Genomic DNA, 51,071 nt, shown 5'->3' with positions numbered 1-51,071 from the left:
GTATGCCGGCCCGCTGATACGGCTGCAGGTCGGGCTGGAGGATGTCGAGGACCTGAAGACCGACATTCTCCGCGGCCTTGCCGCGGCGGCTGCCGCCGAGTGACGGCCTGATCAGCGGAAGATTCCGACCAGACAAAGCCTCTGCCCAAGCGTAGCATGGCCGGTGCAAGCCGTTCGGGAACCTTTTGTCGGCAGGCGCATCCAATCGCGCATGTGACGTTGCCGGGAGATCGGGGCGAGATGAGACAGCCTGCTATTGAAGCCGCCGAAATCGGTGCGGTCGAGGCCGGCGACATGGCATTGGTCAGCCGGGCGCTTGCGCGCGATCCTGGTGCGTTCCGCGCCATCATCAAGACGCACAACCAGCGGCTCTACCGCATCGCGCGCGGCGTGGTGCGCAATGACGCCGAGGCCGAGGACATCGTACAGGAGGCCTATATGCGCGCCTTCTCCAGTCTCAGCAGCTTTCGCGGCGAGGCTTCGCTTTCCACGTGGCTGTCGCGCATCGTCATCAACGAAGCGCTCGGACGGCTGCGCAAGCGCAGGCGCACCGTGGCGATGCCCGGAAATCCGGAGGCGCAGATCATCCGGTTTCCCTCGACACAAAACGACTTGAATCCAGGCGACGATCCGGAGCGGACGATGGCGCAGCGGCAGATCCTCGGGCTTGTCGAACGGGCGACCGACAGCCTTCCCGATGTCTATCGTACCGTTTTCGTGGCCCGTGTCATCGAGGGCCTCAGCATAGAGGAAACCGCCGACCTGCTGGGCGTGAAACCCGAGACGGTGAAGACCAGGCTGCACCGGGCGCGAGCGCTGGTGCGGAAGGCGCTGGACGACGAGATCGGCCCGGTTTTGCTCGACGCCTTCCCCTTCGCCGGTCGTCGCTGCGAGCGGCTGACGCAGGCGGTGATGAAAAGGCTGGGATTCGAGCCCTAATTTCGATCTCCCGCTCTTTTCCCGGGAACGTTTCGTTCTTGCCCGCATCCAATGGCAGTCAACACCAGATGAAGCCCGAGGCCAGCGCCGCCGGGCGAAGGAGATGCTATGCTTATGCGACCGACCGCCACCCTCGCCGCCCTTTTCTTCGTGAGCACGTCCCCGCTGGCGCTAGCCGCCGAAAAGCCCACCGACCCGCAGATCGCCCACATCGCCTATACCGCTGGCACGATCGACATCGAAGCGGCCAAGCTGGCGATCAAGAAGTCCAAGAACAAGGAAGTCGTGGACTTCGCCAAGGACATGGAGCGCGACCATGAGGCGGTGAACAAGCAGGCGCTCGACCTGGTGAAGAAGCTGAAGGTCACACCCGAGGACAACGACACCAGCAAGGCGCTGGCCAAGGCCGCGAAGGAAGAACGCGCCAAGCTGGCGAAGCTGAAAGGGGCTGCCTTCGACAAGGCCTATATCGACAACGAGGTGGCCTATCACAAGCAAGTCGACGGCGCGCTCGAAACCCTACTCATCCCTTCGGCGAGCAATGCCGAGTTGAAGAGCCTGCTGGAGACCGGTCTCAAGATCTTCCAGGGACATGAGCAGCATGCCGAACATGTCGCCGGCATGCTGAAATGAGGCCGCTGCTTCTTGCGCCGATGCTGGCGACCGTGCTCATCGCGTCGCCAGCGCTCGCGGCGACGATAGAGGTGACGATCGACAAGCTGGTCTTTTCGCCGGCAAGCGTCCAGGCCAAGATCGGCGACACGATCGAGTGGACAAACCAAGATATTCTCGCCCACACCGCCACGGTCAAAGGCGGCTGGGATGTGATGATCCCGGCAAAGTCGAAGGGCAAGGTCACGCTCAAAGCGGCGGGGACAGTGGACTACTTCTGCCGCTTCCACCCCAACATGAAGGGACGTGTCGAGGTGACCCCCTGATCAGCCGGTCCCTTTGATCAGTCTCCCCCGAGGGCGAGGCGCGCGCAGCGCCTCGCAATCGTCATGCCCGATTGCGGCACGCCGCAGAGGCACACTCCTTGCCGAAGCCAGGACATTCGGGTGAATTGCGAACCGATTCCGCAAACTTCGTAAGGCCTTGACGCGATTGACAAAGTGGAGGCCGTTGGCGGCACGCCACTGGCTCCGCGCCGAGCAATAATATTCCCTTCAGCGCCGACGAAACGGATTGGTTTGGCTTTCCAGTTTACGCCGTTGGCGGCATTGCCGATCGCACAAGATTTCCCGTTTGACAGGGCCTGCCATGGCGTTTCGCCTTTTCGTTCCGATCCTTGCCGGCGCGACCCTTCGCGAACGGCTGCTTGCCTGCATCGGCGCGACCATCGGCATCGCGCTCACCGGCATGATTAGCGGACTTGCAATGGGCAGCGGCCCGCTTGTGGCTATGCTGGTGGCGCCCATGGGCGCTTCCGCCGTGCTCCTCTTTGCCGTTCCGTCGAGCCCGCTGGCGCAGCCCTGGTCGATCGTCGGCGGCAACACGATTTCGGCGTTGGTCGGCGTGACGGTCGCGCATTTCGTGCATGACGCGGTGATAGCCTCCGGCCTTGCGGTGGCGCTGGCGATCGCCGCCATGTCGTTCACACGCTCATTGCATCCGCCGGGCGGCGCCGCGGCCCTTACCGGCGTGCTCGGCGGGCCGGCCGTTGCAGCCGCCGGCTTCCTGTTTCCCTTTGTGCCGGTGGCGCTGAACTCGACCATCCTGGTGGCGCTCGGCTTCCTCTTCCATAAGTTGTCGCGACGCAACTATCCGCATGCGCATGTGCCCGCCGCCAGCGGGCACGGAACCGCCGACCGGCCGCCGGCAGAGCGCGTCGGCTTCAGGCCCGAGGATGTCGACGCCGCGCTGTCGGCGCTCGACGAAACCTTCGACATCGACCGTGACGACCTTGAGCGCCTGCTGCGCCAGGTCGAACTGCAGGCGGTGGTGCGCTCGCAGCGCACGCTGCTTTGCCGGGATATCATGTCCCGCGATGTGATCTCGGTGACCGAAACGGCCTCCGCCGACGAGGCGCGCAAACAACTCATCGACCACAACATCCGCACCCTGCCGGTGCTCGACACGAACGGCCGTCTCACCGGCGCGGTCGGCTTGCGCGAGCTGACACGAGCGACCGACACCGTGAAAGGGGTGATGTCGAAAGCCGGCACAGCCTCGCCCGACACGCCGGCGATGAGCCTGCTGCCGGTGCTGACCGACGGCCGCAGCCATGCCGTGGTGATCGTCGATAGCGAGCGGCATATCCTCGGACTGATCACCCAGACCGACCTGCTGGCGGCGGCCGCGCGCGTGCAGGCATCGGCGCCGCTCAAAGCGGTGGCATAGAGCTGGACCGATCACCCAGGATGTCCCCGCTCGCCATTCGATCGAGCCGCCGCACCGCTCGTTTGTCTCGGCCGGCCGGGTGACATGCGTCCATGTGCCGTCATAGATCGGCTTGCGCCGCCGCAACTCCGGTGCGGGCACGGATGGCGGGCAAAGACGGTGCTTAGACCTGCACGTTACCGATCAATGCTGTCCGCGGCCGGGACTGCGCCTTTCAGGACCAGGCCAGCCAAGCGGTGCCGGCGAGAAGCGTCACCAGCGTCAGCGGCAGGCCCACCTTGAAGAAGGCTGAAAAGGAAAGTTCCTTGCCGGCCGCTTTTGCCTGCTCGGCGACGATCAGATTGGCGACCGAGCCGAGCAGCGTGAAGTTACCGGCAAGCGTCGAGCTCATCGCGACGATCAGCCAGGCGCGCTCCGGATTTTCCAAGCCGGGGATGAAGGGCCGGAGCGCCAGCACCGCCGGCACATTGCTCATGATGTTGGAAAGCACCGCGGTGAAGCCGGAGAGCCGCCAGACATCGTCGAGGCCGATATTCTTCGCCCAGGCGATCATATCGGGCGTGAGCAGCGTGCGCTCGGCGCCAGCCACCACCACGAACAGGCCGGCGAACATGAAGAGCAACGGCCCGTCGATCTCGCGGTAGATGCGCTGCGGCTTGATTGCCCGGGTGACCAGCAGGAAGGCGCCGGCAATCAGCGCCGCCTTGGCAACGGGAACGCCGGCAAAGAAGGCGAGCGCCAGCAACACACAGACGATGGTGGCCTTCAGCACCTGCCCGGGCAACATGCGGCCGCGATAGACTTCCGGGCTGAGCTCTGCAGGGCGAGAGAATTCGGCGCGGTAGACGATCCGCACGATAACGATGACGCAGAGCAGGCCGAACAGCGCCACCGGCGCGAGCGCCAGCGTGAAAGCCGGATAGGAAATGCCCGACAGCGCGCCGATCACCATATTCTGCGGATTGCCGGTGATGGTGGCGACGCTGCCGCAGTTCGAGGCCGTGCAGGTGGCGATGAGGTAAGGCACCGGGTTGCGATTGATGACCCGTGTGAGATGGACGACGATCGGCGCCATCACCAGGCAGATCGCGTCATTGACCAGGAAGGCAGAGAGCACGCCCGTCAACAGCGTCACCATCACCAAAAGCATGAAAGGCGCATGGGCATGCTCGATGGCAAAGCCGCCAAGCGCGCGAAACGCGCCTGAAACTTTCAGATGCGCGACCACGATCATCATGCCGAGCAGCAGCGTGATGGTGTCGAAATTGATGGCTTTGTAGGCGTCGTCGATGCCGATCGCGCCGATGGCGATCATGGCCGCGCCACCCAGCAGCGCGATGCCGGCGCGGTCGAGCCGCAGGCCCGGGATGCGGCCGACGGCGACGCCGGCATAGGTGGCTACCAGGATGAAAAGCGCGCCCGCGCCTGTCCATGTCATTGCTAAGAAAGATCCCGTTGCCTGCCCTGCCGGCAGAAATCTGCCGTTGCGTGGAGTGGCCCCACATTTAGCAAGGGCAGCGCAAAGGGAAAGCGCGCAAGCACATGAAGTGCGATAACGCTTTCGTGGGTTTCACATTCATAAACCCTAATGTAAAGAATGGTGAATTAACATATCTGACCGATAATCCAGGGCGTTGGGGACTAAACGGATGAACACGGTCGTTGAAGCGGAACATCGCATTCCGTCAAAGGAGGAATTGGTGCGTCCGCAGGAATGCTCCCGCTGTCACGGGGCGAAGAAGGTTTTCGTTTGCGCACGCTGGCTGAGCTCGAACGGCCATTGCTGCCCGGAAGGCACGCACAGGCTGAATTGTCCTGGACACAGCATTGTCTGCCTCGAATGCAGCGGTCGTCAGGGCTAGTGAGATCCTGGAGTGCCGGTCGACCGCCAAATTGCGGAAACTTTCATTAAATTCTGACGTAGCCAGACTGGCGATACCCTGAGATCCGCTCGCGCGGTGGGGTGTCAGATCCGACCGAGCAGCACCAGGATGATCACGATAACCAGGACAAGCCCGAGGCCGCCGCCACCGTAATAACCGGTTCCGTAGAAAGGTCCGCCGCCAAGGCCGCTGAAGCCGCCAAGCAAGGCGAGAATGAGAATGATGATGAGAATCGTGCCGAGGCCCATGATCTCTTCCTCTTTCTGACTGTGCGGTCCCCGCGCTTCGTTATTGAGGAAGTGAACTCGCGAACCGCGCGCATGTTCCGCCCGGCGCTGCAACCGCCCGCTGCTTGCGGCCGACGCGTCCGGCGGGCCTAAGCCGCGTGGAACGATTTCGCAGCTTGCAACGTTGGGGCCTGCCCATCCGGGCATATGGGAAGGAAGCAGGCATATGGGCGCATCCGTTCTTATCGGCATATTGATCACCTTCCTGGTGGTGATCCTGGTGCTCTATCTCGTGCAACGCCTGCCACGCCCGCGCGCGCCAGATCGCGCAAATCATCGTCATCATCATCGGCATCATTTCGCTGCTCAAATATCTTGCGGTGTTCTAGCCGCGATCCATATTCGACACCCGGAACTTCAAAAGCCGGTGTCCCATGAGAACCCCGTCAATCGCATCTACCGCAGCTAAAATCTTGTGGGCCGGCGCAACGTTGTGCAACGTGGGCGCCGCCTATGCCCGGCCAGACACGCGCGCGATGACTTGCGCGCAGACGCAGGCGCTGATCAAAAGCGATCATGCCGCGGTCTTGACCACGGGTCCGAACACCTATGACCGGTTCGTTCGGCAGTTCGGCAACGAGTGCGACTGGCCGGAAGTGCCAGTCTCGACGACGGTTCCGACCAAGGACGGCGAGTGCCGCGCCTATCGGTGCGAGGAGCCGATCAACGTTCCCGACTGACCCTTGCTCCTTGCTCCGGCGCGGAACCATTACAAGCTCTTGCGGGTTTTAGCAGCCGGCAGCGGGCCCGGGCGCGAGAGAAACTTGGCTCTGCGCATAACCGCAGGAGGAACGGCAATGCCCGAAATCGCGCGCAGCGGCAGTTGCCTGTGTGGCGGCGTGAAGTTCCGCGTCACTGGCGAGCCGCTCCGGGTCGGCCTCTGTCACTGCAAGGACTGCCGCAAGACAAGCGGATCGGCCTTTCATGCCTACGCCGTATGGCCGCTACGAGCGTTCGAAACGACCGGCATCACCAGCAGCTATGGCACTCGAAGCTTTTGCCCCACCTGCGGAAGCCGCGTTCCGTTCGTCAGCGATGACGAGGCCGAGGTCACGATCGGCAGTCTGGACATTGCGCCAACCGAAGGGTTGGTGCCCAGCTACGAACTTTGGATCGGACGCCGCGAGCCCTGGTTGCAACCCCTGCCTGCGGCGCGTCAGTTCGAGCATGACCGGGTCGCCGATGATTCGGCTGCAAGTGATGAACCCGGCGTGGATCCACAGCAAAGGTCAGCCTAGGTTAGGCTCTTGGCGGACTTTGGTCGGAACGACAACGACTTCGGTCTAGCGGCCGCCACCAGGCAATCCGGAAAAGCGCTCGGCTGTGGATTGATATGCTCGGACTTTCCTCGAAGCTTTGCTTTTTCAACCAGCGGTCGGTTTGACGGCCAATCAGCTGCCGCCAGCGTTCGCAGTGCGGCAGAACATTAGGCCATGGGCTGGATGGGTCCAGGCACTCCACGCAAAAAGTTTCATTCGTTTTACAAAATAGAAGAAATTTTCAACCATCCTTCTTGCGGCAATACAACTTCTGGGCTTTTTTCGCCAGCCCGGCCGTCGCGTTTATCACGTGAGTACCAAGCAGCGGTTGCAATACCAAGTGAAAATTCTTTCGGCTCAAGAAATTCCCTTCTCGCTCTCTTTTTTTCTGGCCCTATCAAATAGGACATCCTGAATTTTCACCCGCAGCAAGCCTTATGACTTCCCACCTTGTACAAAAGGCCATCTTTGTTTCTTCCCTTTTTTGCTACATAATACTGGCGAATCTTGAAACCGGACGGGGCGGTTTTCGTGAAGTCGGCGCCTGAACACGGCCGCAGCATGCATATGCGGTATTCATCGATCGGGTTCTGGACCTGGGACATCAGACGTGGCCGTGTCTATGGCGACGCCAATCTTTCAGACTATTCCGGTTTTACGCTCGACGAATTCTCGCACGGCGCGCCGCTGGAGCGATGCATGCAAAGCATCGGCAGGTCATGGACATAGCGCGATCGATCGGACACGACCTGGTGTCCTATCTTCTGGATAATATCGAGGAAGAGGTCGAGCAACGGCTTGGCCCAAGGCTGGGGAGGCAAAGATGGTCCTGAAGCCACTTTCGCCGATTGTTTCAAGGCTAGCTTCGCTTGACGCGCCTGCCGACTTCAGCCGTGACCATGCGCGCGAAATGCGACTGGGGCGATCGGCGTTCGATGAGCTTAGCCCGCTCCAGGGCCGCATCGCCGTAAAATTCGATCAGCACGCCGGCGGCCTTGGCGGCATCGGCCCTCAACCGACCAAAATCGGGCTGCCCGCTCTCGGTCGAGGGCCCGCTCCTGGCAATCACGTCAGGCATGACTTGCAACTTTCAGGAGTGCTGCCCTCGTCTTCGTGCATGGTCGCTATCCGATTGGGCGCGTAAAATATCGACATTTCCGCCCAATGTCCAACAGGTCCGTTGATCGGGCATCGGTGCAACCGCGTACAGCTTCGCCGCGAGCGGGGCCACAATCTTCATACAAGCATAATGAGCCAAACTTACCGCGCATGCATTTGGGGGGCACCCATGGACCAGCCGAGCAAAATGGAAAACCTGCAGTTTGCGCAGGGGATTTTGCGAGAACTTCGCCAGAAGGCTGAGGCTGATGGCGAAAAACTTCTGACCTACCTGATCGACATGGCTTACCTCGAAGCCAGCGACCGCATCCGCGCCCACTGGATCGGCAGCCACGAACAGGAAGGCCGCCGCGCCAAGGGCTGAGCCTGCCCGTTGCGGGCGGCAGGCCGGAACGCAAAAAGCCCGCCATGCCTTGCGGCACGGCGGGGTGATCAAAGCGCGTACGGGCTATAGCAAACAGCCCTGATTATGACGCGACCGCCTGTTGGCGGACCGGAAGCTTCCAGCCCGGCCGCGCGAAATGACAGGTGTAGCCGTTGGAATAGCGCTCGAGATAGTCCTGATGCTCGGGCTCCGCTTCCCAGAAGGGCCCGACCGGGGCGAGCTCGGTGACGACCTTGCCTGGCCACAGGCCGGACGCGTCGACGTCGGCTATCGTGTCCTCGGCGATCCGCTTCTGTTCATCGCTGGTGTAGAAAATGGCCGAGCGATAGCTCGCGCCGATATCGTTGCCCTGGCGGTTCTTCGTCGTCGGATCGTGGATCTGGAAAAAGAATTCGAGAAGCGTGCGGAAATTGGTCCTCGCCGGGTCGAAGATGATCTCGATCGCCTCGGCGTGGGTGCCGTGGTTGCGGTAGGTGGCGTTGGGGACATCGCCGCCGCTGTAGCCCACTCGCGTCGAGATCACGCCGGGCAAGCGTCGAATCAGATCCTGCATGCCCCAGAAGCAGCCGCCGGCAAGGACCGCGCGCTCGGTGGAAGAAGCCATGTCATACCTCCTTTGGATTGCTCCATAGATAGGCGCTGCGCCTGGATTCTTCCAGCGGCTCGAACGGGCGAACGCCGACACCGGGATCGAAGTGTTGTCGTATCCGGCGTCGACGATCTGCCGGTCAACGCCTGCGCGGCTTCGCCTCCGCCGCGCTTAGGCTAGGAATCCGGTGCTTGTTTGAATCTTCGCACCACCACCTCGAAAACGATGTCCGATAACTGCTCGAGACTGGTTTTATTATCGGCATCGATACGTTGCGAAAAATCCTTGGGCAGCAGCGTCAGCACGACCTTCAGATACTGGTCGGGCTTTTCCGCCCTGACCGCGGCGATGACACTGGCGCCATGGGCGCGGAAGTCGGCGCGAAGGGCGGTCGCGAAGTCGTCGACGAGCGTCTTTCGCGAGCGCTTCGGGCGGCTGGGCAAAGTGGCATCGACGCGGGGAGCCTGGGGCTTTCGCCCTGCCCGCTTCGCGCCAGCGGGCTTGCGCCGCACGGCCTTGTTTTCATCAGCCATGGGCTACCGCGCCGGATGGCGCGACCTTTGCCGCCTTCGCCTTGCGGACCTTGCGCGCAGGTTTCCTGCGCGGCTTGGCACGTGTCAGCTTGGCGGGCTCGCCGTCGGCCGCCGGCGCGCCCATAGCCTTCAATGTCGCGATGGCGGCGCGGGCTGCCGAGGGGCCAAGGCCCTGGGGCGGAAAGCCGAAACCGGCGACGGCATCGACCGTGCCGCCACGCACCATGCCGATGCGCACGCCGGGCGCGACCTGCTCGATACGGCCTGAGCCGTAAGGCAGGCTTGCGCTCTCGAATTCGCCGATTGCGCTGACAATCTCGGCGCCGTCATCGGCGATAATCATGATGGCATAGCGTGGCATGGAGGGCCTCAAGGTGAAACCACCCCGGCTGTCGGAAGCACCGCGTTGCTTTCGCGCGCGCTCCACTTTCCTGCCAGAGTTTCGAAAGGCTAGAAAACGAAAACCCGCCGGGCCGGCGGGTCGTCGGCGCAAATCAGCACCATGGACAAAATAGTAGCATAGCTGCCCTCACCGGGCAATAGCTAATAGGCAAATTTTCCTATCATTTGAAAACACCTCCCTCAAGACGCGCCCTCCTCCCACCAACGACGGCGCCGCGTCCCACGGCCCTAGATTGAGCCGCCAGCCGAAAGCGTGGCGAAATTTCGTCGGAACCAACCTTGGTCCGATGGGTTCCACCCTTGGTCGCAACGCGACAGACGAACCGTCTCGCACAGAGGAGAAGATCATGCTTACGAAGATCCTTGCAGCTTCGGCCCTGACGATCGGTCTCGCCACCGCGGCGATGGCCCAGACCGCCGGCACTACCAGCGGCAATGACAGCACGGGCGGCAGCGGCCAGACCATCACCGTCGACCCGAAGACGCCGGCCACGCCGTCGCCTGACCAGATGGCGCCGCCGGATACGGGCACGACCGGCAGCATCAGCGGCGGCGACAAGAACTGTCCGAACAGTCCGCAGGGCTCGATGGGCGACGCCAGCAGCTCCACCGCGGGCACGATGCAGCCGAACGTGAACGACAAGACCTGCGGCAAGTAGGACTCTCGACAACTACGTTCCGTTGCTCCAGTGGCCGTGGAAGCAAGCTCCACGGCCATTGCCTCGTGAACGGCTCCTTCGCTTGAGGCGTGGGAATCCCGGCGGGGAACCATGCAGCTTCCCGACCGTTGCAAAGGCACAAAGGAGAAACCCATGGCAGACAACGAAAGCACCAGCGGCGGCGCGGCAAACGGCACCGGCACCCCGAGCACCAGCCCGGCCAGCGCGGCCCGTCCCCGTAACGCCGCATCGCGCAGCAGCGGTGCCTCACGCAGCGGCGCGTCGCGCAGCGGGGGCGGATCGCGCAGCAGCGCGGCTTCCTCCAGGGCGTCCGAAGGCACGATGAAGCGGCAAATCGCCGAATTGAAGCGGGAGGTCAGCCGATTGAACCGCGCGCTGGCCGACAAAGCCGAGGAGCAAGCGGAGGCCGCGAATGGCTGGTATGAGAGCGCGGCCGAACGCGCGTCAAATGTCTATAGCGGCGCCTCCAACCGCGCCTCCAACCTTTACAGCGGCGCATCGGATCGCGCCTCCCGCGCGGCTCGGCAATTGCGCAGCCAGGCGCAGAGCATTTCGGAAACAGTGCAGCAGAACCCCGGCACCTTCTCGACGGCGATGCTGATCGGCGGCCTGGTCGGACTGCTGGCCGGCATGGCGATCAGCCGAACCGACGACCCCGAGCCGTACTGGCTGCGCCGCTGGCACGGGTAGACATTTCCGGTCCGGCTGCAGTGGCCGAACCGATCAACGGTGCTAACGCAGGCTGAGTTGCGGAGGCCGCGCGGAAGGAAAGGCCAGGCATCGCGCCCGGCCTTCTTTTTTTCGTGGCAGGCCTTTCCACTTCAAAGTTGTGCTGTTCCATGCCTCCGGCTGTGGCCGGTTGTCCCGGGCTGGTCATTAGCCGGAGCTTATGGGATCATTCCTAAGGGAATCGCGGAGAGCAGCATGGACAAACCTGCCATGGCATCCGTCTTTCGGATGCGGCATGTGCCTGCAAGCATTTCGGGCGTTCGCAGCCTGGGCCGGGGCCAGGCCGATCCGATCTTCCATTCGAGACCACTCGGCGAAGCAATCCGTTTCATCGCCCAGGCCGAGGGCCAGTACGATCACAGCGCCGTCGCCGTTTTCTATGGCGACCGCCAGACGCCGCCGCTCGGCAATCGCGAGATCAGGCAGCTCTGGAAGGAGTATGGCCAGCGGTGGATGGAGGTTTAGCCGGCGCCGGCGTCCCCGCTCGGATCGGAAACGCCGCTCATGCGTTCTTGAGGCGAGGTCAATGGGAGAACGCCATGAACGTCGCCAATCTCCAACTCGAGGGCCTGCTGATGGCCGTCGCCGCGGTCAACCATGTGCTCGTCAAGAAAGGCGTGCTCACGGTCGAGGAAATCGACATCGCGCTGCGCAAGGCCGAAGCAGGCGAGACCGGCGAGGAGCGTTCGGAGGCGATCTCGGCTTCGAACCGCGACGCCATCAATTTCCCGATCCGGCTGCTTGAGCTCGCCAACCAGTGCCAGCCGGAAGCGGACATGCCGTCCTTCTCCAAGCTGGCGCGCATGGTCGGGCAGATGAAGGAGCCGTATAACGATCAGATGTGAGGCGGGCGCGTCGAGATGTCGGCGCCGCCCCTCATCCGACCTTGGGGCACCTCCTCCCCGTGAATGGGGAGAAGGAAGGTTCAGGCCCGGTCCGGCCAGCCCTGGCGCAGCGCGAGCACGTTGCCCGGGCCGTGGACGGCGGCGTAGAGCAGGCCGGCGGCGAACGGGAAATGCGACATGAAGGCGCCGAACTCGGCCTGGTTTCCGGCCCAATGCGAGGGACCGTGGAAGGCAAAGCCCAGGAAGGTGACGTAGACGGCGCCGATCAGCGCCAACGGCATCAGATAAGCGCCGGTGAGGAAGGATATCACCAGCAGCGTCTCGAGGATCGCCGCGCACCAGGCCAGAAACAGCGGGAATGGAAAGCCCGCGGCGGCGATGTAGCCGGCGGTAGCGCCCATGTCCATGAGCTTGAAGGCGAGGCCCATGGCAAACATGGCGGCGAAGATCAGGCGGGCGATAAGAATGGCGACGGTCTGCCAGGTCGATTGAGTATTTTCCACGGGTGTCCCTCCGGATGGTTGAAGTGGTCGATGCCCCAAGGACGGGCGTAGGGAGAAGATTCCGACAGGGGTGGGAAAATTATGCGGGGCACCCTTTCCTCGCCCCGCAACTCGAGGCGAGGAAGAAAGCTCAGCCAACCTTCGCCTGCGGCGGATGGCTGATCGACTCCCGCACGGTGCCGTATTCGGCGCCCCAGCGGTCGGTCATGTCGCTGCGGATATCCCAGAGCTCGGGGAAGAAGCGATGGCGGGCGCCGCCTTCGAGGATTTCCACCGGCCGTCCCTTCAGCGACTTGGCGCTCAGCCCGATCGAGCGGTGGATGAGATAGAGGTGATTGGCGCGGAATTTCTGGAACAGCTCGTCGAATTCAATCAGCGCCTCGGCCACGACATAGGAATCACCGTGGTCGTAGTGCTCGTCATAGATATCCTCCACGGTCAGCCCGCGGCCGTCGAGATAGGCGTGCTTGAAGGCCCGCCAAAGATCCGGTGGCAGGCGCAGCAAGAGCTTGAAGCTCGGCGATTCCTGGCCGCTGCCATTGCCGAGCTGCAGGCGGATCTGCTGGTACTCTTTGGGCGACATCGTCTCCAGGAGGTCGAGCTGCGCCGTCATCATGCGCATCAGCCGGTGCACGCGGCCCATCAGCGTGATGATGCGGTGGGTGTCCTGCCTCTCCAGATGGTCGAGCACATCGACCAGCGTATAGGCGATGAGCTTCATCCAAAGTTCCTCGACCTGGTGCACGATCTGGAACTGCAATTCGTCGGCATTGACCATCTCGGCGAGCGGCTTCTGACAGTCGAGCAACTGGTCGCATTTCAAATAGACGCCGTAGTCGCGCATCTCGGGCGCCTCTATGCGGGCGTGATAGTCCGTCTTGTCCATGTCTTATCCTCCTCGCGGCAGGTTTTCGACCTGGCGACAAGGATAGCGCTTTCGGCTTGAACATTGTTCCTTTCTGTTATTCAAATGACGTGAAACGAAGGACGATCGCCGACATCTTCTGTCATATTGGAGAACGAATGGCGCTGGACGGTGTTGACCGCAGAATAGTCGCCGCGCTTGAGCGTGACGCACGCATCTCCTTCGGAGAACTCGCCGAGGAGGTCGGCTTGAGCAAGACGCCTTGCTGGAAACGGGTGAAGGCTTTGGAAGAGGCCGGCGTTATCCGCGGATATTCGACCCGCATCGACCCGGCCAGGATCGGCTTCGGCATCGAGGCCTTCATTCAGGTGTCGATCGATTTCGAAGTGTCGGACGCCTTCGAAGCGGCGGTGAAGAAGCACCCGCTGATCCGCCGCTGCTACGCCACCACGGGCGAAGCCGACTATCTGCTCCAGATCGTCACCATCGACATGATGGCGCTCGACCGGATGCTGCGCGAGGAACTCAGCCGCCTGCCCGGCGTGCGCCGCACGGTGACTTCGATGGCGATGCGCGAGATCAAGGGCGATATCTCGTTCGCCGAGGCGGCGGCACGTGCGCTGAAGGGATAAGGCGAGCGCCAAATTGAGACGTCGGCTCGACGGTACCCTGTCTGCGATCGAGCCGTCGATGCCGGTCGCGCAGGCCCGCGCCGCATCGTTTCTTAATGGCGACGAGGCGATCTACTGGTTGGAGGACGCGGGACGAGAATATGGGAACCTGACCACGGCCGGCTCAGGCTCCCGCTCCACCTTTTCCTTCTCGGCGTCGGCCTTGCGTTTCGGGCACTCCTCGAAATCATGATCGCGGCCGCCGCAATAGGAGCAGCATTTGGCGGGGGTGTCGGGGTGGAGCATCGAGGCCATTCCCAAGAATGCACGAAAAAGTTTCCGGTTGCAGCAATTGCGTGAAGCCGCCGGAACAGCCGCCTTGCCCCATGCCCAAGAGATCAAAATCCAAGGAGCCGCCGCTCGCGCGGCGGCTCCCGTTCAGTCACCGCTCACGCATGCGCGTGGGGATGACGGAAGTCCCAGACGGCCCAGGCCGATGCCGCGACCACGAGCACGCCGAGGACGACATGCGTGGCCATGACATGCGTGTCAGCCGCGAAGCGCAGCAACCAAGGTGACACGATCAGCCAGAGCCCGAGGATCGCACTTAGCCATTCTTCCCACTCGGCGAACACCGAAAGCGTCGCCAGCGCCAGCGCGCCGAGGAGAACGCCGACAATCCAGGCGTTCCACGCGGGCACCACCGCCGCGGTGAATCCGATGACCCAGGGTGAGATGAACAGGCAGATCGCGAGGACCAGAGTGATCCAGTCCAGGGTCTTTCTTGCTTCCATCATTGCCATGACAACCTCCATGGATGAAGCTTGACCAAAGCAACTGTATCCGCGTGGACATTGCACGCTCTGTTACATAATGTAATGCATCTTTACAGACCTGCAAGGGAGGGCCGGCCGGCCGGCGCCTCAGCCCTTGAAATCGCTTTCGTCTTCGACGCCGAGCTGCGGCACTACGATTGCCTCGAGCGGTGCGTCAAGCGTCCATTTAAGGCCGTCGGGCGAGCGCTCCAGGCTGGAGGAACCGCTCAGCGACTGTGGCGCCACCCGCTGCAGCACCACGGTACCGAACCCCTTGCGCTCGCCTAAGCCCTTGCGCTCTGGCGCCTTGCGCGCGGTTGCGCCCGTGCCGGATGTCTCATGCCAGACAAGATGAAAGCGGCGCTGCGCCTCCGGGCCGGTCTCGACCTTCCAGGTGATTTCGATACGACCGCCCCCCGAGGCCAAAGCGCCATATTTGGACGAGTTGGTGCCGAGCTCGTGGAAGGCCATGCCGAGATTCTGAACGGCATTCGACTGCAGCGTCAGAAGCGGCCCGGAAAGCGAGATGCGGTCTTCATGGCCGAAGGGCTTTAAATGCTCCTGGACAAGGTCGAACAGGCTGGCGCCGGCCCATTCCGTGGTGACCAGAAGGTCATGCGAGCGCGACAGCGCCATGATGCGGGCGCGGATCAATTCCTCGAACTCGCCTGGATCGGTCGAGCGCTTGCTGGTTTCCCTGACCATCGACAGGATCACCGCGAACTGGTTCTTCACGCGGTGATTGACCTCGCGCATCAAAAGCCGGATACGGCGCTCGCTTTCCTTGGCGGGCGTGATGTCGCGGGCGATCTGCGAGGCGCCGATGATCTCGCCCGCGCTGTTCCTGATCGGCGACACGGTGATCGACACGGCGATCAGTGAGCCATCCTTGCGCTTGCGTGTCGTCTCATGGCTCCCCACGCCCTCGCCCCGGCGGATGCGGCCGATGATCTCGGCCTCCTCATTGTGCATATGCTCGGGGAGCAGCATCAGGATAGACTGGCCCACGGCTTCCTCGGCGGTATAGCCGAACATGCGCTCGGCCGCCTGGTTCCAGTCGGTGATGATGCTGTTTAGGTTCTTGCCGATAATGGCGTCATAGGACGAATCGACGATCGCCGCGAGGCGCGCGTCGGCATTGGCGTTGTGTCGGAATATCCCCCCATAGCTTGTCATGTTCATTAATTAGGGCCGACGGAGAGGCACGGCAACGCGTCGGGGGATCGCATCTGCTTACCGGTTGGAGTCGCTGGGGCCATTACCCGCCCTCTCTGTTGATATCACGCCAAAATCCTGCGACTTCGCGCCTGCGTCGGCGGTCAGAAACCCATCCGACGAAAGCCCACGGCGCAACAGTTCGCGCACCGCGGCCGATCGGCTCGGCATGCGCTTTTCGAAACGCCAGTTCTCCAGCGCCGCCAGTTCCTCGTCGGTCAGCATGATCTGCAACCGTTGCGGCCGTTCGAGATCAGCCATGCCTGCCTCCTTCACAGACAAAATGCTACGAATGAGTAAGTGCCTCATTGTAAGTAGAAGTAGGATTCGCCCCATAGGGCGTCAAGGACGCTTGCGCTGTAAAAGGCGGGACAGACTAACGAAACCAATGATGCACCGAAACCACATTTGTTGGTCTATGCTAACCAATTGATTTGTCTATTGTTTAGCTTTTTTGCTTGCCATCCGGGATGGTCCGGCGCATGATGGCGATTGAGGGATAACCTCCAGGGAAAGGAGGCATTCCATGTTCCACCGATTTTCCATCCGGTTGCGCGACGACGCTCACCACAGGGTCCAGTGGGCCTTGCGGATCAAGGGTATCGTCAACATCATTCGGCTTTCGGAAGAGATCAGGCTGAGCAATCTGACCGAGAACATCGCCCGTGAAGACATCGAAGATCTGGTGATGCAGGTCGCCCAGCTCTACGGTGCGCCGATCGAGTTCGACGACGATGCCCGGACGGCGATTGATCTGCCCAGCGACTTCGGCCAAGACAACCGCAACGATCTCGAGAAGATGTTGGATGGCCGCACGTGCGGCGGCGATATCACCAGCGATCTGCTGCAGTTGAGGCGGGATTAGCGCTGAACCGTCCAGGCAGGCGCCGGACTCGTGCTCACGCCTTCTTGTTACGCTTCGAAACGGATTTCTTCGGCGGGGGCGCGGGAGCGTCCGCTTCCTGTGCCAGCCTGGCGGCGCGCAATCGCTTCGTCTTGGCCTCCCTGGCAGTTGCTTCCAGATCCACGATCTGCCGCGCGACACGAGACGTCGTGTCGGTTTTGGCTTCCGTTCGAGACGGAACCGGCTTGAACAGACTGGTATCCGATAGGGACTTCATTTCTTCTCCTTAATCAAAAAAGGCCGGGCAAAGCCCGACCTTCTCCAACGCACCTCCGAGGCCGATGCCAGTACATCCGTGGTCATGGACCCGGAGGCGCTGTGATCAGGCGGCTTGCAGGTTTTCGGCAGAACTTTTGCCGTTGCGGGCATCCTTCACGATGTCGAAGCTGACCTTCTGGCCTTCGACCAGCGAGCGCAGTCCGGCGCGCTCAACGGCCGAGATATGAACGAACACATCCGGCTGGCCATTGCCGACTTCGATAAAGCCGAAGCCTTTGGTGGAATTGAAAAACTTTACGGTTCCAGAGCTCATTGCGATTTCCTTTCAAATCGACGTAAATTATCGCCGCTTGGTCACCTGACCAAACGCCGGGTTCTTCGAAATTGAGAGGGAATATCGTTGGGCGCTGAAGCGCGAAAACAACGTTCGTTCAACAAGATCGATTGGCGGTATGTAGCGCTTAATTCTCACTTTTGCAAGAGAGGCCGAAATAATAGTCGGGCCATGTCCGGACCGGATGGAAGGCGGATTCGGCCTCTCGCCAGCGCGCCTAAGCGCTGGCGTTCAATCCGTGGAGCACCACAAGGCCGGTTTCATATCTGGCTGGAGAAAGCCCTGCCTGATGTGCCTGCCACAGATTATCTTTCAGATCAGCTTCCTTGACCGACCTGGCGAGCGCGTTCGAGGCGGCGCGGCAGATGAACCCCTGCTCGCTTTCATCCATCCGTTTCGTCAGCGCATCGACGGCCGCGACAACGGATGAACTGAAGCCAGCCTGCTCAAGCCGCTCAAGGGTCCAGCCCTCGCCTTTCTCTACGACGTCATGCAAATAGGCGACGGTCTTTTCATCCAGCGTCTCGACCGCATCTGCGACGCGCCTCAGATGTTCGATATAGGGTCGTCCGGTTTTGTCTTTCTGGCCACCATGGGCCTGCTCGGCGATCTTGGCTGCCCGGTGAAGCATGGTCCTTCCAATCATCAAAAATGAAGCCCGCCCCGGCGAGGGACGGCCGAAGCGGGCTGCTCGGGTCTGAACCCGGTCGGTGGCGCGCCTTTCGCGGGGGGGAGCGGGGCTGCGCGCCGCCTGCATTCAAGAACATCGACGCCGGGCGAATGTTCCCGCCGCATCCTGCGAATTTTGAGATGGGACGTTTGGCGCGTTTCCCTATGACGCGGACGCCCTCAAGCCGAATGGCGGATACCAGAAAGCCTTGCGACAGGAACCTCGCGACCGCGCCGCCGTTAGCCTGCGTGTGCAACAGGAGGTCCCGGCAATGGATTGGAACCGCGTCGAAGGCAATTGGAAGCAGGTGAAGGGCAAGGTCAAGGAGCAGTGGGGCAAGCTCACCGACGATGACCTCGACCGCATCGCGGGAAAACGCGACCAGCTCGAAGGCAAGATCCAGGAACGCTACGGCCTTGAGAAGGATCGCGTGCGCCGCGACGTCGATGAATGGTACAGCCGCCAAGGCTGGTAGCAGCCGATTGCCTAGCCAGGAAGGGCGCTGTCTCGCGACAACGCCCTTTTCGTATGGCAGGTCAAGGCTGCGGAGGGCACACGCCGATTTCCATCTCGATCGCCCGGTCGAGCGGCACGGGCGGCTCGGTCGGCCCGGCATGGCCGAGTTCCCCAAGAGCGGCGGCATCGCGGCGGAATTTTGCGAACGACACCGTGCGGCCTTGCTCCAGCCAACCGGAGGCGTGGAGGATGAAACTCGCTCCGGAGGCCACCGCGGCCGAGAGCACCCTGCCCCTTCGGCACCGGCGAACCACACGGTGACGATGCTCCACTGGCAGAAGCTGCAGCAGATCGCCGAACTCGACCCCACCTATCTCTCAATGACGTGCGAGCCACGTTAGCGTCAGCCGCTGGCGAGACGCCGTCAAAGGTTAATTGCCGGGATGTATGAAACAAGCAGCCGCCTCGACAGTTCGTATCGAGGAGGTGGCATATGGCTGGCCAAAACGACGGCAAAGAAGCCCAAACCGGAGACGGCAAAGCGGCGCGGGACGATATTGAATTGCTTGCTCGTCGCCTAGCCAAGGATACGGACATCTCGGAGAACGAAGCTCGCGAACTGATCAGGCTCATCGGCACCGATTGGACTTCATTGGTACGCGAGGCCAGATTCCTTAAGGGCCGGCACTGATCAAGGCTCTTCTGTTTTTCTCCTGCCCTTGCAGCTGCTGATCAGGCGTTGTTGTCTGCCATGCCGGTCTCTTCCGGCTAAAGAAAATTCTGCCCCCATAGAGAAGCCCGTCCGGAGGGGGAGCGGACGGGCTTCTATCGGGAGTGAGGGACCCCGATGGCGACAGGGATGCCGCCACGCACCGAACCCGCCGCCGGTGCTTATGTTCCGTTGCGGGAGCGAAACTGCCGAATTTCCGGCGGGGCTGGGACACCCGCGCGACAGCCAATTCGAAGAGCGAACGCATCGCCAGATGGCGAGACCGCCCTTGCAGCCATGCTGTAGAGGCGATGGCGTCCGACGCAGGATCTTCGCCGGGAGATAGAGCAGTTCTTCCTTTCGTCGGCGTTGGGCACCGGCAAGAAGATCAAGCTTAAGGGCTGGCAGAATGCCGCCGAGGCCAGGGCCTCGCTGGCGGACGGGATAAAATCCTTCAAACGAAAATTCTCGCATTGAGCGGACTGTGGATGTCTGCCCCGCGCGGTTTTCGCACCGTCGGCTGGAAGACGGCCGCTAATGGATGTGGATGAGAACCTCGGCCCGCCGTGTGAGGTGACGCTCACTGGAACCGATCGTCCATCCGCCGGTTACTCTATGCCTTCGTTGGCTGGTGCTTATGCAATGCGGAACAGCCGTCCCAAATCCATGGCGCACGTCGCACTGACCGCCGACCCCGCGCCGGTGGCCTTCCCATGACCGAAATCGGTTCCCAAATCGACACAGAACAAAGCAGCACGTTGGCGAGGGGTCCTTTCCAGCGGTTTCTCCGCACGATCGGGCCAGGCTTCATCACCGGCGCCTCCGACGACGATCCCTCCGGCATTGGGACCTATAGCCAGGCTGGCGCCCAGCTTGGGTTCAACATCGGCTGGGTGATGCTGTTCACCTTCCCCTTGATGGCGGCGATCCAGGAGATCGCCGCCCGCATCGGGCGCACCACGGGCAAGGGAATTTCAGGCAACCTCAGCCGGTACTATCCGGCTTCGCTGCTATATGTCGTGGTGGGGCTGCTTTTTGCCGCCAACGTCATCAACATCGGCGCCGATCTCAGCGCCATGGCGGATGCATTGAAACTGCTGGTGGGCGGGCCCAGCCCGCTCTACGTGGTCGCTTTCGCAATCGTTTGTGTCTGGGCAATCGTCTTCCTCGATTACACACGCTACGTGAAGGTCCTCAAATGGACGACACTGAGCTTGTTCGCCTATGTCGTCGCGATGTTCGCGGCCAATGTCAGCTGGATCGATGCTGCCAGGGGCCTGTTCATCCCGCACATCGAATGGAGCGGCACCTTCTTCACCACTCTGCTCGCCATACTCGGCACAACGATCTCGCCCTACCTGTTTTTCTGGCAAGCGTCGCAGGAGGTCGAAGAGGAGGAACTCAAGCCGACAGCCAAACCCCTGCGGCGGGCGCCGTGGCAGGCATCCAGGGCGTTCGGTCGGATACGCGCCGACACACTGGTCGGAATGGCCTTTTCGAACCTCATCGGCGCTGCGATCATCTTCACCACGGCCGCCACGCTCCACAAGGCAGGGGTGACGGATATTGCTTCCTCCACCGATGCGGCAAAGGCGCTGGAGCCGGCGGCCGGAAAATTCGCCTTCATCATCTTCTCGGCGGGCATCATAGGCACGGGCCTTCTGGCGGTGCCGGTGCTGGCAGGTTCAGCGGCCTTCGCCGTTGGCGAAGCGCTGCGCTGGCCGGTCGGCCTTCAGCGCAAGCCGAAGGCAGCAGTGGCCTTCTACGCTACGCTCGCCGCGGCGACCGCTCTTGGCACCGGGATCATGTTTACCCCAATCGACCCGATCAAGGCGCTTTACTGGAGCGCCGTGATAAACGGCATGTGCGCCGTGCCGGTCATGGTCGTGATGATGCTGATGGCTGCTCGTACGGACATCATGGGAGAATTCCCGGTCCAAGGCTGGCTGCGCGCGCTGGGCTGGCTATCGACATTGGCAATGGGCATGTCGTCGGTCGGCCTGATCGCTCAATGGTTCTTATGAGTGCCGCGACGAAGGACGCCTGAGCCGCAGCCCACCAGTCCCCTGGAGGGGGCACTGCGCGAACGGAACCTCGGCCAGAATTGAATGTCGATCTTGAAGGGCGGACCATGACCAAATCGTCGCTTCACCTGCTCAAGGGTACAGGCTATCTGATCTCCGCCGTGAGCGTGATCCTGCTGGGGATCGTCAGTTGGGACAGCGCATTGAAAAGTCCTTTGCTGACGGCCTGTCTGCTCGGGGGGGCCGCCACCTCGATCATCGGCATGTTCTGCCGCTGGCTTTCCTACGAAATCGAGAAACGGCAGGAAGAGCGGCGGGAGCGCCATAAGGCTCGGTGAGGCCGTCGCAGCGGCGTTTGTCGAAGGCAGCGGGCGTACGCCGGTCGACGTATTCGTCAACAATAAACGCCCGCCGGCGAAGCCAGCGGGCGCAATTGACGATGGATGCCGAAGGCAGCCCGGGCGGTGTCAGCCGCGAACGAAAAGCGCTTCGTCTTCGTCGCGCTGCCTGCCGCCGAGCGCGCCGGCAACGCTGGCAATGAAAGCCCCAACGATCATCGACAAGGCGCCGACGAGCGCGAAGGTAGCACTTGCCTTTCTGGCCGTGTCGGCGGCCGCCTTCGCCTTGTTCTTGGCGTCTTCGATGCCGGCAAGCACGGTGTCGACGCGCTTGGCGGCATCGGCCTGCGAAAGCCCGGTGCGGGAGGCTACCAGCTTCGCAAGATAGGTTTTGTCGTCGGCCGACACCTCGCCCTTGGCGGCGCTCGCCACCAGGATGCGTGTTGCCTGCGCCGTCGTGCCGGCGTCATTCTGGCCACCCGGGGCCACGGTGCCGGTGTCGGCCGGGCGGAACAGTTGATCGACGAAATAGCCCACGGTGTTGTTGTCGGTTGAGCCGGCGCTATTCGCGGCCGCCGACGACGCGCCCGCGGCCGCGCCCGCCGCGACGTTGGACGCAGCCTGCACCCCCGCGCCGATGGTTGCGGACAAGGCGGAGCCGAACACGCCGGCAACCAGCAGCGTCGCCAGCGCCCAGGCCAGGAAGCCGTGCGCCGTATCGCGGAAGTAGACCTCGTTGTCGTGAATGCCGACCCACTTCGTCCGTAGCCGGCCGGTCAAGTAACCGCCGAGCCCGGCCGAAAGCCATTGTACGACGATCAGCCAGACGGCGGCCGAGACTGCAAAGGTGGTGATCGAGGTGCTGGCGCCGGTCCATGGCGAAACCATGGTCAGCCCCAGCCCCGAGCCGATGAGCATCAGAACCACTGTCAGCGTCGCCGCGGCGAAGGCTCCGGCGATGATAGGGCCCCAACTCACGGCGGTCGATGAAGATTCGGCAGCGCCGGAAAGCTCAACGTCAGATAGGGCGGAATTCATCACACATCTCCTACCGCGCAAACAGCATAAGCAGGATGATGATCGGGATTGGGACACCCAGCAGCCACAGCAATATACCTCGTCCCATAGTAACCTCCTGTTGCTCTTGAGACGAAATACCAATTCGCAGCACTGGCTTTCGTTCCAAAGGTTAGTGACGGGACCGACGGGCCTCTGTCGACTTTGGAGCCTGCTGATTTTCTTGCGGGAATTGACCTCGATGGATGCTTCAGCCTCTTGGGCGCAAGATCCAGGTGACGAGCAGCGTGATCAGGCTACTGATGACAATCCACATGCCGATCCCGTCGCCGAACGCCCTTGCTCGAGGCGTCGCGGTGCCAATCCGGCCGGCATTGGCCCGCGTCGTTTCCAGCGGTTTGGCTGCTTGCCTGGTTTGACCCGAGCCAGCCCGCTCTTTTGCATCCGCGATGACCGGCGCGAGGTCGCGCCGGCTGCCGCGCCGCACCGAGTAGGCGCGGGTTATCTCGGCGCCGAACAGGAAAATTTGCGCCGAGTAGTAGACCCAGACCAGCACCACCATCAGCGCGCCCGCCGCTCCGTAGGACGTCGCTATGGCGCTGGTGCCGATGTACCAGCCGATCAGCGATTTGCCGATGGTGAAGAGCAGCGCCGTGACCAGCGCGCCGACGCCGACGTCGCGCCATTTGAGCTCCCGGTCCGGCAGGACCTTGTAGATGGCGGCGAAGAGCAGCGCGATCAATGCGAAGGAGACGACCGTGTTGATGCCGCTGACGATCAGCGTTCCAAACGGCAGGCTGCGGTTGATGACTTCGCCAAGCGCGGCGATTGCCGTGCTGGCTGCAAGCGACACCAGCAGCAGGAAGCCGAGCGCCCCCACTAGGCCGAGGCTCACCGCCCTCGCCCGCACCAGGCGCGAAAATGACACGCTGGTGGGCTTGACCTTCCAGATCTCGTTCAACGACTGCTGCATCTCGCCGAAAACGCCGGAGGCGGTGATCAAAAGCGTGACCAGCCCGATCAAGGTGGCCAAAGTGCCCGACCCGCGCTGCGAGGCGGTCTCGACCGTTGCCTTGAGAAGGTCAGCGCTCTGCGGTCCCATGACGCCCGATATCTGTGCCGAGAGCGCCAGTTGCGCAGCATCGTTGCCGATGACGAACCCGGCGATCGCGACCACGATCAGCAGGATCGGCGCCAGCGAGGTGGTGGCGTAGAAGGCCATCGCCGCGCCGTGGCTCAGCGCATTGTCGGCAATATAGCCGGAGACGCTTTCCTTCAGCAGTATCCAACCTTCATCTATCCAGCGCGGCATCGTCGCCTTCCCATCTTCGGGCGCCACATGCACGGTGGTTTCGGTGGATTTAGTCTGCTCTGCCATGTGCTGCCCACGCTCGGGTACGGAGCGGGCCGGGTGGGACAAGAGCTCGACTGCCTTTTCGTTGGCCAGGGCGGGAAGCCGGAGAAACCAGCCCTGTTCTCTCTGCCACCAGGTCCGGCTGACGCGGCCCGCAAGTCACAATTCTGTGCCAGTGCAATGGTTCCCCCAATGGCGCAGGCCAGCCCAGCGGGATCGCCAAAAGCAGCGGCGAATTTGCAATGAGGAACAACGAGCGTATAATTAGCTGACTAAGTGATTCATGGCACGGCAAACCAATGGCCAAGAAGAAAGACAGACGGTCCTCTTCCGGCGGTGCGGCAGCCTCTCGGGCCGAAATCCATGAGGCCGCTTATTACGCCCGCAGATGCGGTCTCACCCGCGACGAGGCATTGCGCATGATGCGCGAGGCGAGCGCCTCGCCGGCCTTGAAGACCGCCGATGCCGAAAAGCGCAAACGCTGACTTTCCATCGTTGAAGATTACGGCCGGTCTGCGTCATTGGCCGGTCTGCGGCTGAACCTGACCCGGCTTGATCACGGGCATATCGCTGCCGGTGGGCGGCGGAGTCTTGGCATTCTGGTCGCCGGTCGGCGGCGGCTTCAGCACGCCGCCGCAATTGCCGAGCTGTTTCGACAGCTCGTCCGTATCGGCCTCTTGCTTCTGCTTTTGCTGCTGGTCGTTTGCGTCGGGCTTGGCCTGGCAGTTCTGCGTCGGCTGATCCTTCGATTGCGCGGCAGTCTGCGCCGTCGCCGGCAACGCCGGAATCAGAGCGAAGGCCGCGATGAGAAGCGCTTTGTTCATGGGATCTTTCATGGGATCCTCCTCATGTCAGTGCTCGGGGGTCAGTAACCCCCGATGATCGGCAGGATCTCGCCGGTGATGTAGCTCGAGCATTGCGGCGAGGCCAGGAACACATAGGCCGGCGCGATCTCCTCCGGCTGGGCCGGCCGCTTCATCGGCGTCTTGGCACCGAACTGCGAGACGTCTTCCGCTTCCTTCTCCGATGGGTTGAGCGGCGTCCAGACCGGACCGGGTGCCACCGCGTTGACACGGATGCCCTTCGCGATGAGGTTGCCGGAAAGCGCGCGGGTGAAGGCGTGAATGCCGCCCTTGGTCATCGAGTAGTCGACCAGTTCCTTCGAACCCTCGATGCCGGTGACCGAACCGGTGTTGATGATCGCCGAGCCCGGCTTCATGTGGGGCACGGCCTCCTGCGCCATGTGGAAATAGCCGTATAGATTGGTCTTCAGTGTGGTGTCGAAATGCTCCTCCGTCAGATCGGCGAAATCGGCGGAGTGGATCTGGAAGGCGGCGTTGTTGACCAGCACGTCGAGTCTGCCGAAGGCCTTGACCGTCTCAGCCACTGCCTTGCGGCAGAAGGCGCGTTTAGCCACGTCGCCGCGCAAGGTGATGCAGCGCCTCCCCTCCGCCTCGACCGCCTGCTTCGTCGTCTTGGCGTCACGATCTTCGCTGAGATAGACGATCGCGATATCGGCGCCCTCGCGCGCGAACAGCACGGCGACCGCACGGCCAATGCCGGAATCGCCGCCAGTGATCAGCGCAACCTTGTCCTTGAGCTTGCCCGACCCCTGCCAGAACGGCGCGTCGTAAAGCGGCGCGGGCTCGATAGCCCATTCCTCGCCCGGTTTCGGGTGGTGCTGCTTGGGAAAAGGCGGTACCGGGTACGGGCGCGCTCCGGCCTGCATGGCGCCCGGCGATTTGGATTTCGGCTTGCTGCGGTCCGTGGCATCGACCTTGCGCTGCACGCCGCGCTGCCTGCGCGTCGTTTCGGCGGTGTCTGCCTTCTTGGTCGCCCCCGATTTCTGGGCTGCGTCGGATTTCGTTCGGCTGCTGATCGGCATGGCTGTCTCCTTCTGTTCGAAGGACAACGCATACCGACTGAAAAGGTTGGCTCGGGTCGTCGCACGTTGCCGAGACGCTCGGGCATACATCAAAGTTAAATGCACGGCACGGGCGGGAGTGCTAACCCGCTCGCCATTGGGGGACTCTTCAGGAGGAGACCCATGGACGTTCGAACTCTCATCGGCGGTCTCTCAGCCGCATTGCTGCGCCGGCGTGCCGTCGCACCACCGATCCCCGTCAGGGTGATTCGCGCCTCGCTCGCGGATGTGCCGCTCAGGCCGCGTCCCAGGCCACCGCATCGGCCGGCCCCGCCGATCCGGCCCGCGAGCAGCATGTAGCTCCGAACCGCCGGGCGAATGCAACCGACTGACCAAGTCATCGTTTACGGCCACCCCCAATCTTGTGGTGCACCATGAAATCCAGTCCGCTTTTTCTCCTCGTTGCTGCCGTGATGACCGCCGCGCCCTTCGTCGGCCTTGCCTGGCGCGCAATGGTGACGAGCCGATGAGCCGTTTCCTGCCGCTCACCATCCGCTTCGTCAGCGGCGGCACGATGGTGGTCACCACCGTCGCCGAGGCTAAGAAGGCGCTTGCTGGACATTGGAAGAACAAAGAAGCACCGGCCTACCTGGAAGCGGCCCGGCTGGTGGATGACGCGATCGCGGGCACCTGCCGGCCGGCCGTCGCCTTTGCCGCCTTTAAGAAGGTCGCTGTGCAACAGGGCCTGCTGAAGCCTGCCAAGCCAAGCGCTGCGCTGACCATGCTCGACACGCTCTGGTCGCGCTATAAGGCGCCGCCCCGCTAGAGGCTTATCTCGGCTCGCGCGCCATGCTGAGATAGGTCGGATCGAACTCGGCGATCGTGACCAGCCGCTCCCAGTCGAGGATCGTGATCATATGGTTCGTCCAGCTGATGACGTTCATGCGTCGCAACGTGCCGATCACCCGGTTCATGTGGACGACGGACAGGCCGAGCACATCGGCCAGTTGAGCCTGCGACAGCGGCAGGTAAAAACTCATGTCGCGCGTCTTCTTCACCACCTGCAGCCTGACGAACAGCTCGCATATCAGATGCGCGAGGTGGGAGTGCTTGGAGCGGCGTCCCATGGCCACGATCCATTCGCGATGGATGGCGCCGTCGACGAGCGTGTCGAGCCACAACAGCCGGGTGAGGTGCGGCGCCTGCTCGGTAATCGTCTTGAGCTTGCTATGCTCCGCTGCGGCCACATGGCAGGGAGATAGCGCCACGATGCCATGGTCCATCGTCTTCAGCAAAAACGCATGGAGGTCGACGAAATCGCCCGCGATCTGCAGCGAGGTGAACTGGCGGCCGCCGTCCTCCAACACCCTGTAGCGGGCGGCAAACCCGTCGACGATGAGCGTGCTGTAGGTCGGCCTGGTTCCTTCCGAGACGATGTCCTCGCCGACGCCGACATATTTCTCTATCGACAGGGTGGCGGTGAGCAGCGCCTTCTCTTCCTCCGAGAGGGCGTCGTGCTGGCCGAGATTGAGATAAAGCGACTCCAGCATCCGGCGTCCTCCGTGGCATCAGCTAACGCCGCAGACAGAGGCTGGTTGCAGGCCGCGTTCGCCAAGAGCCGGCGCGGCGCTGATTTTCTCTCAGGATCAGCCCTTTGGAACCATGGCCAAGCTCGTGGATTGACCTCGAAGTTTCCGGGGCAGACTTGCCGATGCAGCGCTTCTATTTCGACCTTTACAACAGCGAGCACAGCCAGGAAGACACCGAGGGGCAGCTCTTTGCCAGCCGTGAGCGCGCCGGCATGGAGGCACTGCGCATCCTGCACGACGTCGCCCGGGACGAGATGCCGGGCGGCAAGCATCTGACCATCACCGTCAAAGTTCTGGACGAAAAACGCGACCAGATTTTCGAAGCGTCGCTGACACTGGATTCCGCCTGGACGTGAGGCGGTCGACGCTGTCGGCGCCAGCGGGGAGGCAAGCAATGTTTCCGGATTTCGACAGCCGTGAGGTCGACACCGGCGAAGCGAGGACCTTCGCCCGCTGCGCCGGCAATGGACCCGGCCTGCTCCTGCTGCATGGCTTTCCCGAATCCCATGTGATGTGGCGCGAGGTGGCTCCCGGCCTGGCACGGGATTTCACAGTCGTCTGCGCCGATTTGCGCGGCTATGGGCAAAGCTCCTGCCCGCCCTCGGCCGCCGACCATGCACCCTATGCCAAGCGCGCCATGGCCGCCGACATGGTCGTGCTGATGCAGACATTCGGCTTTCGGCGCTTCATGGTCGCGGGTCATGATCGAGGCGGGCGCGTTGCCTACCGGCTGGCACTCGACCACCCGGACCGCGTCGAGAAGCTCGCCGTGCTCGACATCATCCCCACCGCCGAGGTGTGGGACCGGGCTGATGCGAGGCTGGCGCTCGGCTATTGGCCCTGGTCGTTGCTGGCACAGCCGGAGCCGCTGCCGGAGAGAATGCTGGCGGCCGGCGCGGAAGCGGTCGTCGACAACGCGCTTTCCGGCTGGGGATCGGCGCTGATGCATTCCCGCCCGGGGTGCGGCAGGCTTATGTCGATGCGCTGCGCGATCCGGCGCATATCCACGCCATCTGTGAAGAGTATCGCGCGGCGGCCGCGCTCGACCGCCGGCATGATCGAGAGGACCAGGCAACGGGTCGTCGCATCGCCTGTCCGTTGCTGGCGCTGTGGAGCGAGCACGGGGCGCTTGCCGAGTGGTATCGGGATGAAGACGGACCACTGGGCATATGGCGGCGCTGGGCCGACGATGTCAGCGGCGGAGCGATGCCTGGCGGTCACTTCTTTCCGGAGGAGTCGCCGATCGAAACGGCGGCCACGCTGGACGCGTTCTTTTCCGGAAGATAGAAGCGCATTTTTCTCGGAAATTGTGCCGGCAGGCCAAGCCTCCTTCTGGCCTGGCGTCCTGCCGGCCTGGCTCAGGCCAGGATCAAATAGAGCAACGGAACCGCTGCCAGGCCGATTGCCATTGCAACGAGCGTGGCGTGGCCGAGACGCTCCGCGCGCCTGGCAATGTCGGCGACCTCATCCTCGTCATTGATGATATCGAGGAACGAAAGATCGGCAGGGGACGCACGCTGGTTGTCGTTGGCAGGCAGGCTGTCAGCGTCCTGCCGGGCGGGCTTTGCAGAGATGTGGGTCAAAACGTCGTCTCGCTCCGAAGCCGGTCATGCGGCCTTTTTTGTTCATGGATAGTGGTGCCCGCCGGAATTGCGCGGGGCGACCGGCGGGCACCAGAACGGCCGGCGATGGAGGGGGCTTTCTCGACGGCCGCTCCCCAAGTCGCAGAAAGCGGATTGGTTGCATAAGCCAGCCCAATGCGCCGGCCGCATGGGACTTCAGTCCGATCCGGGTCACGAAATGTTTCGAGCGGAACATTGGTTGCCGGCACCTGTTCCCCTTACTCAGGGATGCCGAACGCGTCCTTGAATTCACCCCAAAGAAAAATCCGAACCAACGGAGAATTCGATATGCCCAACCAAGGCGGAACCCACGAACAGCACGTCAAAGCCGGCCAGCAGAGCCACAAGAACCGTGACGACCAGCATCGCGGCAGCGGACAGCATCAGGCCGAGGACCGGAATATGGGTCAGCAGGGCACGGGCCAGCATCGGGGCGGCAGCGGCAACTTCGCCGAAGACCGGCAGCGTGCCTCGGAAGCTGGCCGCAAGGGCGGTCAGCGCTGAATTCAAATGGCGTCCGTGTCCTTCACGGACGCCATTTTCATTAACGCGCGGGCTCGACCCCGCGATGGAACTTCTGCCCCGCCCTCCAGTTCCTCTTCAGTCGGTTGCCCAGGGCTGCCGTCGCACGATGGTCGAACGGAGGCATCAATGTCGCTGCAAACGCTTCATCCCGAACAGGTTGACGAGACCCGCATGCAAGCCTACTCGACCTTCGGTCCTTTGCTGATCCAAGCTCTGGCGCAGAAACTTGGGCATTGCCAGGGCATGCGCGAGTTGGACAAGCTCGAACAATCGCTTGTTCGCCTGGTCGAGGAGACCGACGTTGCCGCTCCGCAGGCCGACGCCATGAAGGAGTTCGCGGTCGAGCTCGTCGTGTCGACGCTGCGCAACGTGCGCGAGCATCCGGACGCCAAGCATGATTTGGAGCAGATCGACGAACGGCGCACCGAGGGGCGCTCGGAGGATCCCAACACGCTGGAAGAACAATTGCAGTCGGGTCTCGAGGACAGTTTTCCGGCGAGCGACCCGCCAGCCGTGGTCTCGACCGCGATCACCGGCGGCGCGAAGGACATCGTCGGCACCGACGAGGTGCTGCGGCGCAAGAAGGAAGCGCGCCGCCGGCAGTCGGAGACGGCCGGCTGACGCCAAGGAAATCCAAGGAGGCCTGCGATGACCCAGGCAAAAGACAACATCCCCCATCGTCCGGGCGGGGCCCATGCGCCACAAACGGGCAGCCTGCCGACCAAGGGCGGCGACGATCCCGACGTGCGCTTCCTGGCGGAGAACACCGATCTGTCGCCGAAGCAGGCGCGCGAACTGATCCGGGAGCACGGGCACGACCGCGACAAACTCTTGAAGATTGCACGGACCATGAAAGCGGAAGGCTGACGGCTCTCCAAAGTCGGAGGGCAAACGGCCTTCTCGAAAGCGAGGTTAGCATGAGCAATTCCCCCAGAACCGGACGTCCCGGAACCTCCGATCAATGGCCGCGCTGGGAAGGCCCGAAGGCCAACAGGCCGCGCGGCTACCTGCCGGCCAAGGACGATCCCGACGAGGATCGCGACGCGGCCGGCGAGAACAACAAGGATCCGGAACGGTCCGATCTCGGCGACGTGGCCAAGAAGAAGGGTGCCTGAGACTCTCAATTCACTCAGCGCAACAAGGAGCAGGACAATGCCACGCGGAGACAAATCGAAATACACCGACAAACAGGAACGCAAGGCCGATCATATCGCCGAAGGCTATGAGAAGCGCGGCGTGTCCGAGAAGGAAGCCGAGCGTCGGGCCTGGGCGACGGTCAACAAGGACGACGCCGGGGGCAAGAAGGCAGGCGGCTCCGGCCGCGGCAAGCACACCGGCCATCCGGCGGCGCATAAGGGCGGGAAGGCTGGTGGGAAGGCGTCGGGCGAGCGATCCGCGGCCGCGCGCTCCGCTTCCGCGAAGAAGGCAGCGGCCACGCGCAAGCGCAACGCCGAGCACCACGCTCATCATTGAGGACTTCCCCTTCTCCCCTCGGGGCGAAGGCAAGAGCCTTACAGCGGCATCTCCGATGTCTGCTTGATCGTCTGGCTGGGCACGTCCGTCTTGACGTTCTGCACGCCCTTGATGCGGCTCAGATGCTCTGACTGGAAGCGGCGGTAATCATCGATGCCGCCGGCGACGATCCGGACCATCGCGTCGCAATCGCCCAGCATCAGGTAGCACTCCATCACTTCCGGGAATTTCGCCACCTCGGCGGCGAAATGCTCGATCGTGTCCTCATCCTGCTGCTTCAGCCAGATCCGGGTGAAGAAGGTCTGGCCGCGGCCTATCTTGGCCGGGTTGAGCACCGCGACATAGCGGTCGATGACGCCGGCCTCCTCCAGCAGCTTGACGCGGCGGAGGCATGGCGAGGGCGATAAGCCGACCTCCTTGGCCAGATCGTTGTTGGCCATGCGCCCGTCGCGCTGCAAGGTGCGCAGGATACGTCTGTCAATCTCGTCCAGCTTCATAGCTCAGGATTCCAATCTTTTTTCTAGCTACGCTAGCTAATGCCAAATTCTGGCAAAAATGACGCATCTTCGCAACCCGATTGCCAGGCGTTTCGGCTATTGTCCGGCCATCGACAACCCATAACCGACCGGGAGAACGGCGGCCGCAAGGCCAGCCGAAGGCAAAAGCCATGAGCGTTTCCGAAATCGCCCTCGCCGGGGGGCAAACCAGCAACGGCCGCGGCGCCGAGTTCCGGCGCGGGCTTGCCGCCTCGACGCCGGTGCTGCTCGGCATCATCCCCTACGCGCTGGTGCTCGGCGCGCAGGCAGCGCAGAAAGGCCTTTCTGTGGTCGAGGTGCCGCTGATGACCGGCCTCAACTTCGCCGGCGGTTCCGAATTCGCCGCGATCCAGCTCTGGACCTCGCCGCCGCATCTCCTGTTGATCACCGCCATCACGCTGCTGGTCAACAGCCGGCATTTCCTGATGGGCGCCGCACTCGCGCCGTTCATCAAGCACCTGCCGAAGCGAAAGGTGTTTCCTGCGCTGTTCCTGATGTGCGACGAGAGCTGGGCGGTAGGCCTCGCCGACGCGCAGCGCCGTGCCGCCGCCGGCATGCGGCCGGCCTTCAGCCTGCCTTTTTATCTAGGCGCCGGCCTGCCCTTTTATTTCGCCTGGGTGGCGTTCACGACCTGCGGCGCAGCGCTCGGCCCGGTGCTCGGCGACGTCGAGACATACGGTTTTGCGATGGCCTTCCCGGCCGTCTTTCTGGTGCTGCTTCGCGGCATGTGGAGGGGTTTGGCAGCAGCCCGGCCCTGGCTCGTCAGCCTGGCGGCGGCGGCGCTCAGCTATCTCGTCGTGCCCGGCGCCTGGTATGTGGCGGCCGGCGCGCTGTCCGGCTTGGTTGCCGCATGGTTTCTGGCAGGTGACAAATGATCGATCCGATGACCGCGCTCGCCATCCTGGCGATGGCCGGCGTGACATATCTGACCCGCATCGGCGGCTATGTGGTGCTGAGGAACCGCACGCTGAGCCCGCGCTCCACGGCGGTGATGGAGGCGGCACCCGGCTGCGTGCTGATCTCGGTGATCGCGCCGGACTTCGTTTCGAAGAACCCGGCCGATCTCGTCGCGCTGGCCATAACCGTGCTTGCCGCGTCAAGGTTGTCGATGCTGCCGACAGTGGTGATCGGGGTGGCTTCGGCGGGCGTATTGAGGTGGCTGATGGGCTAGCTCGCTCAGCCGTCGTAGAGCCCGAGCTCGTCCGGCTGGATCGAAGCGGCGTCGCCTTCGCCCGGGCCGTCCGCATGCTGCTTGAACGCGGCATCCAGCCTTTCGCTGTCGCTGCCTCGCGGATCGACTATCGCGCCGACGAGCGTATCGAGAGAAACGCCAAGCTGGTCCAGGCCAAGCTGTCTCTCGATGTCAGCTATCGCCGACGGCGATTGCCGTTTCAAGGCTTCGACGGCGTTCTTGATCGCCTTACCGTAGGACGACACTGAATCGTATTCGGCCTGATCGACGCGGAACTCATTGCCCGCGCGTTGCATCAGTCGAACCTTCGTCGCCGTGATGTTGAGGTTGTCGAGGCTGAACTTGGATGCTGGGGCCGCGGGCTCTGCCTGCACGAGGCGAAGCCCCGGTGCCGACGGCGCTGTGGATGCTGGCAGCCGGCCTGGCCGTTGGCAACAGGCGCTGCGGCTGCAGGGTCACAATGGCGATGTTGACGGTCGAGGACATTACGGGTCTCGCAGGCGCCCGTCCGTCATGGTCCGGACGCCGGACAGTCAAGCCAAGACGTCATGTCCGAGCAGAGCCAGGCAATAAGCCCGGTTGTCCTAAGAGTTCGATAGAAGGATGGCTCACCTTTTAACGATGAGCCGTGCTATCACCCCCAGGACTCAGTCGTCCCCGCCCCCGTCATGGCCTCCGCTGCCCCCGCCGCCATCGCGGCCACCACTGTCGCCGCCACCGTCGTGGCCGCCGCTGTCTGCGCCGCCGTCATGGCTGGGACCCTCCCCGCCTTCGTGGTCGCCGTCATGATCGTCGCCCTGATGATCGCCGTCCTGGTCGCCTTCATGCGAGCCGGTAGCGGCGCCGTCGCCCTTGTGCGCGGCCTCGTCGTTGTCCGCGGCTTCATGATCGTCGCTGACGCTGGATGTATTGACCTGATCGTCGTCACCTTCGATCGTGGATGGCGTCACCCCGCCGCCATGGTCCGAGCCGGCATAAGACGGCTGCGTGGCGAAGATGCCGAGCAGGCCGATTGCAGTTGCGGCAAACAAGGGAAGGGTTTTCATCCACGCGCTCCGATCCGTTCTGTGAGATCGGATCATCGTCGCGCCGGATTACGGCGCCCTTAAATGAGTGATTGCAATTTTAGGAACGTCTTATTTTTGTGCCGGCCTGGCATGTGGCCGCGACGGTGACACAGTGCCGCTTAGGGCTCTCGCCACGATCGCCTCCAGCGGCTCCGGCCGGTGCAGGAAATAGCCCTGGCCATAGGCGACGCCCATGCCCATCAGGATCTCCAGCGCGTTCTTTTCCTCGACCTTTTCGGCCACGACCGCGGCGCCCATCGAGCGGGCGATGCCGGTGATCGCCGAGACGATCTCGCGATCGAAGCGGCTGTCGGCGATGTGCTCGACGAACGAACCGTCGATCTTGATGGCATCGATGGGAAAGCGCCTGAGATATTCGAAGGAGCTCATGCCGGCGCCGAAGTCGTCGAGGCTGACGCGGCAATGGCGGAGCCTCGCCTTGCGTACGAATTCTTCCGCCGCGTCGAAATTGGTGACGGCGGCGGTTTCGGTGATCTCGAAACCGACGGCCGACGGCGACGCGCCGCTCCCGGCGATGGCCTCGTCGACGAATTCCCAGAGCTGCGGATCGGAAAGCGTCTGCGCCGACAAATTGAAGTCGAGCGAGATGGCCCCCGCGCGCATCGCCTCGCCATGGCGCGTCAGCGCGGTGCGGATGACCCAGCGGTCGAGCCGAGCGGCGAGGCCGAAGCGTTCGGCAACCGGCACGAAATCGCCGGGCGGGATCATGTTGCCGGTGTGGGCTTCGAGCCTGGCCAGCACTTCGACATGGCGGCTGTCTTCCCATGGCTGGCCGAGCCGGTGGATTTCCTGACCGAACAGCCTCAGCCGGCCGTCCTCCATCGCATCGACCAGGTCGGCCGCCAGCCGCGCGGCGTTGAGGCCGCCGGCGCCCGACGTCGTCTCCGGCGAGAATACCACGAAGCGGTCACGACCGCCGGCCTTGGCGGCGTAGCAGGCATCGTCGGCACAGGCGAGCGCGTCGGCCACGCTCATGTTGCGGTCGCGCACAAAGGCGACGCCGATGCTGGCGGCAAGCCTGCGCGAGGTGACCGCCGCGCCAAGATCGGCGTTGCGCACGGCGGCAAGCACGGCACGGGCAAGATGCTCGGCGCAAGCGTCATTGCAGTTCGGCACCAAAAGCGCGAATTCGTCGCCGCCGAGCCGCGCCGCATGCGCCGAAGCGGGCAGGCTGGCGAGGATTCCCGCCGCGACGCTCTTCAGCGCCAGGTCCCCTGCGGCATGGCCGGCATAGTCGTTGAGCGCCTTGAAGTAGTCGAGGTCGACATAGAACACGGCAAGCGGCAGCCGCTCGGCCATGGGGATGTTCTCGGCAAGCATCCGGCCGAAGGCCGAACGGTTGAGTAGCCCGGTCAACGCATCGTGACGCGCGGCGAAGGCAAGCTCCTCGGCGCGCGTCTTCTCCTCGGTGACGTCGCGTACGGTGCCCAGAATCTGACCGGCCGAGCCGACATCGGCAATGAAGCGCACCAGCGATTCGATATGGCGGACCTGGCCGTCACGCCGGACTATGCGATATTGTGTGGCTGTCACGCTTTCAGAGCCCGGCAGCGGCAGATGAGCGCGCTCGATGGCCTCCTTGTCGTCAGGGTGGAGATAGGTGTGCCAGAGTTCGGCCGTCACCTCGTCTGTATCGCTGCCCAACCCGAAGATGTCCCTGGTGCGGGCGTCCCAATAGCTCTTGTTGGTGCCGATGTCGTAGTGCCAGATGCCGGTGCCGCTGGCGGCAAGCGCGAGCCGCAAACGGACATTGACCTGCTCAAGCGCGGCCTCGGCCTCTTTCTGCCTGGTGATGTCGGTCTGCACCCCCATCAGGCGCAGCGGCTTGCCTTCAGCATCGCGCTCGACGATGCCGCCGCGGTCGAGCACCCAGACCCAGTGGCCGTCCCTGTGCTTCAGGCGCAGTTCTGTCTCGATGAATTCGGTGTGACCGGCGATATGGCGGTCGCCGCTCGCCAGCGCCCGCTCGCGGTCGTCGGGATGGGTGAGCTTCAGCCAGAGATCGGAGCTGTCGGCGAGCTCGCCCTCGGCATAACCCAGCATCCGCCACCAGGTCGGCGAATAGTAGCAGTCGCCGGTCGCGAGATTCCAGTCCCACAGGCCGAGCTGGGCGCGATCGAGCGCCACCGCCCAGAATTCGCCATTGCGTTTGTCGTCGTCCGCCATTCTTTGTTCTTGCCGTCCTGCCCCGGCAATACTGCATGAAAGCAGAGAAGAAAGGGTTACCGGCTCCCCATTAAGGATGAGCCGGACAGGGCGGATATGGCGCGAAACCCTTCGCGCTCGGTCATTCTAGCGCGGAGCGGTAGCGAAGCGACGCGCAGACCCGAGGATGACGACATCACGAGGCCACCGCCAACCTTCTTCGCACCACCGCCGTAACTTTTCCTCAATTGCTCTCAGGCAGTCTGCAGGAACACCTCTTCCGGCGCCATCCCGACTAGCTCGGCAAAGCGGCCATGGTCGGTCGCGCCCTCGGAGTTGACGACGAGCACGCGCGCATGCGTATCGAGGCCGAGCGCGGCGCGCATATCCCTGTCGCCCGTGGCGCGGACCAGCCCGGCTAGGCCTGCCCCGCCGCTCTCGCCGGAGATGATCGCCGGATCGTTGCCCAAGGGCCGCGCCAGCCGCTTCATCACCGCGACCGCGTCCTCTTCTTCCACCATCATAAAGGCGTCGCCGACGCGCGCCAGCACGCGCCAGGCGACGAGGGAAGGCTCGGCGCATTCGAGCATCGTCATCACGGTCGGCTGCTGATTTGCGATCGTTGCCGGACGTCCGGCCTCAGCCGAAGCGTAGACGCAGGCCGAGCGCCGCGGCTCGACCACCACAGCCTTCGGCCGCCGTTCGCCGAGCATGACCGCCATATGGCCGGCGATCGCCGCCGCGAAGCCGCCGACGCCGGCCTGCAGGAAGACATGCGTTGGCGGCTCGGTCATGCGCCGCAGCGTCTCGCGCACGATCACCGTATAGCCCTGCATGACCAGCCCGGGAACGCGCTCGTAGCCCAGCCAGGACGTGTTGGAGATGATTTTCCAGCCGCGCTCGGCGCCGACGCGGGCGACTTCGCGCACCGCATGGTCATAGCCGCCCTCGACCTCGACAATCTCGGCGCCGAAGCTTGCAATGGCCGCGACACGCTCGGCACTTACGCCAGCATGGACGTAGATCACCGAACGCGCGCCGACGAGGCCGGCCCCCTGCGCCACCGAACGGCCATGGTTGCCATCGGTTGCGCAGCAGAATGTCATCTGAGCGGCGATGGCGCGCAGCTTGGGATCGTTGATCTCGTCGATATCGACAGCGCGGCCGAAGCGCTTGCCGGCCTCCTCAAGCACCAGCCGCATGACGGCATAGGCGCCGCCCAGCGCCTTGAAGCTGCCAAGGCCAAGACGCTGGCCTTCATCCTTGACGTGAAGCGCCGCGATGCCGAGCTCCTCGGCCAACGCCGGCAAGTCGTGCAGCGGCGTCTCCGCATAGTTGTGGCGCGCCTTGAGGTAAAGCTCGGCCCGCTCTCCTCCCGCGATGCCGAGCGACTCGGCATCGGCGGCAACCAACGGCTGGTTGTGTTCTGGACGTTGGTTGAGAAGCAGCATGCTAGTCTTCCTGCGAGGCACTGAACTCTGTTGGTGGGCGCGATTCGGGCACGATTCTGGACGATTAATTGGCTAGTGATTGAAGTTTGTTTCGATTGGATGTCGCCGGATGTTCGCTTCTGGACGACCCGATACAGCCAACATGACTATTTTTGTGGGTATTTCGCCCCCCGCGGCACGCCCATCAGGGTTCCTCCCGCGATCAGTCGGCCGCCAGCCGGGCGGCAACGCCAAGCAGGATGTTGGCGCCGGCGACCAGTTCGTCGGGAGCGGTGAATTCGGCGGGGTTGTGGCTGATGCCGCCCCGGCTCGGCACGAAGATCATCGCCGACGGCGCGATGCGCGCGATCATCTGCGCGTCGTGGCCGGCGCCGGAAGTCATGCGCCGGCAGGACAGGCCGGCGGCCCTGGCGCCGTCCTCGATCAGCGAGACGATCCCGGCATCGAAGGTAACCGGCTCGAAACGCGCCAGGCTGTCAGCATGGAGGGTGACGCCGGCGCTTGCAGCAAGCTCGTCGAGGAAGGCGGCGAGAGCCGCTTCCTGTTCGCGAAGATGCGTTTCGTTCGGATCGCGCTGGTCGATGGTGAAGGTCGCGCGCGATGGGATGACATTGATCGCGTTCGGCTCGAAGGCGATGGTGCCGACAGTCGCGACCGTGCGCGTCGACGAGGCGCCGGCGCGGTCGGCGAGGAAGCCGATCACGCGCGCGGCGGCGACGCCTGCGTCCTTTCGCATCGACATCGGCGTGGTGCCGGCGTGGTTGGCCTCGCCGTCGATGGTAATGCGCTGCCAGGAAATGCCCTGCAGGTTCTCGACCGCGCCGATGGCAATACCCTCGCGCTCGAGCACCGGCCCCTGCTCGACATGCAGCTCGACATAGGCATGCGGCTTGAGGAAGCCGGGCTCGTGCATCCCGGCATAGCCGATGCGCTCCAGTTCCTTGCCCAGCACCGTGCCGTCGGTGCCGACCGAGGCCAGCGCTTCTCCCAGGTCCCGGCCACCGGCAAAGACCAGTGAGCCCATCATGTCGGGCGAAAAGCGCACGCCCTCCTCGTTGGTGAAGGCGGCGACGACGAGCGGGCGCGCCGGCGCGAAGCCGGCCTCCTTCAGGCTCTCGATCGCTTCGAGGCCGGCCAGCACGCCATAGCAGCCGTCATAGATGCCGGCGTCGATCACCGTATCGATATGCGAGCCGAGCATGACCGGCGCCTGGCCCGCATTGGCGTCGTCCCGCCAGATGCCGAAAATGTTGCCGATGCGGTCGACGGCGATTTCAAGCCCCGCCTCTCTTAGCCAGCCGACGAGACGGTCGCGACCGAGCCTGTCCATGTCCGAGGCGGCGACGCGGACCAGCCTGCCCTGCGCATCGCGGCCGATTCCGCCGAGTTCCTGGATGCGACCTAGAAGCCGGTCGGCGTTGATCGTCAGATTGCTCATGCCGGCAGCCTTGCGTTTGGGACTTCATCCGGCGCCATGCCGACGAGCTCGGCATAGCGACCGGGGTCGGTCGCGCCTTCGGAATTGATGATCAGCACGCGGGAGTTCCCATCGAGGCCGAGCGCCGCCCGGATCTTCCTGTCGCCGGTGGCGCGGATCAGCCCGGCGAGCCCCGCCCCGCCGCTCTCGCCGGAGACGATTGCCGGGTCATTGCCCGAAGGCCGTGCCAGACGGTTCATCACGGCGACTGCATCTTCCTCGTCCACGGTCATGAAGGCATCGCCGATCCGCGACAGAACGCGCCAAGCGACCAGCGACGGTTCGTAGCATTCGAGCATCGCCATGACGGTCGGCTTGCTGTGCGCGATCGTGACCGGACGTCCGGCTTTGGCCGTCTCATAGACGCAGGCCGCCCGCTTCGGCTCGACCACTGTCACGGTCGGCCGCGCCTCGCCAAGCGCAATGATGAGATGACCGGCCACCGCCGCGGCGAAGCCGCCGACGCCGGCCTGAAGGAAGACGTGGGTGGGCGGCTCACGCAAGCGCTTCAGCGATTCGCGCACGATCACCGTGTAGCCCTGCATGACCAGCCCCGGGATGCGCTCATAGCCCGGCCAGGACGTGTCGGAGACGACCGTCCAGCCGCGCTCGGCGGCGACGCGGGCGGCTTCCCTGACCGACTGGTCGTAATCGCCGGCGACGCGCACGATCTCGGCGCCGAAGCGAGCGATGGCCGCCACGCGTTCGTTGCTGACGCCCGAATGGACGAAGATGACCGAGCGCGCGCCGACAAGGCCGGCGCCCCGCGCCACCGAGCGTCCATGGTTGCCGTCGGTGGCGCAGGCGAAGGTCATCTGAGCGGCGATCGCCTTCACCTCAGGCTTGTGCAGGTCCTCGACCGCGACGGCGCGGCCGAGCTGCCTGGCTGCCTCCTCCAGCACCAGATGCATGACGGCATAGGCGCCGCCCAACGCCTTGAAGCTGCCGATGCCGAGGCGCCTGCCCTCGTCCTTGACGTGCAGCGCGCCGATGTCGAGCTCGGCCGCCAGCGCCGGCAGGGCGTGCAGAGGCGTCTCGGCATGGTTGTCGCGCGCGGCAAGGAAGCGCTCGGCCTGCCTGGCGCCGGCGAGCCCAAGTGTCGCGGCGTCCTCCTCGGTCAGCGGCTGGCGATGGTCCGGGTGGTGATTGAGCAGGAACATGGTCGGCTTTCTCCGTCTTGATGACTGAAGTTTATTGCAAGCCGAGTGAGGAAGGCGCTCTGTTTTGCCGATTGAAATGCAAGTTTGTTTCGTTTGGAATGCTGCCATGTCCGTTTCGCCCGAACTCGACGCCTTTGACCGTGCCATCCTCGCCATCCTGCAGAAGGACAACGCCACGCCGCAACGCGCCATCGGCGAAAAGGTGAACCTCTCGGCGCCGGCGGTGCAGCGGCGCATCAAGCGCATGGAGGAGACGGGCGTCATCCGCGCCAATGTCGCGCTGGTCGACCCAGCCAAGGTCGGCCACCCGATCGCCATATTCGTCGAGGTCGAGGTGGAGAGCGAGCGCGCCGAGCTGATCGACGCCGCCAAGCGCGGCTTCGCCGAAGTGCCCGAAGTGCAGCAATGCTACTACGTCACCGGCGAGGCAGATTTCATCCTCGTCGTCACCGTGGCGAGCATGGCCGACTACGAGGCGCTGACCAGGCGGCTATTCTTCGAGAACAACAACGTCAAAAGGTTTCGCACGTTCGTCGCGATGGACCGGGTGAAGGTGGGGCTGGAGGTGCCGGTGGGCGGGCCAGCATAATGGTTCGGAAAATATCACGTATCATACTGCGATACATACCAAAACGTATCATGGCAAGATACGCATCATGGAAGTCAGATGATCCGGTGTTTAAGGACAGAGCAACCGAGGCAGTTTCGACAGGCAAAGCTCCGAAAGGGTTTCCGGCAGACCTCGTTTGTGTCGCCAGCGGAAGCTGTTCATGCTCGACAACGCGACCGAACTGGCCGACCTCAAGATACCGCCAGGGAACCGGCCTGAAGCCCTGAAACGGGATCGTGCCGGCCAGCATTCGATCCGGATCAACGACCAGTTCCGAGTCTGCTTTCGTTGGGTGGATGGCGGAGCCGAGAATGTGGAAATTACTGACTATCACTGAGCGAACTAATCATTCCGCCAAACCAACACGCTCTTCCCGTATGGGAGTGGAAAAATGGATCAAACTCGATGTTCCTATTCACCCAAGCGAGATACTGAGGACGGAGTTCCTTGAGCTGCTCGATTTGAAGCCCTACACCCTGGCGAAGAAGCTTCATGTAGCGCGCACGCGCATCGAGCGTCTGGCCAATGAGACAACACCTGTTACACCGGACACGGCTTTGCGCCTCGCAAAGTTCTTCGGCACCACACCGCAGTTCTGGATGAACATGCAGGCCAGTTACGACTTGGCTGTCGAGGGCGCGTCGCTTCAGGAAAAACTCAAAGAGATCGAGCGGTTCGAGACGGCAGCCTAGGAGCTATTGCCTCGCGGGCCCAGCCGCCGCGCATAAACCTCCCCGACAATCCCGCGTCTAAAAATCAGAACGCAGATCATGAAGATCAGGCCGGTGGCGATCGTCACAGGGAAGCCGGAGGTGGCCAGCGTATTCTCCAGGCCGACCACCAGGCCGGCGCCCACCACCGGGCCGACCATGGTGCCAATGCCGCCGAGCAGCGTCATCAGGATCACCTCGCCCGACATCTGCCAAGTGACGTCGGTGAGTGTCGCGAACTGGAAGACGATCGCCTTGGTCGCACCTGCAAGGCCGGCAAGCGCCGCCGACATGACGAAGGCGGCTAGCTTGTAGCGACCGACGGAATAGCCGAGCGAAATGGCGCGGTTCTCGTTCTCGCGGATCGAACGCAGGATCATGCCGAAAGGCGAGTTGACGATGCGCCAGACGGCGAAGACGCCGATCAGGAAGATGGCAAGCACGAAGAAGTACATGTTCATGGTGACGCCGAGATCGACGACGCCGAAGAGATGCCCACGCGGCACGCCCTGGATGCCGTCCTCGCCCTCGGTGAAAGGCGCCTGCACGCAGAAGAAATAGAACATCTGCGCCAGCGCCAGCGTGATCATCGAGAAATAGATGCCCTGCCGGCGGATGGCGAGGAAACCCATGACGAGGCCCATCAGCGCTGCACCCGCGGTGCCGAGCAGGATGGCTGCTTCCGGTGGCCAGCCCCACGCCTTTACCGCGTAGGCGCAGAAATAGGCGGCACCGCCGAAGAAAGCGGCGTGGCCGAAGGAGAGCAGACCGGTGTAGCCGAGCAAGAGGTTGAAGGCGCAGGCGAACAGCGCGAAGCACAGCATCTTCATCACGAAGATCGGGTAGATGGCGAAGGGCGCGGCGATCAGCGCCACGATGCCCAGCGCGATCAGCACCCGTTCCAGCCTCACGGAGGCGGCGGCGCGTTCTGCGTGAAGGGTCGCCTCGCTCATCTCAGGCGTCCCTTCCGAACAGGCCGGCGGGCCTGAGCAAAAGCACGATCGCCATGATGACGAAGACGACGAGGTTCGAGGCCTCGGGATAGAAAACCTTGGTCAGGCCCTCGGCGAGGCCGAGCATGTAACCGGTGACGATGGCGCCGAGGATCGAGCCCATGCCGCCGACCACAACGACGGCGAAGACGACGATGATCAGATCCGAACCCATCAGCGGGCTGACCTGGTAGACAGGAGCGGCGAGAATGCCGGCGAGCCCCGCAAGGCTCGCGCCCAGCCCGTAGGTGAGCGTGAGCAGAAGCGGCACGTTGACGCCGAAGGCTTGAACCAGTTCCGGGTTCTCGGTGGCGGCGCGCAGGTAGGAGCCGAGCCTGGTCTTCTCGATCAGGAGCCAGGTGCCGATGCAGACGATCAGCGAAGCCGCCACCACCCAGCCGCGATAGTTGGGCAGGAACATGAAGCCGAGATTGGTGCCGCCGGCAAGCAGCGTCGGCACGGCGTAGGGATTGCCGGAGACGCCGTAATAATAGCGGAACACGCCCTCGATGACCAAGGCGAGGCCGAAGGTGAAGAGCAGGCCATAGAGCGGATCGAGGCGGTAGAGATGCGACAGGGCCAGACGCTCGACCGCCATGCCGAACAGGCCGACGGCAAGCGGCACTAGAACCAGCGCCGGCCAATAGCCGATGCCCAAATGCACCAGCAGCAGATAGCCGATGAAGGCGCCCAGCATATAGAGCGCGCCATGGGCGAAATTGATGATGCGCAGCAGGCCGAAGATGATAGCGAGACCGAGGCTGAGCATGGCGTAGAAGGAGCCGTTGATCAGGCCGACGAGGAGTTGGCCGAGAAGCGCCTGGATGGGGATGCCGAAGATCATGGTCATTGCGCCATCATACCCCCAGCACCTCGTGCAGCTTGTCGGTGTGCGCGGAAAGCTGGCCGACCGGGAATCCCTCCACCACCTTGCCATTGTCCATCAGATAAAAACGGTCGGCGATGCGGGCGGCGAAGCGGAAATTCTGCTCGACCAGAAGGATGGTCATGCCTCGCTTTTTCAGCGTCGCCAGCAATTCGCCGATGCGCTGGACGATGACCGGCGCGAGACCTTCGGTCGGCTCGTCGAGCAAAAGCATCTCGACGCCGGTCCTCAAGATCCGCGCGATGGCCAGCATTTGTTGTTCGCCGCCGGACAGCTTCGTGCCCTGGCTGTTCCGGCGCTCCTTGAGGTTGGGGAAGAGTTCGAAAATTTCCTCCACGCTCATGCCGCCCTTGGCCACGACCGGCGGCAGGACGAGATTCTCGTCCACCGTGAGGGTGGCGAAGATGCCGCGCTCCTCCGGCACGAAGCCGATACCTTGATGGGCGACGCGGTGCAGCGGCAGGCGGATAAGGTCCTTGCCGTTGAAGGTGACGGAGCCGGTGCGCTTGCGGATCAGCCCCATGATGGCGCGCAATGTGGTGGTCTTGCCGACGCCGTTGCGGCCGAGCAGCGTCACGGTCTCGCCGCGCATGACATCGAGGTCGACGCCATGCAGCGCATGGCCCTCGCCGTACCAGGCGTGGAGGTCGCGCACGGCCAGCAGCCGCTCACTCATGCTCCGTCCCCATATAGGCGACGCGCACGCGCTCGTCCTGGCTGACGGTGGCATAGTCCCCGGCCGCCAGGACCTGGCCGCGCTGCATGACGGTGATCCAGTCGCAGAGATCGGCGACGACGGTAAGGTTGTGCTCGACCATCAGCACGGCGCGATCCTTGGCCAGCGAGCGGATGATGCCAGAGATCATGCCGACATCCTCATGCCCCATGCCGGCCATCGGCTCGTCGAGCAGAAGCACTTTCGGATCGAGAGCCAGCGTGGTGGCGATCTCCAGCACGCGCTTCCTGCCATAGGAGAGATCGCCGGCGAGACGATGCGCGGCGTCGTCAAGGCCGACGATGGCGAGCAATTCGCGCGCCCTTGGCGTGAGCTGGTCCAGCGCCGAGACGGGGCGCCAGAACTGGTAGCCCAGCCCGCTTGGACGCTGCAGCGCCACGCGCACGTTGTCTAGCACCGAGAGGTGCGGAAAGATCGCCGAGATCTGAAAGGAGCGCACGAGGCCCATCCGCGCCACTTTGGCCGGCGGCGTGCGGGTGATGTCGGAGCCGAGCAATTCGATCCTGCCGCTGGTCGGCTGCAGGAACTTGGTCAACAGGTTGAAAATGGTCGTCTTGCCGGCCCCGTTCGGGCCGATCAGCGCATGGATCTTCGCGTGGTGGACGTCGAGGTCGACATCCTTCACCGCGACGAAGCCGGCGAAGTCGCGCCTGAGGCCGCGGGCGGAAAGCACCACCCGCGGCGCCTGATCCGTGCCGTCCGGACGGACAGCGGTGGCGGTGTCGAGCGTCACTTGGTGACGAGCGGGCAGCCGCTGTCCTCGGCCTTCATGAAGGCCTTGTCGCCCGGAATCGTCGCCAGATAGGTGTAATAGTCCCAGTCCTTCTTCGACTCTTCCGGCTTCTTGACCTGGTAGAGATACATATCGTGCACCATCGAGCCGTCGGGCTGCACCTTGCCGTTGGCGGTGAAGACGTCGTTGACCGGCATCTCATGCAGCTCCTTGGCCACTGCCTCGGTCCCGTCGGTGCCGGCCTTGTCGATGGCCTTCAGATACTGCGTCACCGCCGAATAGGTGCCGGCCTGGATCATGTTGGGCATGCGGTTGGTGCGCTTGAAGAAGCGCTGGGCGAATTCGCGGCTCTTGTCGTCGCGGTCCCAGTAAAAGGCTTCGGTCAGCACCACGCCCTGCGCCGCCTGAAGGCCCAGCCCATGCACTTCGGCAAGCGTGAAGAGGAGCGCGGCCAGCCGCTGGCCGCCGGCGACGATGCCGAACTCGGCTGCCTGCTTGATCGAGTTCGAGGTATCGAGGCCGGCATTGGCAAGCCCGACGATCTTGGCACCCGAGGACTGCGCCTGGAGCAGGAAGGAGGAATAGTCGGTGGAGCCGAGCGGATAGCGCACTTCGCCCAGCACCTTGCCGCCGCTCGCCTCGACCAGCTTGGCGGTCTGGTCCTTCAGCGAATAGCCGAAGGCATAGTCGACGGTGATGAAATACCAGCTGTCGCCGCCCTGCTTGACCAGCTCGCCGCCCGTGCCGACGGCCTGCGAATGGGTATCATAGGCCCAGTGGAAGCCGTAGGGCGAGCACTGCTTGCCGGTGAGGTCGGTGGCGGCCGCGCCGGTGACGATGTCGATCTTCTTCTTTTCCTTGGAAAGCCCCTGGACGGCCAAGGCCACGGACGATGTCGTGAGCTCCATGATCGCGTCGACCTGCTGGGTGTCGTACCACTGGCGCGCGATGTTGGAGGCGATGTCGGGCTTGTTCTGATGGTCGGCGCTGACGATCTCGATCGGCGCGCCTTGTACCTTGCCGCCGAAATCCTCCACCGCCATCTTGGCCGCCTCGACCGACCACTTGCCGCCGAAATCGGCGTAAACACCCGACTGGTCGTTCAAGATGCCGATCTTGACCTTGCCGTCGGAAATTTCGCCGGCCGCTGCCGGCATTGCGGATGCCGCAAGAAGCGCGGCCGAGACGAGACAGGATGCTTTCACTGGTGGTTCCTCCCTGGTAGCCAACCACGGGAAACGCGGCGGCCTCGCAATGGTTCAACAGTTCCTTCGGATTTTGGATTGGAGCCTCGATCCCGCTCTGCCGCTCCTCCTCTCGCGGACCTCCGGTTTGCGGGCTGGGCCGCGACGTGCCTTGGGTGCACGTGCGCGAGCCTAACATCACCTTTCGCGAGCCGAGAATGCTATTTTCGTAGCATGGCAGATAGATGGATCGAGAGGCGATCGCGCGGCGATGAGGCGCCCGGGACGATCTAACGCGAGCGGCGGCTTTTTTATCCTTTTTGTTGCCCTGATCGGCCAAGTTGCATGCACCCATATAGCCTTTTCCCAAACTGGGAACAGAGGAACTCTAATTGGGAAACATTCACCTGATCGACACCTGCTCACCACGATAGCGGCTTGCCGTCGCGAAAAAAGCTGCCGGTCGGGCCGTCGTCGGGCAAGGTCGCGGCCCAGACGATGCCGGCCGCGCCTTGCGCGACGGGGCGACCGCCCGGGCCGCCCATGTCGGTCGCGACCCAACCGGGACAGATCGAATTGACCAGGACACCTGCACCGCGCAGCTCAGCCGCCAGGATGCGGGTCAGCGCGTTGAGCGTCGCCTTGCTGGTCGAATAGGCCGGCGCGCCGGCACCCATCGAAGCGAGCGAGCCGCCTTCCGACGAGACGTTGACCAATCGGCCGTGGCCGGAAGCGCCAAGCAGCGGCGCGAAGGCGGCAGCAACACGCCAGGCGCCGAAGACGTTGGTCTCGAAGGCCTCGCGGATGACCGTCCAGTCGGGCATGAGCGCCCGCGCCGAAGGGTCGTAATGGATGGCGGCGTTGTTGACCAAAACGTCCAGCCGGCCGAACCGGCTCTCGACCTCGGCCGCGGCGCGCGCGGCTGCTTCGGGCGCGCCGACATCCAGCGCGATGGCCTCGACGGCGCCGCCAAGCTTCCTTGCCGCCGCCTCGCCCTTGGCAAGATCGCGGACGCCGATGAGCACGGTGAATCCGAGTTCTGCAAGCTGGCGCGCCGTCTCCAGGCCGATGCCGCGATTGCCGCCGGTGACGAGCGCCACCTTGCCGGAATGATCTGTGTTGGTGGTCATTGCTCCTGCTCCTGTCCGGTGTGTCGGCAGCAAGATCGCATCGATCGGACCAAATGATTAGAGCGCGGAATTCGCACGCATCGTGCGATTGGGCTCATGAAAGACCTGCCCAGCCGGATGCGCGGCCGCCTTAATCGCAAGCGGTGCTTGATCGCCAAGTGACCGTTGCGGCCGCGCTTGCGAAGCGGCCATCCCATTCCGCAATAGGAAAGCGCCAGACACAATCGGGAAACAAGATTCAACGGTCGGGAAAAACTCGCGAAAAGAGCCGGTGTCATAACGGCAACCGGAGCAGCCGACCACTACGGCGCGCGACAACAGACATTGATCCTAACCAAGGAATGCCGATTATGAAAAAGACCCTTCTTTCCGCACTCGGCCTCGCCGTCGCTCTCGCTTTCGCGGTGCCCGCCGCCAACGCCCAGACCACCACCGCTCCGGCGACGAGCACCACTGCTCCTGCCACGACCACTGCTGCCCCGGCCGCTAACGAGACGGCGAAAGCCGGCGCCAATGGCCCGCACAAGAAGCTCAGGAAGCATCATCGCCGCCATCACGGCCGCAAGCATCATATGCGGAAGCACACCCGGCACCACATGAGGAAGCATCACGTGCGCAGGCACCATGTGAAGAAGCATGTTGCAAAGAAGGCCGTATAACGCGTTTCGACCTTCACGACCGGATGATCCGGGACCGCTTGCTAAGGGTTCAGGATCATCGCTTCCCGAAGACGCCGCCCTCCCTCCGGGGCGGCGTTTTTGTTTCCGGTTCCTAGTCGGGCAAACCGGCAACCACGTTTCGGGATCACGTCTTACTTCTTCTGCGGGTGGATCGTCTCGCCGCGCTTCAGCATTGCCACCAGATCGGCGATCTTCTTCTTGCGCCCTGCCTCGGTCTTCATGTTGTGGGTGCGGAAGGCGAGCGCGAAGCGGTTCTGCGCCGAAAGCTTGTCCAGCATCGCTTTCGCCTTGGGCTCGGCATCGATCGCGGCCTGCAGGTCGGGCGGGATGGTCATCTCCTTCGATCCGCCATAGGCACGGTCCCAGCGACCGTCGGCCTTGGCCGCCTCGACCTGCTTGAGGCCATGCTCGGTCATGCGGCCCGCCTCGATCAGGCGCGCGACATTGTCGATGTTGATCTTGCTCCAGATGCTCTTTTTGCCGCGCGGGGTGTAACGCTGCAGGAAACTCTTCTCGTCGAGCGACTTGCGCACCGCGTCGATCCAGCCGAAGCAAAGCACGACGTCGATCGCCTCCTTCGGCGTGATCGATGGCAGCCCCGAGCCGACCTTGTGGATCGTGATCCAGACTTCGCTTTCGCTGGCGTGATTGTCGGCAAGCCATGCATAGAAGCTCTCCGCATCGGGGAACTCGCGCACCTTGCCTGGGTCGACCTTGATCGGGGCCATCGTCACCTCATGTTCATTGTCTCGACTTGCAGCTAGAACGATTCCGCCCCGGCTGTAGCCTTCAATGGTGCCAGTTTCTGTGGGCAGGCGGCATATGCCATCGGAGTTTCCGATGGCGCCATCGATTTCTTCCGTTTCCGCTTCGCGCCAGGGTCTGCCAAACCTCCTTGCAAAGGAAAGGCATGGACATGGACAAGCAAAGAATCCTGGTCGTCGGCGGCAGCTCGGGCATGGGGCTGGCGCTTGCCAGACGATGCCTCGAGGAAGGCGCGCACGTCATCATCGCCGGGCGCGGCGAAGCGAAGCTGAGCGCGGCGCAGGAAGAGCTCGGCCGCCGGGACACGCTCGAAACGGCGGTGGTTGACATCAGCCGCGAGGATGAGGTCGCAGCGCTTTTCGAGCGCATCGGCAGGCTCGACCATATCGTCAGCACGGCGGCCGACATCGAAGGCGCCTACCGGCTGTTGCCGGAGATCGAGCTTTCAGCCGCGCAAAAGGTGGTGGAAAGCAAATTCTACGGACCGTTGCTTCTCGCCAAGCATGGCGCGCCGAAGCTGCCGCCGAGCGGCTCGCTCACCTTCGTCTCCGGTATAGCGGCCTACCGGCCGGCGGCGCGCGGCGCGGTCGTCGCGGCCGTCAACGCCGCGTTGGAAGGGCTGGTGCGGGCTTTGGCCGTCGAACTGGCGCCGATCCGCGTCAACGCCGTCTCGCCGGGTTGGGTCGACACGCCGATCTGGGAGTTCGTCGCGGGCGACAGGAAGGCGCAGACCCTGGCCGCCATGGCGGAGCGCCTGCCCGCTGGGCGCGTCGGACGGCCGGAGGATATTGCGGACGCAATCCGCTTCCTGATCGGCAACGGCTTCACGACCGGAGAGACGCTGCATGTCGAGGGCGGGCACCGGCTGGTGTGACCGGGACCAAGCCCTCCGCTAGAGCGGTGAGCAGTGCCTTGAGCGCGGGCGGCTGGACGCGCCGGCGGCGCCACACCATCACGATGTCGGCAGAGCGGACCGAGCCGGGCCAGGCAAGCTCGGCGACCTCGCCGCGATCGATCGCGACGGCGACCGCCAGCCGCGGCACCAGACCAAAGCCGGCGCCCGCCGCCACCAGCCCAGCGATGGCGTCGATGCTGCCGGCCTCGGCGGCCAGCCTTGGCCTGCCCAACCCGGCCTCGGCAAATGCCTTGTCGACCATGGCGCGGTAGACGCAGCCTGTCTCGGTGGCAACGAACTGCTTCTCGGCCAGCGTCGCCAGATCGACATCCGCGCGGTTGTCGCCGGGCGGCGCGATCAACGCCAGCGGCTCGGCCGCCACGATGCGCCTGGCAAAGCGCGGGTCCGGCTCACCGGCATTGGATTGCTCGAAGCAGAAAATGACGTCGATCTCGCCGTCGCCCAACCGGCGCAGCAACTCGCCGCTGCCGGCGATCCGGAGCTTGATGTCGATGCCGGGATGATCGGCGCGAAAACCAGCGAGCCATGGCGCCAGCCTTGCCGCGGCGATCGTCTCCAGCGCGCCGATCGACAGGCTGCCGGCCGCCTCGGCGCTGGTGGCATCGATGGCGGCGCGGGCCTCGTCGGCAAGCGCCAGCAAGTCCTCGGCATAGGGTTTCAGCGCCTCGCCCGCCGGCGTCAGGGTGAGCCCCTGTCGCGAGCGGGTGAAGAGGCTGGCGCCAAGCTCGGTTTCCAGCACCTGGATCTGGTCGCTGACGCTCGACTGCGCGAGATTGACCTCGCGCGCCGCGCGCGTGACGTTGCGGGTGCGCGCGACCGCCAGAAAGGTCTTCAGCAGCCTGGGATGCATCTGCGCTTCGGGGCTACTGCAGCTGCGGCTTCTTCAGGAAGGAATTGCGGTCGGCCGATTTGACGCGCAGCCAGGTCTCGCGGCCGTCGCGCACCACGCGCAGCGGGATTTCCGAGCCGGCCGGGTTCTGCCAGAGTTTTCTGTAGAAATCGGCAAGACCGTCAACCTCGCCGTCGCGCACATCGGAGATGATATCGCCTTGACGTAGACCAGCCTTTGCCGCGGGGCCGCCTTCGGCCACGCTCATCACCACCACCATGCCGTTCGACTCGGCCGAGAAGGCGCCGAGCCACGGGCGCGGCGCCTTCGCCGCCTGGCCGCGCTTGACGAGATCGTCGAGGATCGGCGTCAAGAGATCGATCGGCACGACCATGTTGATGTCGGCCACCTCGCCCGCCCGGCTCATCTGCAGGCGCAGCGAGCCGACGCCGAGCAGCTTGCCGGCGCGGTCGAACAGCGCGGCGCCACCCCAGGACGGGTGCGCGGGCGCCGTGAAGATCGCTTCGTCGATCAGGTATTCCCAATAGCCGGCGAATTCCTGCTTGGTGACGATGTGGGCGTCGACCTGCTGGCCGATGCCGTCGGCCAACGTCACGGCATCGCCGATATTGGCCTTCCTGGCGCTGCCGAACTGGACCGGGGGCAGGCCGAGCGGCGCCAGCGCCTGGACGAGACCGAAGCCGGTCTCCTGGTCATAGGCCAGCGCATGTGCCGCGACCACGCGGCCGTCCTG

General features: G+C 63.6%; 71 protein-coding genes and 4 pseudogenes (2 of these 75 cut by a window edge). 37 read left to right on the top strand and 38 right to left on the bottom strand.

Going from position 1 to position 51,071, the window contains the following annotated elements; genetic code table 11:
- The 5 genes from LB553_RS20545 to LB553_RS20525 form a co-directional block, all read left to right on the top strand.
- On the top strand, nt 1–103 hold the final stretch of the coding sequence (locus LB553_RS20545; protein WP_224516135.1) for a cystathionine beta-lyase. The gene continues 1,070 nt to the left of window position 1, outside the view; 103 of the gene's 1,173 nt are visible here — the last part of the coding sequence; its start codon lies off the left edge, out of view; it ends in the stop codon at nt 101–103.
- Nucleotides 104–240: 137 nt separating this feature from the next.
- Nucleotides 241–939 carry an RNA polymerase sigma factor gene (locus LB553_RS20540; RefSeq protein WP_224516134.1) on the top strand — a complete coding sequence of 233 codons (699 nt, stop codon included), beginning with the start codon at nt 241–243 and terminating at the stop codon, nt 937–939.
- Nucleotides 940–1,047: 108 nt separating this feature from the next.
- Nucleotides 1,048–1,572: a DUF4142 domain-containing protein gene (locus tag LB553_RS20535; RefSeq protein ID WP_224516133.1), complete on the top strand. Its 525-nt coding sequence runs from the start codon at nt 1,048–1,050 to the stop codon at nt 1,570–1,572.
- Nucleotides 1,569–1,877, top strand: coding sequence for a cupredoxin family copper-binding protein (locus tag LB553_RS20530; protein ID WP_224516132.1), 309 nt, complete (start codon nt 1,569–1,571; stop codon nt 1,875–1,877). Before LB553_RS20535 ends, LB553_RS20530 begins: the two co-directional genes overlap by 4 nt.
- A gap of 322 nt (nt 1,878–2,199) precedes the next feature.
- Nucleotides 2,200–3,279, top strand: a complete 1,080-nt coding sequence (locus tag LB553_RS20525) for an HPP family protein (RefSeq protein WP_224516131.1) — start codon at nt 2,200–2,202, stop codon at nt 3,277–3,279.
- Between the two features lie 214 nt (nt 3,280–3,493).
- Here LB553_RS20525 and LB553_RS20520 read toward each other — a convergent pair whose 3' ends face one another.
- On the bottom strand, nt 3,494–4,717 hold the full coding sequence (locus tag LB553_RS20520) for an anion transporter (protein WP_224516130.1): 1,224 nt from the start codon (nt 4,715–4,717) through the stop codon (nt 3,494–3,496).
- A 528-nt stretch (nt 4,718–5,245) separates the two neighbouring features.
- Nucleotides 5,246–5,410, bottom strand: coding sequence for a DUF3309 family protein (locus LB553_RS20515; protein ID WP_095768421.1), 165 nt, complete (start codon nt 5,408–5,410; stop codon nt 5,246–5,248).
- Nucleotides 5,411–5,615: 205 nt separating this feature from the next.
- On the opposite strand from LB553_RS20515, the pseudogene LB553_RS20510 reads away from it, so the two are divergent.
- The 3 genes and pseudogenes from LB553_RS20510 to LB553_RS20500 all read left to right on the top strand — a co-directional run bounded on the left by LB553_RS20510 (nt 5,616) and on the right by LB553_RS20500 (nt 6,687).
- Nucleotides 5,616–5,778 (top strand): annotated as a pseudogene (locus LB553_RS20510) (Thivi_2564 family membrane protein).
- A gap of 111 nt (nt 5,779–5,889) precedes the next feature.
- The gene (locus LB553_RS20505) at nt 5,890–6,129 is read left to right on the top strand and encodes a hypothetical protein (RefSeq protein ID WP_318011515.1); all 240 of its coding nucleotides are present in this window, start codon (nt 5,890–5,892) and stop codon (nt 6,127–6,129) included.
- Nucleotides 6,130–6,246: 117 nt separating this feature from the next.
- Nucleotides 6,247–6,687, top strand: a complete 441-nt coding sequence (locus LB553_RS20500) for a GFA family protein (RefSeq protein ID WP_224516128.1) — start codon at nt 6,247–6,249, stop codon at nt 6,685–6,687.
- Nucleotides 6,688–6,929: 242 nt separating this feature from the next.
- Here LB553_RS20500 and LB553_RS20495 read toward each other — a convergent pair whose 3' ends face one another.
- Nucleotides 6,930–7,118 carry a hypothetical protein gene (locus tag LB553_RS20495; protein ID WP_224516127.1) on the bottom strand — a complete coding sequence of 63 codons (189 nt, stop codon included), beginning with the start codon at nt 7,116–7,118 and terminating at the stop codon, nt 6,930–6,932.
- Nucleotides 7,119–7,275: 157 nt separating this feature from the next.
- Between LB553_RS20495 and LB553_RS20490 the strand changes: the two genes are divergently transcribed.
- Nucleotides 7,276–7,437 carry a hypothetical protein gene (locus tag LB553_RS20490; protein ID WP_224516126.1) on the top strand — a complete coding sequence of 54 codons (162 nt, stop codon included), beginning with the start codon at nt 7,276–7,278 and terminating at the stop codon, nt 7,435–7,437.
- Nucleotides 7,438–7,567: 130 nt separating this feature from the next.
- Here the strand turns inward: LB553_RS20490 and LB553_RS20485 are convergent, their stop codons facing one another.
- Entirely contained in the window at nt 7,568–7,786 is a 219-nt protein-coding gene (locus LB553_RS20485) for a hypothetical protein (protein ID WP_224516125.1), read from the bottom strand.
- A gap of 210 nt (nt 7,787–7,996) precedes the next feature.
- On the opposite strand from LB553_RS20485, the gene LB553_RS20480 reads away from it, so the two are divergent.
- Nucleotides 7,997–8,191: a hypothetical protein gene (locus LB553_RS20480; RefSeq protein WP_224516124.1), complete on the top strand. Its 195-nt coding sequence runs from the start codon at nt 7,997–7,999 to the stop codon at nt 8,189–8,191.
- Between the two features lie 103 nt (nt 8,192–8,294).
- Here the strand turns inward: LB553_RS20480 and msrA are convergent, their stop codons facing one another.
- From msrA to LB553_RS20465, 3 genes are all read right to left on the bottom strand, one after another.
- Nucleotides 8,295–8,816, bottom strand: coding sequence for a peptide-methionine (S)-S-oxide reductase MsrA (msrA, locus tag LB553_RS20475; RefSeq protein ID WP_224516123.1), 522 nt, complete (start codon nt 8,814–8,816; stop codon nt 8,295–8,297).
- A 161-nt stretch (nt 8,817–8,977) separates the two neighbouring features.
- The gene (locus LB553_RS20470) at nt 8,978–9,313 is read right to left on the bottom strand and encodes a hypothetical protein (protein ID WP_224516122.1); all 336 of its coding nucleotides are present in this window, start codon (nt 9,311–9,313) and stop codon (nt 8,978–8,980) included.
- Between the two features lie 13 nt (nt 9,314–9,326).
- Nucleotides 9,327–9,695, bottom strand: coding sequence for a hypothetical protein (locus LB553_RS20465; protein WP_224516121.1), 369 nt, complete (start codon nt 9,693–9,695; stop codon nt 9,327–9,329).
- Nucleotides 9,696–10,083: 388 nt separating this feature from the next.
- Between LB553_RS20465 and LB553_RS20460 the strand changes: the two genes are divergently transcribed.
- The 4 genes from LB553_RS20460 (at nt 10,084) to LB553_RS20445 (ending at nt 11,990) form a co-directional block, all read left to right on the top strand.
- Nucleotides 10,084–10,395, top strand: coding sequence for a hypothetical protein (locus tag LB553_RS20460; RefSeq protein WP_224516120.1), 312 nt, complete (start codon nt 10,084–10,086; stop codon nt 10,393–10,395).
- A 153-nt stretch (nt 10,396–10,548) separates the two neighbouring features.
- Nucleotides 10,549–11,106, top strand: coding sequence for a hypothetical protein (locus LB553_RS20455; protein ID WP_224516119.1), 558 nt, complete (start codon nt 10,549–10,551; stop codon nt 11,104–11,106).
- Between the two features lie 234 nt (nt 11,107–11,340).
- Nucleotides 11,341–11,610, top strand: coding sequence for a hypothetical protein (locus tag LB553_RS20450; RefSeq protein WP_224516118.1), 270 nt, complete (start codon nt 11,341–11,343; stop codon nt 11,608–11,610).
- Nucleotides 11,611–11,684: 74 nt separating this feature from the next.
- Nucleotides 11,685–11,990 (top strand): hypothetical protein, encoded by a 306-nt coding sequence (locus LB553_RS20445; protein WP_224516117.1) that lies wholly within the window; start codon nt 11,685–11,687, stop codon nt 11,988–11,990.
- Between the two features lie 80 nt (nt 11,991–12,070).
- Here the strand turns inward: LB553_RS20445 and LB553_RS20440 are convergent, their stop codons facing one another.
- Entirely contained in the window at nt 12,071–12,493 is a 423-nt protein-coding gene (locus tag LB553_RS20440; protein WP_224516116.1) for a DoxX family protein, read from the bottom strand.
- A 130-nt stretch (nt 12,494–12,623) separates the two neighbouring features.
- On the bottom strand, nt 12,624–13,379 hold the full coding sequence (locus tag LB553_RS20435; RefSeq protein WP_224516115.1) for a tryptophan 2,3-dioxygenase family protein: 756 nt from the start codon (nt 13,377–13,379) through the stop codon (nt 12,624–12,626).
- A 137-nt stretch (nt 13,380–13,516) separates the two neighbouring features.
- On the opposite strand from LB553_RS20435, the gene LB553_RS20430 reads away from it, so the two are divergent.
- Nucleotides 13,517–13,990, top strand: a complete 474-nt coding sequence (locus tag LB553_RS20430) for an Lrp/AsnC family transcriptional regulator (RefSeq protein ID WP_224516114.1) — start codon at nt 13,517–13,519, stop codon at nt 13,988–13,990.
- Between the two features lie 58 nt (nt 13,991–14,048).
- Entirely contained in the window at nt 14,049–14,222 is a 174-nt protein-coding gene (locus tag LB553_RS20425; protein ID WP_224516113.1) for a hypothetical protein, read from the top strand.
- A 196-nt stretch (nt 14,223–14,418) separates the two neighbouring features.
- On the opposite strand, the gene LB553_RS20420 is transcribed toward LB553_RS20425, so the two are convergent.
- The 3 genes from LB553_RS20420 to LB553_RS20410 all read right to left on the bottom strand — a co-directional run bounded on the left by LB553_RS20420 (nt 14,419) and on the right by LB553_RS20410 (nt 16,260).
- Nucleotides 14,419–14,772 carry an SPW repeat protein gene (locus LB553_RS20420; protein WP_224516112.1) on the bottom strand — a complete coding sequence of 118 codons (354 nt, stop codon included), beginning with the start codon at nt 14,770–14,772 and terminating at the stop codon, nt 14,419–14,421.
- A gap of 120 nt (nt 14,773–14,892) precedes the next feature.
- A complete protein-coding gene (locus LB553_RS20415; protein WP_224516111.1) occupies nt 14,893–15,966 on the bottom strand; it encodes a sensor histidine kinase in 1,074 nt (357 codons plus the stop codon).
- A 51-nt stretch (nt 15,967–16,017) separates the two neighbouring features.
- Nucleotides 16,018–16,260: a hypothetical protein gene (locus LB553_RS20410; RefSeq protein WP_224516110.1), complete on the bottom strand. Its 243-nt coding sequence runs from the start codon at nt 16,258–16,260 to the stop codon at nt 16,018–16,020.
- A gap of 265 nt (nt 16,261–16,525) precedes the next feature.
- On the opposite strand from LB553_RS20410, the gene LB553_RS20405 reads away from it, so the two are divergent.
- A complete protein-coding gene (locus LB553_RS20405; protein ID WP_224516109.1) occupies nt 16,526–16,864 on the top strand; it encodes a hypothetical protein in 339 nt (112 codons plus the stop codon).
- Between the two features lie 34 nt (nt 16,865–16,898).
- Here the strand turns inward: LB553_RS20405 and LB553_RS20400 are convergent, their stop codons facing one another.
- The 3 genes from LB553_RS20400 to LB553_RS20390 form a co-directional block, all read right to left on the bottom strand.
- Nucleotides 16,899–17,120 (bottom strand): hypothetical protein, encoded by a 222-nt coding sequence (locus LB553_RS20400; RefSeq protein WP_224516108.1) that lies wholly within the window; start codon nt 17,118–17,120, stop codon nt 16,899–16,901.
- Nucleotides 17,121–17,225: 105 nt separating this feature from the next.
- Nucleotides 17,226–17,435: a cold-shock protein gene (locus LB553_RS20395; protein ID WP_140752028.1), complete on the bottom strand. Its 210-nt coding sequence runs from the start codon at nt 17,433–17,435 to the stop codon at nt 17,226–17,228.
- A gap of 238 nt (nt 17,436–17,673) precedes the next feature.
- Complete coding sequence (locus LB553_RS20390) at nt 17,674–18,087, bottom strand: HD domain-containing protein (protein WP_224516107.1); 414 nt, start codon at nt 18,085–18,087, stop codon at nt 17,674–17,676.
- A gap of 310 nt (nt 18,088–18,397) precedes the next feature.
- Between LB553_RS20390 and LB553_RS20385 the strand changes: the two genes are divergently transcribed.
- The gene (locus LB553_RS20385) at nt 18,398–18,601 is read left to right on the top strand and encodes a CsbD family protein (protein WP_224516106.1); all 204 of its coding nucleotides are present in this window, start codon (nt 18,398–18,400) and stop codon (nt 18,599–18,601) included.
- 61 nt (nt 18,602–18,662) lie between these two features.
- Here the strand turns inward: LB553_RS20385 and LB553_RS20380 are convergent, their stop codons facing one another.
- Complete coding sequence (locus LB553_RS20380; protein ID WP_224516105.1) at nt 18,663–18,869, bottom strand: trimethylamine methyltransferase family protein; 207 nt, start codon at nt 18,867–18,869, stop codon at nt 18,663–18,665.
- A 206-nt stretch (nt 18,870–19,075) separates the two neighbouring features.
- Between LB553_RS20380 and LB553_RS20375 the strand changes: the two genes are divergently transcribed.
- From LB553_RS20375 to LB553_RS20365, 3 genes are all read left to right on the top strand, one after another.
- A complete protein-coding gene (locus LB553_RS20375; protein ID WP_224516104.1) occupies nt 19,076–19,273 on the top strand; it encodes a hypothetical protein in 198 nt (65 codons plus the stop codon).
- Between the two features lie 731 nt (nt 19,274–20,004).
- A complete protein-coding gene (locus tag LB553_RS20370) occupies nt 20,005–21,315 on the top strand; it encodes an NRAMP family divalent metal transporter (RefSeq protein ID WP_224516103.1) in 1,311 nt (436 codons plus the stop codon).
- A 107-nt stretch (nt 21,316–21,422) separates the two neighbouring features.
- Nucleotides 21,423–21,653 carry a hypothetical protein gene (locus LB553_RS20365; RefSeq protein WP_224516102.1) on the top strand — a complete coding sequence of 77 codons (231 nt, stop codon included), beginning with the start codon at nt 21,423–21,425 and terminating at the stop codon, nt 21,651–21,653.
- A 129-nt stretch (nt 21,654–21,782) separates the two neighbouring features.
- On the opposite strand, the gene LB553_RS20360 is transcribed toward LB553_RS20365, so the two are convergent.
- Both LB553_RS20360 and LB553_RS20355 read right to left on the bottom strand, forming a co-directional pair.
- Nucleotides 21,783–22,691, bottom strand: a complete 909-nt coding sequence (locus tag LB553_RS20360; RefSeq protein WP_224516101.1) for a hypothetical protein — start codon at nt 22,689–22,691, stop codon at nt 21,783–21,785.
- A 229-nt stretch (nt 22,692–22,920) separates the two neighbouring features.
- Complete coding sequence (locus LB553_RS20355) at nt 22,921–24,048, bottom strand: YihY/virulence factor BrkB family protein (protein ID WP_411962113.1); 1,128 nt, start codon at nt 24,046–24,048, stop codon at nt 22,921–22,923.
- 275 nt (nt 24,049–24,323) lie between these two features.
- On the opposite strand from LB553_RS20355, the gene LB553_RS20350 reads away from it, so the two are divergent.
- The gene (locus LB553_RS20350) at nt 24,324–24,509 is read left to right on the top strand and encodes a hypothetical protein (RefSeq protein ID WP_224516100.1); all 186 of its coding nucleotides are present in this window, start codon (nt 24,324–24,326) and stop codon (nt 24,507–24,509) included.
- A gap of 33 nt (nt 24,510–24,542) precedes the next feature.
- Here LB553_RS20350 and LB553_RS20345 read toward each other — a convergent pair whose 3' ends face one another.
- Nucleotides 24,543–24,848: a hypothetical protein gene (locus tag LB553_RS20345; RefSeq protein WP_224516099.1), complete on the bottom strand. Its 306-nt coding sequence runs from the start codon at nt 24,846–24,848 to the stop codon at nt 24,543–24,545.
- 41 nt (nt 24,849–24,889) lie between these two features.
- Nucleotides 24,890–25,909, bottom strand: coding sequence for an SDR family oxidoreductase (locus LB553_RS20340; RefSeq protein WP_224516098.1), 1,020 nt, complete (start codon nt 25,907–25,909; stop codon nt 24,890–24,892).
- Nucleotides 25,910–26,414: 505 nt separating this feature from the next.
- Here LB553_RS20340 and LB553_RS20335 point away from each other — a divergent pair.
- Nucleotides 26,415–26,714, top strand: coding sequence for a DUF982 domain-containing protein (locus LB553_RS20335; protein WP_224516097.1), 300 nt, complete (start codon nt 26,415–26,417; stop codon nt 26,712–26,714).
- Nucleotides 26,715–26,718: 4 nt separating this feature from the next.
- On the opposite strand, the gene LB553_RS20330 is transcribed toward LB553_RS20335, so the two are convergent.
- Nucleotides 26,719–27,438, bottom strand: a complete 720-nt coding sequence (locus tag LB553_RS20330) for a Crp/Fnr family transcriptional regulator (RefSeq protein WP_224516096.1) — start codon at nt 27,436–27,438, stop codon at nt 26,719–26,721.
- A 161-nt stretch (nt 27,439–27,599) separates the two neighbouring features.
- Between LB553_RS20330 and LB553_RS20325 the strand changes: the two genes are divergently transcribed.
- Nucleotides 27,600–27,833 (top strand): DUF6894 family protein, encoded by a 234-nt coding sequence (locus tag LB553_RS20325; protein ID WP_224516095.1) that lies wholly within the window; start codon nt 27,600–27,602, stop codon nt 27,831–27,833.
- 38 nt (nt 27,834–27,871) lie between these two features.
- Nucleotides 27,872–28,764 (top strand): annotated as a pseudogene (locus LB553_RS20320) (alpha/beta fold hydrolase).
- Between the two features lie 71 nt (nt 28,765–28,835).
- On the opposite strand, the gene LB553_RS20315 reads toward LB553_RS20320, so the two are convergent.
- Complete coding sequence (locus LB553_RS20315) at nt 28,836–29,060, bottom strand: hypothetical protein (RefSeq protein ID WP_224516094.1); 225 nt, start codon at nt 29,058–29,060, stop codon at nt 28,836–28,838.
- Nucleotides 29,061–29,501: 441 nt separating this feature from the next.
- Between LB553_RS20315 and LB553_RS20310 the strand changes: the two are divergent.
- From LB553_RS20310 to LB553_RS20290, 5 genes and pseudogenes are all read left to right on the top strand, one after another.
- Nucleotides 29,502–29,597, top strand: a pseudogene (locus tag LB553_RS20310) (KGG domain-containing protein); the annotation flags it as partial.
- Nucleotides 29,598–29,750: 153 nt separating this feature from the next.
- The gene (locus tag LB553_RS20305) at nt 29,751–30,245 is read left to right on the top strand and encodes a hypothetical protein (protein WP_224516093.1); all 495 of its coding nucleotides are present in this window, start codon (nt 29,751–29,753) and stop codon (nt 30,243–30,245) included.
- A gap of 27 nt (nt 30,246–30,272) precedes the next feature.
- Nucleotides 30,273–30,491, top strand: coding sequence for a hypothetical protein (locus LB553_RS20300; RefSeq protein ID WP_224516167.1), 219 nt, complete (start codon nt 30,273–30,275; stop codon nt 30,489–30,491).
- Between the two features lie 50 nt (nt 30,492–30,541).
- Nucleotides 30,542–30,739, top strand: a complete 198-nt coding sequence (locus LB553_RS20295; RefSeq protein ID WP_224516092.1) for a hypothetical protein — start codon at nt 30,542–30,544, stop codon at nt 30,737–30,739.
- Nucleotides 30,740–30,776: 37 nt separating this feature from the next.
- Entirely contained in the window at nt 30,777–31,097 is a 321-nt protein-coding gene (locus LB553_RS20290; RefSeq protein WP_095768382.1) for a plasmid stabilization protein, read from the top strand.
- Between the two features lie 38 nt (nt 31,098–31,135).
- Here the strand turns inward: LB553_RS20290 and LB553_RS20285 are convergent, their stop codons facing one another.
- The gene (locus LB553_RS20285; RefSeq protein WP_224516091.1) at nt 31,136–31,594 is read right to left on the bottom strand and encodes an Lrp/AsnC family transcriptional regulator; all 459 of its coding nucleotides are present in this window, start codon (nt 31,592–31,594) and stop codon (nt 31,136–31,138) included.
- 170 nt (nt 31,595–31,764) lie between these two features.
- On the opposite strand from LB553_RS20285, the gene LB553_RS20280 reads away from it, so the two are divergent.
- On the top strand, nt 31,765–32,508 hold the full coding sequence (locus LB553_RS20280; RefSeq protein WP_224516090.1) for an AzlC family ABC transporter permease: 744 nt from the start codon (nt 31,765–31,767) through the stop codon (nt 32,506–32,508).
- Entirely contained in the window at nt 32,505–32,804 is a 300-nt protein-coding gene (locus tag LB553_RS20275; RefSeq protein ID WP_224516089.1) for an AzlD family protein, read from the top strand. Before LB553_RS20280 ends, LB553_RS20275 begins: the two co-directional genes overlap by 4 nt.
- 5 nt (nt 32,805–32,809) lie before the next feature.
- Here the strand turns inward: LB553_RS20275 and LB553_RS20270 are convergent, their stop codons facing one another.
- From LB553_RS20270 to LB553_RS20245, 6 genes are all read right to left on the bottom strand, one after another.
- On the bottom strand, nt 32,810–33,121 hold the full coding sequence (locus LB553_RS20270) for a hypothetical protein (RefSeq protein ID WP_224516088.1): 312 nt from the start codon (nt 33,119–33,121) through the stop codon (nt 32,810–32,812).
- 351 nt (nt 33,122–33,472) lie between these two features.
- Nucleotides 33,473–33,871, bottom strand: coding sequence for a hypothetical protein (locus tag LB553_RS20265; RefSeq protein WP_224516087.1), 399 nt, complete (start codon nt 33,869–33,871; stop codon nt 33,473–33,475).
- 90 nt (nt 33,872–33,961) lie between these two features.
- Nucleotides 33,962–36,079, bottom strand: a complete 2,118-nt coding sequence (locus LB553_RS20260; RefSeq protein ID WP_224516086.1) for an EAL domain-containing protein — start codon at nt 36,077–36,079, stop codon at nt 33,962–33,964.
- Between the two features lie 233 nt (nt 36,080–36,312).
- Nucleotides 36,313–37,509 carry a diaminopropionate ammonia-lyase gene (locus LB553_RS20255; protein WP_224516085.1) on the bottom strand — a complete coding sequence of 399 codons (1,197 nt, stop codon included), beginning with the start codon at nt 37,507–37,509 and terminating at the stop codon, nt 36,313–36,315.
- A gap of 202 nt (nt 37,510–37,711) precedes the next feature.
- Nucleotides 37,712–38,947, bottom strand: a complete 1,236-nt coding sequence (locus LB553_RS20250) for a Zn-dependent hydrolase (RefSeq protein ID WP_224516084.1) — start codon at nt 38,945–38,947, stop codon at nt 37,712–37,714.
- On the bottom strand, nt 38,944–40,146 hold the full coding sequence (locus tag LB553_RS20245; protein ID WP_224516083.1) for a diaminopropionate ammonia-lyase: 1,203 nt from the start codon (nt 40,144–40,146) through the stop codon (nt 38,944–38,946). Before LB553_RS20245 ends, LB553_RS20250 begins: the two co-directional genes overlap by 4 nt.
- 106 nt (nt 40,147–40,252) lie before the next feature.
- Here LB553_RS20245 and LB553_RS20240 point away from each other — a divergent pair, with 106 nt between their 5' ends.
- The 3 genes and pseudogenes from LB553_RS20240 (at nt 40,253) to LB553_RS20230 (ending at nt 41,448) form a co-directional block, all read left to right on the top strand.
- Complete coding sequence (locus tag LB553_RS20240) at nt 40,253–40,735, top strand: Lrp/AsnC family transcriptional regulator (RefSeq protein WP_224516082.1); 483 nt, start codon at nt 40,253–40,255, stop codon at nt 40,733–40,735.
- A gap of 50 nt (nt 40,736–40,785) precedes the next feature.
- Nucleotides 40,786–41,093, top strand: a pseudogene (locus tag LB553_RS30710) (type II toxin-antitoxin system RelE/ParE family toxin).
- Nucleotides 41,068–41,448 (top strand): HigA family addiction module antitoxin, encoded by a 381-nt coding sequence (locus LB553_RS20230; protein ID WP_318011512.1) that lies wholly within the window; start codon nt 41,068–41,070, stop codon nt 41,446–41,448. The pseudogene LB553_RS30710 and the gene LB553_RS20230 overlap by 26 nt, the downstream one beginning before the upstream one ends.
- Here LB553_RS20230 and LB553_RS20225 read toward each other — a convergent pair.
- The 6 genes from LB553_RS20225 to LB553_RS20200 all read right to left on the bottom strand — a co-directional run bounded on the left by LB553_RS20225 (nt 41,445) and on the right by LB553_RS20200 (nt 47,127).
- Entirely contained in the window at nt 41,445–42,419 is a 975-nt protein-coding gene (locus tag LB553_RS20225) for a branched-chain amino acid ABC transporter permease (protein ID WP_224516081.1), read from the bottom strand. The genes LB553_RS20230 and LB553_RS20225 overlap by 4 nt on opposite strands.
- Nucleotide 42,420: 1 nt before the next feature.
- Complete coding sequence (locus LB553_RS20220; RefSeq protein WP_224516080.1) at nt 42,421–43,308, bottom strand: branched-chain amino acid ABC transporter permease; 888 nt, start codon at nt 43,306–43,308, stop codon at nt 42,421–42,423.
- A 7-nt stretch (nt 43,309–43,315) separates the two neighbouring features.
- Entirely contained in the window at nt 43,316–44,020 is a 705-nt protein-coding gene (locus LB553_RS20215) for an ABC transporter ATP-binding protein (protein ID WP_224516079.1), read from the bottom strand.
- The gene (locus LB553_RS20210) at nt 44,013–44,813 is read right to left on the bottom strand and encodes an ABC transporter ATP-binding protein (RefSeq protein ID WP_224516078.1); all 801 of its coding nucleotides are present in this window, start codon (nt 44,811–44,813) and stop codon (nt 44,013–44,015) included. Before LB553_RS20210 ends, LB553_RS20215 begins: the two co-directional genes overlap by 8 nt.
- Complete coding sequence (locus tag LB553_RS20205; protein ID WP_224516077.1) at nt 44,810–46,018, bottom strand: ABC transporter substrate-binding protein; 1,209 nt, start codon at nt 46,016–46,018, stop codon at nt 44,810–44,812. The genes LB553_RS20210 and LB553_RS20205 overlap by 4 nt, the downstream gene beginning before the upstream one ends.
- A gap of 401 nt (nt 46,019–46,419) precedes the next feature.
- Complete coding sequence (locus tag LB553_RS20200) at nt 46,420–47,127, bottom strand: SDR family NAD(P)-dependent oxidoreductase (protein ID WP_224516076.1); 708 nt, start codon at nt 47,125–47,127, stop codon at nt 46,420–46,422.
- Between the two features lie 350 nt (nt 47,128–47,477).
- On the opposite strand from LB553_RS20200, the gene LB553_RS20195 reads away from it, so the two are divergent.
- Entirely contained in the window at nt 47,478–47,786 is a 309-nt protein-coding gene (locus LB553_RS20195; RefSeq protein ID WP_224516075.1) for a hypothetical protein, read from the top strand.
- A 152-nt stretch (nt 47,787–47,938) separates the two neighbouring features.
- On the opposite strand, the gene LB553_RS20190 is transcribed toward LB553_RS20195, so the two are convergent.
- Nucleotides 47,939–48,535, bottom strand: coding sequence for a YdeI/OmpD-associated family protein (locus LB553_RS20190; protein WP_224516074.1), 597 nt, complete (start codon nt 48,533–48,535; stop codon nt 47,939–47,941).
- Nucleotides 48,536–48,717: 182 nt separating this feature from the next.
- Between LB553_RS20190 and LB553_RS20185 the strand changes: the two genes are divergently transcribed.
- Complete coding sequence (locus tag LB553_RS20185; RefSeq protein ID WP_224516073.1) at nt 48,718–49,446, top strand: SDR family oxidoreductase; 729 nt, start codon at nt 48,718–48,720, stop codon at nt 49,444–49,446.
- Here the strand turns inward: LB553_RS20185 and LB553_RS20180 are convergent.
- A complete protein-coding gene (locus LB553_RS20180) occupies nt 49,397–50,338 on the bottom strand; it encodes a LysR family transcriptional regulator (protein ID WP_224516072.1) in 942 nt (313 codons plus the stop codon). The genes LB553_RS20185 and LB553_RS20180 overlap by 50 nt on opposite strands.
- 13 nt (nt 50,339–50,351) lie before the next feature.
- Nucleotides 50,352–51,071, bottom strand: the 3' portion of a protein-coding gene (locus LB553_RS20175) for a S1C family serine protease (RefSeq protein WP_224516071.1). It continues 183 nt past the right edge of the window; only the last 720 of its 903 coding nucleotides appear in the window; the start codon falls outside the window, past its right edge — the gene reads right to left on this strand; its stop codon occupies nt 50,352–50,354.

This window comes from Mesorhizobium sp. CA8 (genome assembly GCF_020164955.1).
Taxonomy (GTDB): domain Bacteria; phylum Pseudomonadota; class Alphaproteobacteria; order Rhizobiales; family Rhizobiaceae; genus Mesorhizobium.
Note: the sequence above shows the minus strand (reverse complement) of the source record. Positions and strands in the feature narration are given on the sequence as shown.

Coding starts and splice junctions, on each gene's coding strand:
- LB553_RS20540 (WP_224516134.1), top strand. CDS start 241: ATGAGACAGCCTGCTATTGAAGCCGCCGAAATCGGTGCGGTCGAGGCC.
- LB553_RS20535 (WP_224516133.1), top strand. CDS start 1,048: ATGCTTATGCGACCGACCGCCACCCTCGCCGCCCTTTTCTTCGTGAGC.
- LB553_RS20530 (WP_224516132.1), top strand. CDS start 1,569: ATGAGGCCGCTGCTTCTTGCGCCGATGCTGGCGACCGTGCTCATCGCG.
- LB553_RS20525 (WP_224516131.1), top strand. CDS start 2,200: ATGGCGTTTCGCCTTTTCGTTCCGATCCTTGCCGGCGCGACCCTTCGC.
- LB553_RS20520 (WP_224516130.1), bottom strand. CDS start 4,717: ATGACATGGACAGGCGCGGGCGCGCTTTTCATCCTGGTAGCCACCTAT.
- LB553_RS20515 (WP_095768421.1), bottom strand. CDS start 5,410: ATGGGCCTCGGCACGATTCTCATCATCATTCTCATTCTCGCCTTGCTT.
- LB553_RS20500 (WP_224516128.1), top strand. CDS start 6,247: ATGCCCGAAATCGCGCGCAGCGGCAGTTGCCTGTGTGGCGGCGTGAAG.
- LB553_RS20495 (WP_224516127.1), bottom strand. CDS start 7,118: ATGTCCTATTTGATAGGGCCAGAAAAAAAGAGAGCGAGAAGGGAATTT.
- LB553_RS20490 (WP_224516126.1), top strand. CDS start 7,276: ATGCGGTATTCATCGATCGGGTTCTGGACCTGGGACATCAGACGTGGC.
- LB553_RS20485 (WP_224516125.1), bottom strand. CDS start 7,786: ATGCCTGACGTGATTGCCAGGAGCGGGCCCTCGACCGAGAGCGGGCAG.
- LB553_RS20480 (WP_224516124.1), top strand. CDS start 7,997: ATGGACCAGCCGAGCAAAATGGAAAACCTGCAGTTTGCGCAGGGGATT.
- msrA (WP_224516123.1), bottom strand. CDS start 8,816: ATGGCTTCTTCCACCGAGCGCGCGGTCCTTGCCGGCGGCTGCTTCTGG.
- LB553_RS20465 (WP_224516121.1), bottom strand. CDS start 9,695: ATGCCACGCTATGCCATCATGATTATCGCCGATGACGGCGCCGAGATT.
- LB553_RS20460 (WP_224516120.1), top strand. CDS start 10,084: ATGCTTACGAAGATCCTTGCAGCTTCGGCCCTGACGATCGGTCTCGCC.
- LB553_RS20455 (WP_224516119.1), top strand. CDS start 10,549: ATGGCAGACAACGAAAGCACCAGCGGCGGCGCGGCAAACGGCACCGGC.
- LB553_RS20450 (WP_224516118.1), top strand. CDS start 11,341: ATGGACAAACCTGCCATGGCATCCGTCTTTCGGATGCGGCATGTGCCT.
- LB553_RS20445 (WP_224516117.1), top strand. CDS start 11,685: ATGAACGTCGCCAATCTCCAACTCGAGGGCCTGCTGATGGCCGTCGCC.
- LB553_RS20435 (WP_224516115.1), bottom strand. CDS start 13,379: ATGGACAAGACGGACTATCACGCCCGCATAGAGGCGCCCGAGATGCGC.
- LB553_RS20430 (WP_224516114.1), top strand. CDS start 13,517: ATGGCGCTGGACGGTGTTGACCGCAGAATAGTCGCCGCGCTTGAGCGT.
- LB553_RS20425 (WP_224516113.1), top strand. CDS start 14,049: ATGCCGGTCGCGCAGGCCCGCGCCGCATCGTTTCTTAATGGCGACGAG.
- LB553_RS20420 (WP_224516112.1), bottom strand. CDS start 14,772: ATGGCAATGATGGAAGCAAGAAAGACCCTGGACTGGATCACTCTGGTC.
- LB553_RS20415 (WP_224516111.1), bottom strand. CDS start 15,966: ATGAACATGACAAGCTATGGGGGGATATTCCGACACAACGCCAATGCC.
- LB553_RS20410 (WP_224516110.1), bottom strand. CDS start 16,260: ATGGCTGATCTCGAACGGCCGCAACGGTTGCAGATCATGCTGACCGAC.
- LB553_RS20405 (WP_224516109.1), top strand. CDS start 16,526: ATGTTCCACCGATTTTCCATCCGGTTGCGCGACGACGCTCACCACAGG.
- LB553_RS20400 (WP_224516108.1), bottom strand. CDS start 17,120: ATGAAGTCCCTATCGGATACCAGTCTGTTCAAGCCGGTTCCGTCTCGA.
- LB553_RS20395 (WP_140752028.1), bottom strand. CDS start 17,435: ATGAGCTCTGGAACCGTAAAGTTTTTCAATTCCACCAAAGGCTTCGGC.
- LB553_RS20390 (WP_224516107.1), bottom strand. CDS start 18,087: ATGCTTCACCGGGCAGCCAAGATCGCCGAGCAGGCCCATGGTGGCCAG.
- LB553_RS20385 (WP_224516106.1), top strand. CDS start 18,398: ATGGATTGGAACCGCGTCGAAGGCAATTGGAAGCAGGTGAAGGGCAAG.
- LB553_RS20375 (WP_224516104.1), top strand. CDS start 19,076: ATGGCTGGCCAAAACGACGGCAAAGAAGCCCAAACCGGAGACGGCAAA.
- LB553_RS20370 (WP_224516103.1), top strand. CDS start 20,005: ATGACCGAAATCGGTTCCCAAATCGACACAGAACAAAGCAGCACGTTG.
- LB553_RS20365 (WP_224516102.1), top strand. CDS start 21,423: ATGACCAAATCGTCGCTTCACCTGCTCAAGGGTACAGGCTATCTGATC.
- LB553_RS20360 (WP_224516101.1), bottom strand. CDS start 22,691: ATGAATTCCGCCCTATCTGACGTTGAGCTTTCCGGCGCTGCCGAATCT.
- LB553_RS20355 (WP_411962113.1), bottom strand. CDS start 24,048: ATGGCAGAGCAGACTAAATCCACCGAAACCACCGTGCATGTGGCGCCC.
- LB553_RS20350 (WP_224516100.1), top strand. CDS start 24,324: ATGGCCAAGAAGAAAGACAGACGGTCCTCTTCCGGCGGTGCGGCAGCC.
- LB553_RS20345 (WP_224516099.1), bottom strand. CDS start 24,848: ATGAACAAAGCGCTTCTCATCGCGGCCTTCGCTCTGATTCCGGCGTTG.
- LB553_RS20340 (WP_224516098.1), bottom strand. CDS start 25,909: ATGCCGATCAGCAGCCGAACGAAATCCGACGCAGCCCAGAAATCGGGG.
- LB553_RS20335 (WP_224516097.1), top strand. CDS start 26,415: ATGAGCCGTTTCCTGCCGCTCACCATCCGCTTCGTCAGCGGCGGCACG.
- LB553_RS20330 (WP_224516096.1), bottom strand. CDS start 27,438: ATGCTGGAGTCGCTTTATCTCAATCTCGGCCAGCACGACGCCCTCTCG.
- LB553_RS20325 (WP_224516095.1), top strand. CDS start 27,600: ATGCAGCGCTTCTATTTCGACCTTTACAACAGCGAGCACAGCCAGGAA.
- LB553_RS20305 (WP_224516093.1), top strand. CDS start 29,751: ATGTCGCTGCAAACGCTTCATCCCGAACAGGTTGACGAGACCCGCATG.
- LB553_RS20300 (WP_224516167.1), top strand. CDS start 30,273: ATGACCCAGGCAAAAGACAACATCCCCCATCGTCCGGGCGGGGCCCAT.
- LB553_RS20295 (WP_224516092.1), top strand. CDS start 30,542: ATGAGCAATTCCCCCAGAACCGGACGTCCCGGAACCTCCGATCAATGG.
- LB553_RS20290 (WP_095768382.1), top strand. CDS start 30,777: ATGCCACGCGGAGACAAATCGAAATACACCGACAAACAGGAACGCAAG.
- LB553_RS20285 (WP_224516091.1), bottom strand. CDS start 31,594: ATGAAGCTGGACGAGATTGACAGACGTATCCTGCGCACCTTGCAGCGC.
- LB553_RS20280 (WP_224516090.1), top strand. CDS start 31,765: ATGAGCGTTTCCGAAATCGCCCTCGCCGGGGGGCAAACCAGCAACGGC.
- LB553_RS20275 (WP_224516089.1), top strand. CDS start 32,505: ATGATCGATCCGATGACCGCGCTCGCCATCCTGGCGATGGCCGGCGTG.
- LB553_RS20270 (WP_224516088.1), bottom strand. CDS start 33,121: ATGCAACGCGCGGGCAATGAGTTCCGCGTCGATCAGGCCGAATACGAT.
- LB553_RS20265 (WP_224516087.1), bottom strand. CDS start 33,871: ATGAAAACCCTTCCCTTGTTTGCCGCAACTGCAATCGGCCTGCTCGGC.
- LB553_RS20260 (WP_224516086.1), bottom strand. CDS start 36,079: ATGGCGGACGACGACAAACGCAATGGCGAATTCTGGGCGGTGGCGCTC.
- LB553_RS20255 (WP_224516085.1), bottom strand. CDS start 37,509: ATGCTGCTTCTCAACCAACGTCCAGAACACAACCAGCCGTTGGTTGCC.
- LB553_RS20250 (WP_224516084.1), bottom strand. CDS start 38,947: ATGAGCAATCTGACGATCAACGCCGACCGGCTTCTAGGTCGCATCCAG.
- LB553_RS20245 (WP_224516083.1), bottom strand. CDS start 40,146: ATGTTCCTGCTCAATCACCACCCGGACCATCGCCAGCCGCTGACCGAG.
- LB553_RS20240 (WP_224516082.1), top strand. CDS start 40,253: ATGTCCGTTTCGCCCGAACTCGACGCCTTTGACCGTGCCATCCTCGCC.
- LB553_RS20230 (WP_318011512.1), top strand. CDS start 41,068: ATGTGGAAATTACTGACTATCACTGAGCGAACTAATCATTCCGCCAAA.
- LB553_RS20225 (WP_224516081.1), bottom strand. CDS start 42,419: ATGAGCGAGGCGACCCTTCACGCAGAACGCGCCGCCGCCTCCGTGAGG.
- LB553_RS20220 (WP_224516080.1), bottom strand. CDS start 43,308: ATGACCATGATCTTCGGCATCCCCATCCAGGCGCTTCTCGGCCAACTC.
- LB553_RS20215 (WP_224516079.1), bottom strand. CDS start 44,020: ATGAGTGAGCGGCTGCTGGCCGTGCGCGACCTCCACGCCTGGTACGGC.
- LB553_RS20200 (WP_224516076.1), bottom strand. CDS start 47,127: ATGACCACCAACACAGATCATTCCGGCAAGGTGGCGCTCGTCACCGGC.
- LB553_RS20195 (WP_224516075.1), top strand. CDS start 47,478: ATGAAAAAGACCCTTCTTTCCGCACTCGGCCTCGCCGTCGCTCTCGCT.
- LB553_RS20190 (WP_224516074.1), bottom strand. CDS start 48,535: ATGGCCCCGATCAAGGTCGACCCAGGCAAGGTGCGCGAGTTCCCCGAT.
- LB553_RS20185 (WP_224516073.1), top strand. CDS start 48,718: ATGGACATGGACAAGCAAAGAATCCTGGTCGTCGGCGGCAGCTCGGGC.
- LB553_RS20180 (WP_224516072.1), bottom strand. CDS start 50,338: ATGCATCCCAGGCTGCTGAAGACCTTTCTGGCGGTCGCGCGCACCCGC.